General features: G+C 61.7%; 52 protein-coding genes (2 of these 52 only partly in view). 29 read left to right on the top strand and 23 right to left on the bottom strand.

What is annotated here, in order from left to right; all coding sequences use genetic code 11:
* Positions 1–676, bottom strand: the 5' portion of a protein-coding gene (locus tag VH599_01425; GenBank protein ID HEY7346949.1) for an MFS transporter. It extends 566 nt beyond the left edge of the window; only the first 676 of its 1,242 coding nucleotides appear in the window; the start codon lies at positions 674–676; its stop codon lies off the left edge, out of view.
* 174 nt (positions 677–850) lie between these two features.
* Between VH599_01425 and VH599_01420 the strand changes: the two genes are divergently transcribed.
* Positions 851–1,450, top strand: coding sequence for a hypothetical protein (locus tag VH599_01420; protein HEY7346948.1), 600 nt, complete (start codon positions 851–853; stop codon positions 1,448–1,450).
* Between the two features lie 66 nt (positions 1,451–1,516).
* Here the strand turns inward: VH599_01420 and VH599_01415 are convergent, their stop codons facing one another.
* Positions 1,517–2,140 (bottom strand): HdeD family acid-resistance protein, encoded by a 624-nt coding sequence (locus VH599_01415; protein HEY7346947.1) that lies wholly within the window; start codon positions 2,138–2,140, stop codon positions 1,517–1,519.
* Between the two features lie 228 nt (positions 2,141–2,368).
* Here VH599_01415 and VH599_01410 point away from each other — a divergent pair, with 228 nt between their 5' ends.
* A complete protein-coding gene (locus tag VH599_01410) occupies positions 2,369–3,820 on the top strand; it encodes a cation:proton antiporter (GenBank protein HEY7346946.1) in 1,452 nt (483 codons plus the stop codon).
* A gap of 280 nt (positions 3,821–4,100) precedes the next feature.
* Here the strand turns inward: VH599_01410 and VH599_01405 are convergent, their stop codons facing one another.
* Entirely contained in the window at positions 4,101–4,322 is a 222-nt protein-coding gene (locus tag VH599_01405) for a hypothetical protein (protein HEY7346945.1), read from the bottom strand.
* A gap of 114 nt (positions 4,323–4,436) precedes the next feature.
* Here VH599_01405 and VH599_01400 point away from each other — a divergent pair, with 114 nt between their 5' ends.
* The 3 genes from VH599_01400 to VH599_01390 all read left to right on the top strand — a co-directional run bounded on the left by VH599_01400 (position 4,437) and on the right by VH599_01390 (position 6,437).
* The gene (locus tag VH599_01400) at positions 4,437–4,730 is read left to right on the top strand and encodes a transglycosylase (protein HEY7346944.1); all 294 of its coding nucleotides are present in this window, start codon (positions 4,437–4,439) and stop codon (positions 4,728–4,730) included.
* Positions 4,731–4,828: 98 nt separating this feature from the next.
* Positions 4,829–5,533: a hypothetical protein gene (locus tag VH599_01395; protein ID HEY7346943.1), complete on the top strand. Its 705-nt coding sequence runs from the start codon at positions 4,829–4,831 to the stop codon at positions 5,531–5,533.
* A gap of 109 nt (positions 5,534–5,642) precedes the next feature.
* Positions 5,643–6,437 carry a DUF6585 family protein gene (locus VH599_01390; protein ID HEY7346942.1) on the top strand — a complete coding sequence of 265 codons (795 nt, stop codon included), beginning with the start codon at positions 5,643–5,645 and terminating at the stop codon, positions 6,435–6,437.
* Positions 6,438–6,560: 123 nt separating this feature from the next.
* Here VH599_01390 and VH599_01385 read toward each other — a convergent pair whose 3' ends face one another.
* On the bottom strand, positions 6,561–9,641 hold the full coding sequence (locus tag VH599_01385) for a type ISP restriction/modification enzyme (GenBank protein ID HEY7346941.1): 3,081 nt from the start codon (positions 9,639–9,641) through the stop codon (positions 6,561–6,563).
* A gap of 100 nt (positions 9,642–9,741) precedes the next feature.
* Positions 9,742–10,404 (bottom strand): hypothetical protein, encoded by a 663-nt coding sequence (locus tag VH599_01380; GenBank protein HEY7346940.1) that lies wholly within the window; start codon positions 10,402–10,404, stop codon positions 9,742–9,744.
* A 413-nt stretch (positions 10,405–10,817) separates the two neighbouring features.
* Here VH599_01380 and VH599_01375 point away from each other — a divergent pair, with 413 nt between their 5' ends.
* The 3 genes from VH599_01375 to VH599_01365 all read left to right on the top strand — a co-directional run bounded on the left by VH599_01375 (position 10,818) and on the right by VH599_01365 (position 13,432).
* Entirely contained in the window at positions 10,818–11,159 is a 342-nt protein-coding gene (locus VH599_01375; protein ID HEY7346939.1) for a hypothetical protein, read from the top strand.
* Between the two features lie 69 nt (positions 11,160–11,228).
* Complete coding sequence (locus tag VH599_01370) at positions 11,229–12,017, top strand: metal-dependent transcriptional regulator (protein ID HEY7346938.1); 789 nt, start codon at positions 11,229–11,231, stop codon at positions 12,015–12,017.
* A 77-nt stretch (positions 12,018–12,094) separates the two neighbouring features.
* The gene (locus tag VH599_01365) at positions 12,095–13,432 is read left to right on the top strand and encodes an Nramp family divalent metal transporter (GenBank protein HEY7346937.1); all 1,338 of its coding nucleotides are present in this window, start codon (positions 12,095–12,097) and stop codon (positions 13,430–13,432) included.
* Between the two features lie 41 nt (positions 13,433–13,473).
* Here VH599_01365 and VH599_01360 read toward each other — a convergent pair whose 3' ends face one another.
* The gene (locus VH599_01360; GenBank protein HEY7346936.1) at positions 13,474–16,515 is read right to left on the bottom strand and encodes an FtsX-like permease family protein; all 3,042 of its coding nucleotides are present in this window, start codon (positions 16,513–16,515) and stop codon (positions 13,474–13,476) included.
* Between the two features lie 290 nt (positions 16,516–16,805).
* Here VH599_01360 and VH599_01355 point away from each other — a divergent pair, with 290 nt between their 5' ends.
* Together VH599_01355 and VH599_01350 are read left to right on the top strand one after the other, a co-directional pair.
* Entirely contained in the window at positions 16,806–17,258 is a 453-nt protein-coding gene (locus tag VH599_01355) for a hypothetical protein (protein HEY7346935.1), read from the top strand.
* A 218-nt stretch (positions 17,259–17,476) separates the two neighbouring features.
* Entirely contained in the window at positions 17,477–17,869 is a 393-nt protein-coding gene (locus VH599_01350; protein ID HEY7346934.1) for a hypothetical protein, read from the top strand.
* A 322-nt stretch (positions 17,870–18,191) separates the two neighbouring features.
* Here the strand turns inward: VH599_01350 and VH599_01345 are convergent, their stop codons facing one another.
* The 3 genes from VH599_01345 to VH599_01335 form a co-directional block, all read right to left on the bottom strand.
* Positions 18,192–19,277 (bottom strand): methyltransferase, encoded by a 1,086-nt coding sequence (locus VH599_01345; GenBank protein ID HEY7346933.1) that lies wholly within the window; start codon positions 19,275–19,277, stop codon positions 18,192–18,194.
* Positions 19,278–20,345 (bottom strand): methyltransferase domain-containing protein, encoded by a 1,068-nt coding sequence (locus VH599_01340; protein HEY7346932.1) that lies wholly within the window; start codon positions 20,343–20,345, stop codon positions 19,278–19,280.
* 215 nt (positions 20,346–20,560) lie between these two features.
* The gene (locus tag VH599_01335; protein HEY7346931.1) at positions 20,561–21,415 is read right to left on the bottom strand and encodes a carbon-nitrogen hydrolase family protein; all 855 of its coding nucleotides are present in this window, start codon (positions 21,413–21,415) and stop codon (positions 20,561–20,563) included.
* 241 nt (positions 21,416–21,656) lie between these two features.
* Between VH599_01335 and VH599_01330 the strand changes: the two genes are divergently transcribed.
* From VH599_01330 to VH599_01305, 6 genes are all read left to right on the top strand, one after another.
* Positions 21,657–22,760, top strand: coding sequence for a lysylphosphatidylglycerol synthase transmembrane domain-containing protein (locus VH599_01330; protein HEY7346930.1), 1,104 nt, complete (start codon positions 21,657–21,659; stop codon positions 22,758–22,760).
* A 127-nt stretch (positions 22,761–22,887) separates the two neighbouring features.
* A complete protein-coding gene (locus tag VH599_01325; protein ID HEY7346929.1) occupies positions 22,888–24,057 on the top strand; it encodes a lysylphosphatidylglycerol synthase transmembrane domain-containing protein in 1,170 nt (389 codons plus the stop codon).
* Between the two features lie 78 nt (positions 24,058–24,135).
* Complete coding sequence (locus tag VH599_01320; GenBank protein ID HEY7346928.1) at positions 24,136–24,387, top strand: hypothetical protein; 252 nt, start codon at positions 24,136–24,138, stop codon at positions 24,385–24,387.
* Positions 24,374–24,676: a hypothetical protein gene (locus tag VH599_01315; GenBank protein ID HEY7346927.1), complete on the top strand. Its 303-nt coding sequence runs from the start codon at positions 24,374–24,376 to the stop codon at positions 24,674–24,676. Before VH599_01320 ends, VH599_01315 begins: the two co-directional genes overlap by 14 nt.
* 10 nt (positions 24,677–24,686) lie before the next feature.
* Positions 24,687–26,132 (top strand): hypothetical protein, encoded by a 1,446-nt coding sequence (locus VH599_01310; GenBank protein HEY7346926.1) that lies wholly within the window; start codon positions 24,687–24,689, stop codon positions 26,130–26,132.
* A gap of 36 nt (positions 26,133–26,168) precedes the next feature.
* Positions 26,169–27,662 carry a hypothetical protein gene (locus VH599_01305; protein HEY7346925.1) on the top strand — a complete coding sequence of 498 codons (1,494 nt, stop codon included), beginning with the start codon at positions 26,169–26,171 and terminating at the stop codon, positions 27,660–27,662.
* Positions 27,663–27,799: 137 nt separating this feature from the next.
* Here VH599_01305 and VH599_01300 read toward each other — a convergent pair whose 3' ends face one another.
* The 11 genes from VH599_01300 to VH599_01250 form a co-directional block, all read right to left on the bottom strand.
* A complete protein-coding gene (locus VH599_01300) occupies positions 27,800–28,828 on the bottom strand; it encodes a hypothetical protein (protein HEY7346924.1) in 1,029 nt (342 codons plus the stop codon).
* A 114-nt stretch (positions 28,829–28,942) separates the two neighbouring features.
* On the bottom strand, positions 28,943–29,473 hold the full coding sequence (locus VH599_01295) for a hypothetical protein (protein ID HEY7346923.1): 531 nt from the start codon (positions 29,471–29,473) through the stop codon (positions 28,943–28,945).
* A 336-nt stretch (positions 29,474–29,809) separates the two neighbouring features.
* Positions 29,810–30,844, bottom strand: a complete 1,035-nt coding sequence (locus tag VH599_01290) for a zinc-binding dehydrogenase (GenBank protein ID HEY7346922.1) — start codon at positions 30,842–30,844, stop codon at positions 29,810–29,812.
* A gap of 109 nt (positions 30,845–30,953) precedes the next feature.
* Positions 30,954–31,364, bottom strand: a complete 411-nt coding sequence (locus VH599_01285; protein ID HEY7346921.1) for a response regulator — start codon at positions 31,362–31,364, stop codon at positions 30,954–30,956.
* Positions 31,365–31,386: 22 nt separating this feature from the next.
* Entirely contained in the window at positions 31,387–31,845 is a 459-nt protein-coding gene (locus tag VH599_01280) for a response regulator (protein HEY7346920.1), read from the bottom strand.
* A gap of 40 nt (positions 31,846–31,885) precedes the next feature.
* A complete protein-coding gene (locus VH599_01275; protein ID HEY7346919.1) occupies positions 31,886–33,871 on the bottom strand; it encodes a HAMP domain-containing sensor histidine kinase in 1,986 nt (661 codons plus the stop codon).
* Positions 33,872–34,292: 421 nt separating this feature from the next.
* Complete coding sequence (locus tag VH599_01270; protein HEY7346918.1) at positions 34,293–35,021, bottom strand: dienelactone hydrolase family protein; 729 nt, start codon at positions 35,019–35,021, stop codon at positions 34,293–34,295.
* Between the two features lie 39 nt (positions 35,022–35,060).
* Positions 35,061–36,734 carry an MDR family MFS transporter gene (locus VH599_01265; protein ID HEY7346917.1) on the bottom strand — a complete coding sequence of 558 codons (1,674 nt, stop codon included), beginning with the start codon at positions 36,732–36,734 and terminating at the stop codon, positions 35,061–35,063.
* Between the two features lie 102 nt (positions 36,735–36,836).
* Positions 36,837–37,313 carry a MarR family transcriptional regulator gene (locus VH599_01260; GenBank protein HEY7346916.1) on the bottom strand — a complete coding sequence of 159 codons (477 nt, stop codon included), beginning with the start codon at positions 37,311–37,313 and terminating at the stop codon, positions 36,837–36,839.
* A 131-nt stretch (positions 37,314–37,444) separates the two neighbouring features.
* Positions 37,445–38,506 (bottom strand): methyltransferase domain-containing protein, encoded by a 1,062-nt coding sequence (locus tag VH599_01255; protein ID HEY7346915.1) that lies wholly within the window; start codon positions 38,504–38,506, stop codon positions 37,445–37,447.
* 206 nt (positions 38,507–38,712) lie between these two features.
* On the bottom strand, positions 38,713–39,966 hold the full coding sequence (locus tag VH599_01250) for a leucine-rich repeat domain-containing protein (protein HEY7346914.1): 1,254 nt from the start codon (positions 39,964–39,966) through the stop codon (positions 38,713–38,715).
* A gap of 267 nt (positions 39,967–40,233) precedes the next feature.
* Between VH599_01250 and VH599_01245 the strand changes: the two genes are divergently transcribed.
* Both VH599_01245 and VH599_01240 read left to right on the top strand, forming a co-directional pair.
* Positions 40,234–40,632, top strand: coding sequence for a hypothetical protein (locus tag VH599_01245; protein HEY7346913.1), 399 nt, complete (start codon positions 40,234–40,236; stop codon positions 40,630–40,632).
* A 68-nt stretch (positions 40,633–40,700) separates the two neighbouring features.
* Complete coding sequence (locus tag VH599_01240) at positions 40,701–43,148, top strand: protein kinase (protein HEY7346912.1); 2,448 nt, start codon at positions 40,701–40,703, stop codon at positions 43,146–43,148.
* A 200-nt stretch (positions 43,149–43,348) separates the two neighbouring features.
* On the opposite strand, the gene VH599_01235 is transcribed toward VH599_01240, so the two are convergent.
* On the bottom strand, positions 43,349–44,806 hold the full coding sequence (locus VH599_01235; GenBank protein ID HEY7346911.1) for a tetratricopeptide repeat protein: 1,458 nt from the start codon (positions 44,804–44,806) through the stop codon (positions 43,349–43,351).
* A gap of 387 nt (positions 44,807–45,193) precedes the next feature.
* On the opposite strand from VH599_01235, the gene VH599_01230 reads away from it, so the two are divergent.
* The 5 genes from VH599_01230 to VH599_01210 are packed head-to-tail and all read left to right on the top strand — an operon-like array spanning position 45,194 to position 48,005.
* Entirely contained in the window at positions 45,194–45,625 is a 432-nt protein-coding gene (locus VH599_01230) for a GntR family transcriptional regulator (protein ID HEY7346910.1), read from the top strand.
* On the top strand, positions 45,613–46,611 hold the full coding sequence (locus tag VH599_01225; protein ID HEY7346909.1) for an ABC transporter ATP-binding protein: 999 nt from the start codon (positions 45,613–45,615) through the stop codon (positions 46,609–46,611). The genes VH599_01230 and VH599_01225 overlap by 13 nt, the downstream gene beginning before the upstream one ends.
* Positions 46,601–47,356: an ABC transporter permease gene (locus tag VH599_01220; GenBank protein ID HEY7346908.1), complete on the top strand. Its 756-nt coding sequence runs from the start codon at positions 46,601–46,603 to the stop codon at positions 47,354–47,356. Before VH599_01225 ends, VH599_01220 begins: the two co-directional genes overlap by 11 nt.
* A gap of 16 nt (positions 47,357–47,372) precedes the next feature.
* On the top strand, positions 47,373–47,696 hold the full coding sequence (locus tag VH599_01215) for a heavy metal-binding domain-containing protein (protein ID HEY7346907.1): 324 nt from the start codon (positions 47,373–47,375) through the stop codon (positions 47,694–47,696).
* 6 nt (positions 47,697–47,702) lie between these two features.
* Positions 47,703–48,005 carry a hypothetical protein gene (locus VH599_01210; protein ID HEY7346906.1) on the top strand — a complete coding sequence of 101 codons (303 nt, stop codon included), beginning with the start codon at positions 47,703–47,705 and terminating at the stop codon, positions 48,003–48,005.
* On the opposite strand, the gene VH599_01205 is transcribed toward VH599_01210, so the two are convergent.
* Positions 48,000–50,540 carry a protein kinase gene (locus tag VH599_01205; GenBank protein ID HEY7346905.1) on the bottom strand — a complete coding sequence of 847 codons (2,541 nt, stop codon included), beginning with the start codon at positions 50,538–50,540 and terminating at the stop codon, positions 48,000–48,002. The two genes, VH599_01210 and VH599_01205, sit on opposite strands and share 6 nt — an antisense overlap.
* A gap of 488 nt (positions 50,541–51,028) precedes the next feature.
* Here VH599_01205 and VH599_01200 point away from each other — a divergent pair, with 488 nt between their 5' ends.
* Positions 51,029–52,060 carry a site-specific DNA-methyltransferase gene (locus VH599_01200; protein HEY7346904.1) on the top strand — a complete coding sequence of 344 codons (1,032 nt, stop codon included), beginning with the start codon at positions 51,029–51,031 and terminating at the stop codon, positions 52,058–52,060.
* Entirely contained in the window at positions 52,057–52,929 is an 873-nt protein-coding gene (locus tag VH599_01195) for a NotI family restriction endonuclease (protein HEY7346903.1), read from the top strand. The genes VH599_01200 and VH599_01195 overlap by 4 nt, the downstream gene beginning before the upstream one ends.
* Positions 52,930–52,986: 57 nt before the next feature.
* Here VH599_01195 and VH599_01190 read toward each other — a convergent pair whose 3' ends face one another.
* Entirely contained in the window at positions 52,987–53,943 is a 957-nt protein-coding gene (locus VH599_01190; GenBank protein HEY7346902.1) for a YafY family protein, read from the bottom strand.
* A gap of 361 nt (positions 53,944–54,304) precedes the next feature.
* On the opposite strand from VH599_01190, the gene VH599_01185 reads away from it, so the two are divergent.
* The 4 genes from VH599_01185 to VH599_01170 form a co-directional block, all read left to right on the top strand.
* Positions 54,305–54,979, top strand: coding sequence for a dienelactone hydrolase family protein (locus VH599_01185; GenBank protein HEY7346901.1), 675 nt, complete (start codon positions 54,305–54,307; stop codon positions 54,977–54,979).
* A 35-nt stretch (positions 54,980–55,014) separates the two neighbouring features.
* Positions 55,015–55,551 carry a cysteine hydrolase family protein gene (locus tag VH599_01180; GenBank protein HEY7346900.1) on the top strand — a complete coding sequence of 179 codons (537 nt, stop codon included), beginning with the start codon at positions 55,015–55,017 and terminating at the stop codon, positions 55,549–55,551.
* 164 nt (positions 55,552–55,715) lie between these two features.
* Positions 55,716–56,213: a DinB family protein gene (locus VH599_01175; GenBank protein ID HEY7346899.1), complete on the top strand. Its 498-nt coding sequence runs from the start codon at positions 55,716–55,718 to the stop codon at positions 56,211–56,213.
* A 16-nt stretch (positions 56,214–56,229) separates the two neighbouring features.
* A protein-coding gene (locus VH599_01170; GenBank protein ID HEY7346898.1) for a winged helix DNA-binding domain-containing protein crosses the window boundary here: on the top strand, positions 56,230–56,829 show its 5' portion. Its footprint extends 528 nt past the window's final position; the window shows 600 of its 1,128 coding nt (coding positions 1–600); its start codon is at positions 56,230–56,232; its stop codon lies beyond the right edge, outside the window.

Genomic DNA, 56,829 nt, shown 5'->3' with positions numbered 1-56,829 from the left:
TCCCCTCGCACACCTCGCGCAGCAGGCTCCGCTTCGCTGTGGTGCGCTCGCCCTGCAATGGGGCGCGAATGTTGAGCAGCGAGCCGAGCAAGATCACATAGGAGATGGCGTCGGCGGCAAAGGGCAGGAACTGCGCGACGCTAAAGAGCCAGCCGCTCAGCGAGGGCGACAGCAGCGAGGTGGCGCTGTACGCGGCCTCGTTCTGGGCGACGGCAGTGGACATCTGCGCTTTGGGGACCAGCCGCGTCAGCGCGCCAAGCTGGGCCAGCCGATAGAAGGTGCTGCAACTGCCAATGGCAAAGGCGACGATGTAGAGGTGCGCCAGCGTCAGCCGCCAGATGATCAGCGCCACCGGGATGCTTGCCAGGCAGAGCAGCAGCCCCAGTGTGCTAAGCAGCATCACTCGCTGGCGGTCCCAGCGGTCCACCAGCGCGCCAGCGGGCAGGCTGAAGAGGACCAGCGGCGCCTGTTGCAGCGCCCCGGCGACGCCCGCCGCTGCTGGGGAGCGTGTTTCGGCCAGGATGAGCAGCGGGAAGGCGAGCTGCGAGATACCCGTCCCCAGCGATGAGACTGATTGCCCCAGCCAGAGCAGCAGGTAATCTCGATTGCGCCAGAGCGAGCCAGAGCTGCCCCTGGCGCTGTCTTCTTCCACAGGATACGCCGCTTTCCAGTACAATGCCGATGGCTCCTATTGTACCAGAAGCTGACTACCCAATTATTTCGTTACGAACTCGCGCTCTTTTTCTTTTTCGTAACGATCTTGGTAACGCCCAGGAGACGCTGCCCCGGTATCATAAGGTCAGAACGATGAGATACGCGAAAAACGCGAGATAAAAAAAGAGGTGACCTTATGAACTCCTATCATCTTGCCCTGTTTCTTCATGTGTTGGGGGCGCTGGTTCTGTTTGTGGCGGTAGGATTAAACTTTCTGAGTATGCTCCGTATGCGCCAGGCAGGCGATATGAACCGCTTCCGCGAGTGGGCCATGCTGGGCCGCCAGGCCGGGCGTATCATTCCGATAGCCATTCTGTGCATTGCGTGCAGCGCGCTCTATATGGTCTCTACGGTCTGGGGCTGGCAGACCGCCTGGGTGGATGTGGCCCTGGGAACATTTCTGGCGCATGGCGTCCTGGTTCTGGCTATCGAGAATCCGCGACTGAGCGCGCTGCAAAAGGCGGCAAAACGCTTCGCCAGCGGTCCGACGCCTGCGCCGCTGCTGAGGCAGGCGCGGCATCCGCTGCTGTGGCTGTGTGAGTGTGTGGTGACGGGTACGACGGTTGGCATGATCTATTTAATGACGCTGAAGCCGGACCTGCCCGGCTCGCTGATGGCAATTGGCGTATCGCTGGCGCTGAGCGGCACGGCGGCTCTGCCCTTCTGCCGCGCCGAACGCACCCAGATCAGCGAGCCAGCGTCTGCCCGGCGCGCGCTTAGCGACAAAGCAGCTTAGCAGACAGGGACACCCGCGCCTGGGGGCCGCAAACTCCCAGGCGCGGGTGTCTTTGCCGATGTTGGATCAGGCGACGCCTGTTGTCGGCGCGCGCATCTCTTTTTGGAATCGCCCTGCCGAGAAGGCGCTGACCAGCAGGAAGATGCCGTAGAGGATGGCGTAGAGGCCAATCAGCCAGACGAGCGCCAGCACACCCACACCTGGGAAGATAAACAGGATGATCCCGAAGATGATCGAGAGTACCCCGCCTATCACCAGCAGCCACTCATCGCCGGATGTTCGCTCGGCGTTGAAGGCGGCGATAATTTCAGCGACGCCCGTGACGATGGCCCAGACGGCGATGATATACAGCAGGATCAACGCGGTTTCTGCCGGCCAGACAAAGGCAATGATGCCCGCGATGATGCCCAGCACGCCAGAGAGGACCAGCAGCCACCAGCCGTGATGCTTCTTGTATGCCTGATAAGCAGCCGCGAGCGCAAAGATACCGCTTGCCAGCGCGAAGATGCCGAACAAGATGATCAGCACCAGCAGCGTAATCCCCGGCCAGACCCAGACCAGAATCCCGAATATAATTGCCAGGATGCCGCGCACGATCAACGACCATTTGGCCTGTTTTGCCAACGTCTCGGCTCTTGCCCGCGTATAGTCGGCCCCGAAGGCGCCCGCCTCTGTATCGGAGGTACTCACTTCCAGTTCCTTTCCAGTTGTGCCAGTGAACAGTATCTTTCATGTGGCGACGGCGTTTGCTGTCTGCCCAGACTCTGCACAATCCAGGCCACCAGGGGATACGCCTTCACGGGGCGTGGCTCTTGCCAATGGCGTGATCTGTTTGCTATAAACCACTCAACAAGGCATACATTCTGCTGCTTTCGGAGACGACAGCCTTTCTCGCTGGAGCTAGCAAAGGAGCGCCTGATGATCCTGTGGTTCACCCTGCTTGCCGTTGTGCTGACGGTTTCGGCTCTGGTGGCCGGGCTGGTGAAACGCGGCCCGCTGTCGTTTCCGATGCTGTTTTTCGGGCTGGGGCTGCTGCTGGGCGGGGGCGCGCTGGGCGTGGTGAGCCTGGACGCGCACAGCCCGGCGCTGGTGTCGGTGGCGACGGTCAGCCTGGCGCTGGTCCTGTTTCTGGACGCGGCGAACCTGGACGTGGGCGAACTGCGCCGCGACTGGCGCGTCCCGCTGCTGGCACTGGGGCCGGTGACGCTGCTGACGGTGGCGGGGATCGCTGTGGCGGCGCACTTCCTCTTTGGGGTTGCGCTCGCGCCGTCGCTGCTGCTGGGGGCTGTCCTGGCAACCACCGACCCGGTGGTGATGCGCGATGTGGTGAGCAATGAGCAGATTCCGCGCTCGGTGCGCCAGACGCTGAAGGTGGAAGCGGGGATGAATGACATCGTGGTGCTGCCGCTAGTGCTGGTGTTGATCGCTGTCCTTGAGGCGGCCAGCAGAAGCGCGCTGGATTGGGCGGTCTTCCTGGCGGAACTGCTGCTGCTTAGCCCACTGGTGGGGCTGGCGCTTGGCGGCATCGGCGCTTGGCTGATGGGTAAGATTGACGCGCGCCAGAGCGTCCCCCGCGAGTATCAGGCGCTCTATGGGCTGGGGCTGGTGCTGGCGTCGTATGTCGCGGCGCAGGCGGTGGGCGGCGATGGCTTCCTGGCGGCATTCTTCGCGGGGCTGGCGGTGACGATCTTTGACGTGACGCTGTGCGATTGTTTCATGGATTATGGCGAAGTGACCGCCGAGATGGCGATGCTGCTGGCCTTCATTCTTTTTGGCGTTGTGCTTTCGTCGCTGCTGCCTCTCGCGCTGTTGGTCCCGTCGCTGGCGCTGGCGGGTCTGGTCATTCTGGTAGTTCGCCCGCTGGCGGTGGGTCTGGTGCTGCGCCGAGCCAAAATGAGTCTGGCGGCGCGCGCGTTTATCGGCTGGTTTGGGCCGCGCGGCCTGAGCGCGCTCTTGCTGGCTTTGCTGGTGGTGGAAGCTGACCTGCCGGGCAGCGAACTGCTGCTGGCGATTGTCGGCATGGTGGCGCTGGTGTCGGTTATCGCGCATGGCGTGACCGCTACGCCCTTTTCTGCCTGGTATGCGCGGCATGTGGCGCGGGCTGTCTCGACGATGCCGGAGGAGCGCGTGGGGACGACGGCGGGTCTTTTCGAGGAGGAGGCCAGCGATGCGCCGCGCCTGACGCCGGAGGCACTGGCGAACCAACTGGCCGGACCAGAGCCGCCTCTTGTGCTGGACGTGCGCGCTCGCGCTTCGTATGAGGGGGCCAGCGGGCAGATTCCCGGCAGCGTGCGCGTGCTGCCCGACCACGTGGGCGATTGGGCAGCACAGCACACGCCTGGCCGCCCTGTCGTGGCCTACTGTACCTGAAGGGACGAGGCGACGAGCGCCCGTGCGGCGCGACAGTTACGCTCCCTCGGCTTCGAGGCGTCGTCGCTCAAGGGCGGCTATGACGCCTGGCGCGCGCTCCATCCGGTGGAGCCGAAAGGCGCCACTGGCAGTTAAAACCGCGCCTACAGGGATGCCCCACCGCAGGCGCGGCGTATTACTTGTAGCGCCGCCCCCTTCGGGAAGGGCCGCTTGCCTCGGCTGTTGCCCCGTCCTCTCGCTCCCGTTGGTCGCTCGCGCGTCCCTTCCAGGCGGCTCAACGTTAGCCTGCCGGTCCGGTGGCCTGGGGGCGAACGCCACTTGTAGCGCCGCCATCCTGGCGGCTCAACGTTGGCCTGCCGGAACGTTCCCACTCAAGGGCGGCGTGTGCGCTGGCGCAGCGGTTGGCCGCCAGGGACGGCGGCGGTACACGCCCCCACAGCCCCCCCTTGCCGCCGGGACGGCGGCGGTACGAGTGGCTGGCACTCTCTGTGCACATTGGCATCAGGCGTGCTTCTTAACAAAGCAGGATGCTTTGTGTACTGGAGACGCTCGAAGCCGCCGGGCGCGCGGCTGCAAGCGCGGTGGCTTCAGGAGCGCCCTGGCGCGAAAGGAGCGCATGATGACTGTGACCCTTGTCCAACTGCTGATCTGGGCGATTATTGCTGCGGTGGTCGGCCTGATCGGGGAACTGATCGCCGGACGGCGCGGACCCGCCGGAATTATCGGCGCGGTGCTGCTGGGCTGGCTGGCTATTTTTCTGATCGTGGGCGTCTTCCACTTCCACATTGTTGGGGAGCCGGTGCTGTCGGGCGTGCCGATCATCAGTTCGATTATTGCCGCTGCGGTTCTGGCGCTGCTCTATAGCCTGGTGTTCCGTCGCCCGGTGTCGGATCGCCGGTTTCTCCGATAAGCCAGCGAACCCTGCCCTTCCAGGGGGGCGCTGGCCTCCTGTGGCGCGCGGCGCTGGTTGCCGCGCGCCGCATTTCTGCTGCGGCGCGCTGGCGCGGCTTGCCAGATGCGCCGCAGTTTTTTGCGCTGCCCACATCTAGACGGCCCCCACCTTTCTGGCGGCTGAAGGCCGCGCCCGGCGGGCAAACGCCACTTGTAGCGCCGCCATCCTGGCGGCTGGACGCTGGCCTGCTGGTCCGTTGGTCTGGAAGGCGAACGCTCACCAGGGCGCAGCGGTGGCCGCCAAGTTGGCGGCGCTACAAGTGGCGTTCGCCTGGAAGGGGGGCGGGCGCGCTGGCGCAGCGGTTGGCCGCCAGGATGGCGGCGCTACAAGTGGCGTTCGCCTGGAAGGGGGGCGGGCGCGCTGGCGAGGCGGTGGCCGCCAAGCCTGCCTCCGGCAACGGGTGCTTGCCTCGGCTATGCCTCGGCATGCTCGCTCCCGTTGGTCGCTCGCGCACCCGTGTCTGCACAGGCTCCCCCCGCCTCGATAGGCGCGGCGTCTGTACTTGTAGCGCCGCCTGGAAGGCGGCCACCGCTGCGCGAGCGCGCACGCTGCCCACTGGAGCGCGCCGTCTCGATAGCCCAACGGTTCGCCGCCAGGGACGGCGGCGGTACAGGCGGCGTTCGCCCTCCAGGCCAGCGGACCAGCAGGCTAGCGTTGGCCGCCAAGATGGCGGCGCTACAAGTGGCGTTCGCCTGGAAGGGCAGCGGGCGCGCTGGCGAGGCGGTGGCCGCCAGGATGGCGGCGCTACAAGTGGCGTCTAGACAGGCCCCCTCCTTTCTGCTAGACTGTGGAGAGCGGCTGCTGGTGGCCGCCTGATCAGGTGTCAATCCACGAGCCAATGGGCATCTGCCCTGGTAGGAGGTGTTTGGCGTGTCGCAGCAGGCGCGTGTTTCCTCTGAGTCGGCGTTCCCGCAGGAAGCCTTTTCCTATGCCGGACTGTATCGCCTGGGCCAGCCGGTGGCGGTCTATCGGGTCGCTTTGCGCCAGAATATCATCCTGGGGATTATTGCTCTGCTCCTGGGCGGTGTGTTTGCGATGGTGGTGATCTCTGGCGAGTCGTCGGGCAATTCCATCATCTTTATGCTGATCCTGGTCCTCCTCTGCCTGGCGGGGGGCGTCTATTACCTCGCGCTGCATCCCCTGCTGCATGGCTCCTGGCGCATCTATGTCTATACGGATGGCTGGGTGTTCCTGAAGGGGAACCAGGCGATCCCGTGTCGCTGGGATCAGGTGGCCTTTGTCTGGCAGCGGATCATTCGCTACTATCGCAATGGCGTCTATGCCGGTACCTCATACAAGTACACTGTTCAGCGGGCCGATGGCGTCCAGATGGTCCTGACCAATGTGTTTCGCAATGTGAACCAGTTGGGCGACCGCATTCAGAGCGAGGTGACGAGTCGGCTGACTCCACAGGCGCTCGCGGCGGTCCGCGCGGGCCAGACGCTGCCCTTTGGCCGGTTCAGCATCAATTGGCAGGGGCTGGCAACCCCCAAAGAGGTGATTCCCTGGAGCGAAGCGCCGCAGGTGAGCATCGGTTCGGGGTGGGTGACGATTCAGCGGCGCGGCCAGCGCAAAGGGACGCCCTATGGCAAGGTAGACAGCATCCCCAATCTGTACGTGTTCTTGAAGGTGGCGGATGCGCTGGCGAAGGGGCAGGCGCGCTGAGAATCCCGCACAAGCCGGCGATTGCCCCACCCCGGCCAGCGGGGACGGCGGCGGTACAACCCCGCCCCGGCCAGCGGGGACGCTGGCGGTACAGCCCCACCCCGGCCAGCGGGGACGCTGGCGCTACGGCCCCGCCCGCAGGTCCGGCAAGTCGGGCAGGGCGGCCACGATCTTGACGGTTGCCAGGCTGACGGTGACGACGCGCCTGAGCAGGTTGACGATGTAGTCCGGTTCGTCGGCGCGGTTGGGGTCGCTGGTGATGCCGCTGCGCGGGTCGGTGCTGACCTGATACTGGTCAATGACCCATTCCAGGGCGGAACGATTGCCCAGCCGATAGTCGAAGCATGCGGGCGGGATGCCTGCCAGAGTGATCGCGTCGTTGACGATGACGCTCTGCCGGTCGGGGGCGAGGCGCATCTTTTTGACGGTGTAGGTGAAACGCTCGCCAGGGGTTTCTTTGAGTGGCAGGGGAGAGGGTTCGGCCTGCTCGTAATGCAGGCTCAGATGGGCCAGCGCCGCGCCCGTCTGGACAAGCGCGTCGAAGGCGGCGCGCTCCGGCAGCAGCGGGATGCGCGGCAGTTCGCGCTTGAGGTTTTCGGCGTAACGCTGGCGGTACTGGGGATGATGCAGCAGGGCGTAGACGTAGTGGAAGATGTCGCGCTTGCCGACTTCGTTGCCATACTGCGCCTGGAACTGCTTCAGCGCCCAATCGGTGATGTTCTCCCGGCGGCTGCTGCCATCCTCGGCATAGGTGTAGTATGGGAAGCACTGGGTCTTTTCTAGGAGATCGAGACATGGGATAATGTTAGTCATCAGGGCTTGAAATGGCTTGTTACTGCCAATCCCACTGACACAAATAACGTTGTTCTCTGCTTCGCTGGCAGGAGTGGGAAAGAATTGAGGAAGTTGATAGACTTCCTCGTTCAGAATGCGATCAAAGAAGAGCCATTGCTTGCAGAACGGGCGATAAAGGGCAAGACGTATCTTTGTATCAGCAAACGCTGCATAGTGGCCGCGTTGAATATCAAGCTTCAGATCACGACTCCATTTGATCCTGGTATCATCGTAGGTCACGAAGTCATCAACCGATAGAGCTTTATTTTCGCGCCGCTTCCATCTGTCTAGTTCTGTGTTATAGGTTTCGATCATGCGCTTGATCTTCTTGATAAGCGCATCGCGGTTATAGTCATAGGCCCAATCATCGCGGCTTGTTGCCACACCACGTCCATAGTTCTTGAAGATCGCTTCTACATCAAGCGCGCGCTCGGACTTAGCTTCTTGTGACCCTATCGGTAAGAAGTCGGTAAACTCTGGCGCAAGATCAGTTACGAGCCAGTTGTGTTGCGCATCAATGATGAGGGGCTGCCAGGAAACTTCGCTCAGGTTTCTGAATGAGTGCAAATATTCACGTTTACGCGCGGCAGGCCAGAAATCACCAACGCTGTGATACCAGACCTTCTTCTTACTTTGTTGGCGTGAGCGCACCAGAATGGTGATACCAACTCCTACGCGAATCTTATCGTCAAAGATATTGCCACCTTCGGCCCTTCTCCGCTCGCCAGATGTGCGGGCATTACCCTTGAAGTCAAAGTGGTAGATTTGAGTGAACTCTTGCAAAAGGTGCTTGCGAAAGCCATCGAAAGCAATGCCACTGAGAAAACTATTGTTGCTGACGAAGCAAACGATGCCATCACGGTCCCCTAGCCGATCAGTGGCCCAGCGGAAGAACTTGACATAGACATCCGAGAGCGCGTTTTTGTTGGTGGCTTTTGAGGCGGCGGCGTAGGTGTCGCGCACGCGGCCATCCACTTGCTTATACTGCCGGTTCTTGTTGTTGTCGTTCTCGTTGACCTGGCCGACGTTATAGGGCGGGTTGCCGATGATGACGGTGATTTCGGCCTGGCTTTCGCGTTCGATGCGGTCGGTGTTGGCTTCGCTGAAGAGGCTCAGTTGGTGGCGTTCGGCGGCCAGGTCGAGCGTGTCGGCAAAGCAGATGCCCTCGAAGGGCAGGTAGTGGCCGGTGCGGTCGTAATAGGCGCGCTCGATGTTGAGCGAAGCGATGTAATAGGGCAGCAGCATGATCTCGTTGGCGAAGAGTTCGCGGCGGTATTTGCGCTCCAGGGCCGCGCCAGAGACGCGGCGCAGGATGTTGACGATATAGCTGCCGGTGCCGGTGGCCGGGTCCAGAATCTGGACGCCCTCGGCGCTGAGGTCTTTGCCGAACTCGCGGCGCAGCACGTCGTCCACGCTGGCGACCATGAAGTCCACGATCTGCTGGGGGGTATAGACGATGCCATAGGTATCGGCCTGTTTGACGGCAAAGCCCTGGAAGAAGCGTTCGTAGACGATGTTCATGAACGCCTGTTTTTCGGACCAGTCGGTGATGTCCCTGGCTGCTGTCTCGATGGCCGTATAGAACTTGTCCAGCCCCTTGAGGAACACGTTGCGGTTGAAGCTGCGGCTGGTCAGGGCGGTGATGACCTTCTCGATCTCGATGGCGATCACATTATGGGTGATGAAGTCAGGGTTATCGAAGACGGTGCGGAAGAGTCGTTCGGTCAGCAGGTGCTGGACGAGCATCTCTTCGATGGCGGCCAGGCTGATCTGCGGATTGATGGCCTGCTGGCAGAGGGCGTGGAACTGCTCGAAGGCGGCGACAAAGGCGCGGTTGGCGGCGCGTTCTTCGCGGATGCGCTCCAGCAGGCGTTGCGCCAGATCGGGGATGCGCTCCTTGAACTCACGCACCGCCAGATGAAACTCTTCGATGGGCGGCTCGCTGTAGGTGAAAAACAGTTCCAACACCTGGGCCAGACGCGAGCGGTCACGCATCTGGCAGCGGTCTTTCTCCTGGCCGTTCTGGTAGAGGACGATCTGGCGGGTATCCTCGAAGATGATGTTGAACGAGGGGTAGCCGTCGTTGTTGAGCTTCTTGCGAATCTCGGTGTTGAGGTCGTCTCTGGTGTCCTTGGCTTCCCAATAGCCGCGATCAAAGAAGCCGTCGCGCAGGGTGGCGTCGGGACGCTTGCCACTGGCGGCGAGCTTCTGCTCGACAAAGATCGTCCAGCCGACTTCGCGGCCCAATGTCAGCAGCAGGTGTTGGAACGCGGGGCGCAGCCCTTGCTCGTGGGTGATGCCCTGGCTGCGAAACCCTTCCAGTGTGCGCTCGTAATCGAGAATGGCCTTGTGTTGTGCGGTGATCTTCATGACCTGCGCCCCCTCCTGTCGCTGATGATTGCATCTCGCTTCTTTACAGTATACCAGAGGTTGCGCGGCAAGGCCAGGGGGCAGACGGTTACACCCGCGCCTACGGCGGCCCCACCCCGCAGGCGGTTAAAACCGCGCCTGGAGGCTGCGCCACCAAGCCTGTCTGCACAGGCTCCCCGTCCCCAGGCGCGGCGTCTGTACTTGTAGCGCCGCCTTCCAGGCGGCCACCGCTGCGCGAGCGCGCACGCTGCCCCCTGGAGCGCGCCGTCTCGATAGCCCAACGGTTCGCCGCCAGGGACGGCGGCGGTACAGGCGGCGTTCGCTCTCCAGGCCAACGGACCAACAGGCCAGCGTTGAGCCGCCTGGAAGGCGGCGCTACAAGTGGCCCCCGATAATTGGTGGAACCATGATGGTTTATTATTTCATCCGGCCACACTGAGGGGCGAGGCAGGACGCCCCGCCCCGCAGCGCCACCCGCGTGTACCGCCGCCGTCCCTGGCGGCGCAACGCTGCGCCCTGGCGAGCGTTCGCCCTCCAGGCCATCGGACCAACAGGCCAGCGGTGGCCGCCTGGAAGGCGGCGCTACCAGTGGCGTTCGCCCTCCAGGCCAGCGGACCAGCAGGCCAGCGTTGAGCCGCCTGGAAGGCGGCGCTACAAGTACAGGCTCCCCACCCCTGGCGGCGTCTTCGTCCCAGGCCGCCGTAAGCGCGGCCTTCAGCCGCCAGCCACCTGCGCCCGTATCCCAGGTAAAAAGGGTTGACATTCTCTCACACTCTTGTTACAATTGTGATAGCGTATTGATGTGTACTTGAAGGGTCTACATAGCATGCCGACACTAAAACGCTTGCGAGAAGAAGCGTTGCTCTCACAAACAGAACTCGCTCAATTATGTGGGGTAAGCAGGCATACCATATGGAAGTGGGAGCATGGGCAAGGAGCGCCCAGCCCGGCTCATCGTCGGAAGCTCGTTGAAATCTTCAGAAAGGAGCCAAAAGAGCTTCTTGAGGCTATAGAAACAACCGCGAAAGCGCCTCAAAAAGAACAGCCCGCCGCCTAGCGGAAACTAGAGCGGCAGGCACAAGTACCAGCCCGCAAGAAGTAAGAACCCACGTGCCGGCATGTCTATTGTCGCATACGGCGCGTGGGCATGGCAAGTGTTGAAAGGAGCCATGTCCCATGCTCGATACCTTCGATTTCACTCTGCGCTACCAGCGCACGCCCTGCGCCCGCTATCATGTGCGCCCGCTCAGTCTGTTGCAGCAAGAGATCATGTACCTCTGCGATGGAAGCGTGACCGTCGCTGATCTGGCGGATGCGACGAAATACAGCCATCCAGAGGCGCGCGCCGTCCTCAGCTTTCTGCTGGCGCATGGCCTGATCAAAACGCTGGCCCCTGCATCCTGGCTGTTTGCCCCCCTCCCGCGCCAGAAGCCGTCGCGCGCGCCCGAACCTCGGCAGAATCGTATCAGGCGCCTGGTGCACGTCCTGCCGCGCCTCTTCTTGACGCGCGCCATATAATTAAGGCGAAGCTAAAAACTGGTTTCGTTGGGGCTTGACAAACTGGCGGAGGGAGTGTAAAATTAAGGCATGACTAAATCGGAATTGAGGCACAAACTCGCGCCAAGCGAGGCCGTCGAAGATTATCTCAAGACCATTTATCTGCTGCGCGAAGAGGCGCTGGCGCGCGGGGAATCGGGGCGCGTGACGACGAACGCGCTGGCCGAACGGCTGGACGTGGAACCCGGCTCGGTGACGGGCATGCTCAAGAAGCTCGCGGGGGAAAAGGACGACGCGCCCAAGCTGGTGCGCCACACGCCGTATCATGGCGTGGAGTTGACCGAGGTGGGCGAAAAGCTGGCGCTGGAAATCGTGCGCCATCATCGGCTGCTGGAACTGTATCTGACGCGCGTGCTGGGTTTCAAGTGGGATGAGGTGCATGAGCAGGCGGATGAGATGGAGCATGTGATCTCCGAGGAGTTCGAGGAGAAGATCGATCACATGCTGGGCGAGCCGGTGACAGACCCACACGGCGACCCGATCCCCACGCGCTCTGGCAAACTGCCGGAACAGCCGGGACTGGTCGCGCTGGCCGATCTGGAGCCAGGGCGCTCCGCGCGCATCTGCCGCGTGCGCGATCAAACCCCGGAACTGCTGCGCCATCTGGAGACGCTGCATCTGCTGCCTGAGACGGTGGTGACGGTGCTGGAGCGCGCCCCATTTGGGGGGCCGCTGCGCCTGCGCATCGTGGAGCCAGCGGGCGAACCGGCAGGTGTCGCCAACGGCGAGTCGGGCCTGGGGATAGACCGGGCCGAGCGCGAGCAGAGCATTGGGCCACAACTGGCCGCTTCTATTCTGGTCAAACGATTAGCAGAGTGAGCACGTTCGGCGCATACACTCGCTGCGGGGTGGGGCTTGTGCGCGTTTTTAACCGCTAGATAGGTTGGAGCATCCCAATGGCGTTATTGGCTGAAGCAATGAGGCGGCGGCGTGAGGCGGCCCTGCGCGAAACGCAGGAGGTGGCGGTAGGAGACCGCCGGATGGTAGCGGCGGCGCAGGCGTCGTTATCGGGCAAGAGCCGGGGTATCTGGCGCGTGCTGCCGTTTTTAGGTCCGGCCTTTATCGCCTGTGTGGCCTATATTGATCCAGGCAATTTCGCCACCAATATTCAAGGTGGCGCGGCGTTTGGCTATCAACTGCTGTGGGTGATCGTGGCAAGCAACTTGATCGCGGTGCTGATCCAGACGTTATCCGCCAAGCTGGGCATTGCGACGGGGCTGAATCTGCCGGAGGTCTGCGCCAAGCATTTGTCGCGGAAAGCGAGCCTGAGCCTGTGGCTGATGGCCGAACTGGCGGCTATGGCAACCGATCTGGCGGAGTTTGTAGGCGCGGCGCTGGGCTTTTATCTGCTGCTGCATATCCCCCTTTTCCTGGCGGGTCTGCTGACCGGCGTGGTCACGTTTCTGCTGCTGGGGATGCGGCGCTTTGGCTTTCGCCCCCTGGAAGCGACCATTATCGTCTTGGTCGCGGTCATTGCGGGCAGTTACCTGATCGAAGTGCTGCTGGCGCGCCCGGACGCCGGACAAATCGCGTTCCACGCGGTGACGCCGCTGCTCAACGGCGAGAGCGCGCTGCTGGCCGTCGGGATATTAGGCGCGACGGTGATGCCCCACGTCGTCTATCTGCATTCGGCGCTGACCCAACAGCGCATTGTGCCGAAGACAGACCAGGAGGCGCGGCGCGTCTTCCGCTTCGAGCAGATTGACATCTGGATTGCGATGGGGCTGGCGGGTCTGGTGAACGGGGCGATGCTGATCATGGCGGCTTCGGTCTTTTTCGGGCATGGCCTCACCGAAGTGGCAACGCTCGAAGAGGCCTATCAGACGTTGATCCCGCTGCTGGGTTCGGCGGCGGGCGTGATCTTCGCGCTGGCGCTGCTGGCCTCTGGCCTGTCGTCTTCGACGGTGGGTACGATGGCCGGGCAGGTAATTATGCAGGGCTTCACCGGCTGGCGCATCCCCAACTGGCTGCGCCGGTTCATCACCATGCTTCCGGCGCTGGTGGTGCTGGGCATTGGTATTGATCCCACCGCAACGCTGGTCATCAGCCAGGTGGTTCTCAGCTTTGCGCTGCCCTTTGCGATTGTGCCGCTGCTGCTCTTCACGCGCCGCCGCGACATCATGGGCGCGCTGGTGAATCACCGCCTGACAACGGCGCTGGGGGCAGCCGTCACGCTGGTGATTATCGCGCTGAACCTCTTCCTGCTCTATCAGGTCTTCAGCGGCCTGTTTTAGCCGCCCGGGTTCTGAGCAAGACGGGCGCGGACGCCTCCCCGTTAATCCGCATTGAGCCGCAGCGTCTGGCCGATGGCCGCCTTCGAGGCGACTCGCGCCATCATCCCAATCGCCACCGCGCCCATGATGATCAGCGCCGCAAAGGCAATCACCAGCAGGTCAGGCACGACCACCTGAATGGGCAGGATATGCTGGAGCATGGAGAACTCCCCGCTGCTGATGTCAGCCGTGTAGGAGGAGATGCCCGTAAAGACCAACGCCGGAACGATGGTCACGGCCAGCAGCGCGCCAAAAAACGCGCCAAGCGCGAGCGCCGTCGTATAGACCATCACCTGCTCCCAGGTCAGTAGGCTGGCTAGCTGGCGCGGCGTGGTACCCAGGGCGCGCAGCACCGCAAAGTTGCTCAGGCGAGTGCGCGCGCTCTGCCAGGCGGCCATCCAATTGCCAAGCAGAGCGAGAAGTATGGTCATCGCTGTACCCACCGTCAAGACCTCCATCAGCGCCAGATAGAGGGGATCGTGTTCCAGCGCGCTCAGGATGGCGCGCCGATCATTGACGGTTGCCAGGGCTAAGGGTCCATGCGCGAGCGCGGCGCGCGTCTTCGCCACCAGCGCCGGGTCATCGCTGGTGCGCAGCCAGATGTAATTCACCGGGAGCAGAACGCCGTGAGAGGCAAACATGACGGACACCAGGCTTTGATAATCAATCAGCATCCCGCCCGGCGGGGTGAAATCGCTGGCGCGCCCAGGCGCCAGGCTATCCTGGACGGTGGGGATGTGGTCCACTTCGGCAAGCGCGGTAAAAGAGAGCGTCTGCGCGTCTATTTGCAAGGTGAAAGACGCGCCCGCGCTCAGGTTCAGCTTCTGCCAGGTGAGCGCATCCACAATCGCCGGGATGCTCTGGCCCGCTTTGGCTGGCAGGCGTCTGGCAAGGAGTTGGTCCATCAGCGATGCCAATGACTGACGAGAATCCTGAGCGGTCCAGATGGCCGTTTGCGCAAAGGTGCTGGCCTCCACCGCTCGCACTGACACGATGGTGGACGTGGAAGGTACCAGGCCATCCTCTGCAAAGCCAAGCGTAGCCGAGGTTACGCCGGGAATGGCTCGATAGGCTGCCGCCTGCTGCGTCAATGCGTCCGCCGGGACAGGAGCCTGGAGGGCGCCGCTGAAGTCTGCTCCGGTCTCATAGGCGGCAATCGCTTGCAGGTGCTGTGTTTCCGAGGCGAGGAAGACCAGCGCGAAGCCAGCAAAGCTGCTCGCCAGCGCCAGCAGCAGGATCATCCGTACCGCCTGGTGTGGGGCGCGGGCCATCTGCGCCAGCGCCAGCATGGGCGTTACCCCAGGGCGGCGGCTGGTCAGCCCGGCCAGCCGCCGCAGGAGCCAGGGGAACCCGCGTAGGAAGAACAGCATGCCCGCGATCCCCAGGAAGATGGGGGCCACGAGCGCCAGCGGGGTCGCAATGGTCAGAGACATCTGCGTACTCAACGCCCCGGAGTTGCTGATATAGAGCAAGAGCAGGAAGCCGGTCAGGGCGATGATCGCCGCAATCACATCCAGATAGATGCGCTGCCAGAACGGCTGGCGAGTGACGCGGGCCGCTTCGCGGCGCATCTCCAGCACGTCGCGCCTGGTCGCCCCCCACAGGGCCAGGATCATCACCCCCACCGCGCAGAGCGCCGTGACCAGCGCCAACCAGCCCACCTTCAGCGCCACCGGGAGAGGGGCGCCAGAGATGACCTGCTGCGCCTGCTGATCGGCTGTAGCGAGGGTCATGTGTACCAGCAGGCGCGTGGCAAGAATCGCCAGCAGCGGCCCGGCCAGCAGCGCGAGCAGCGCCAGGCCAATGCCCTGAGTGACAAACGAGCCAAAGATGTGGCGACGGCTGGCCCCACGACTGCGCAGCACGGCAATGACCTCTGCCTGGCGCTCCACCAGGAGGCTGGTCATCAAGCCCACAAAGAAGAGCAGCAGACCCACCACCTGGAGCAGCGCCAGTGTCACCGGGATGGCGACCAGCGAGGTGCGCGAGCGAAAATGCTCCAGAGTACTGGTCCCTTGTCTGGCCCCCAGGGGAGGGCCAGAGAGTTGGGTGTGAATGAGAGCGCCGGAGAGGATTCGGGGGAGACGGAGTTGGCCGCTGCCAATCTGCTCCTGCGCCACCTGGAGCCGCCTGATCAGGTCATCCACCTGGCCGATGCCAATTGATGAACTATTCAGGTGATAGTACCAGTACAGGGTGGGGTTCTCATTCAACGCAAAGAAGTACCACCCATTGTACAGTTGGAGCGCGCTGGCGAGTTGCTGAAGTTCCGCCACGAATGCGTCGTTCGACATGAGCGCGGTATAGTTGGATGGAGGCTCGCCCCGAGGCCCTGGCCTGGTGTCGAAGTCTTCTCCATGCCAAAATGGATCGGTGGGGTTGGAGACGATGATGCCGACCACCTGGAGCGGCTCGTCAAAGACCTCACCGCCGTTCAGGCTCTGGTAATAGAGGCCCACCTTCATCATCGAGCCAACATCCAGCTTGAGATAATCAGCGGCCTGTTGTGTCAGCGCGATCTCCAGCGCGTGGCTCCGCTGCGCGGGCAGGCGTCCGCGCAGCAGATGGATATGCCGGGCCGCCTCCTGCATCGGGGCGCCGTAGAGCAACATGCTGTAGCACTTTGAGTCAGGAGCATCTATCTTGCACTTATTTGAGGCAGGAGCGTCTATCTTGAAGGAAGGCGTTTCCAGAAAGAACTCGGTCGAGGTTTGCAGATACGGCTTCAACTGCTGCTGGATGATCTGGTTCAGGCTCTGTGTTTCCTGGTCAAGAATGGTCGGGGCGAGCACCTGGCTCGTGGCCTGCACCGTGAGTTCAGCACTCTGAGGCGTAGCGGTGAGGACGCCGCGCAGCCCGGCGGTCATGGAAACCTCAGAATAGAGGGGTACAGTGCACACCAGGGTAACTGCGGCCAGGATGCCAATCCCTGCCAGCAGCAGCAGACGCCAGGTGCGGCGCACGCGCCAGAGGGCGAGGGTCACGATGGCGGGAAGCGTCGTTCGGCTTGGTGGATGAGCGCGCGCTCGTGGTATTTGGGTCATCCTGGGTTCCTCCCTGAAACGGGAAGGCGGCACAGGGGCAGCCTTCCACCCCTCTTTTCACTCCGGCGCTCCAGAGCAGCATACATCAGTTCCCCTACCAAATATACGGCGTCATCTTGAGAAAACTCTCTGAGAGTTCGCCGCACGGTTCGTGCGGCGCGTGCCACATCTGGTCAACTGGATAGGATGCTCCAATGTCGCGTCAAGCACGCGAGTGCCTGCAATCTTGCCGTGTATCAGCTATGATAACGAGGGATCGGGAAGCCCCAGGATAGTCACAGGAGCAAGCGATGAACATGCCAGACCAGATGCTTCAAGAAGCGCAGCCGCCCAGGAGGCTCCAGTTATGGGGCGCGCAGGTGCGCCTCTGGCCTGTGCTCGCCGGGCTGCTCATCGTTCTCTTTCCGTTCGACTGGCTCAGCGAGGTCTGGCCCGCGTTTGGCAGGCCCTTCGATCTGGTCTTTGTCAACGCCCGCGATCACGCGATTGGACACGCGACGATGTTCTTGCTGATGAGTCTGCTGGCGCTGCTCTCCATTCCGGCGCTGCGCCCGCGTCCCGCGCTGTACTTCGGGCTGATGCTGCTGGTTGGCGTCGGGCAAGAGACGTTGCAGGCGTTCTTTAAGCAGGCGTTCCCGAACATCTACGCTGGCCGCGATCTGTTCTTTGATCTGACCGGCGTGACGGCAGCGTATCTAATCGTTTTTACCTGGCGCTGGCTCAGAAAGAAGCTGGTCGGATAACATACCCAATTGCGCCCCTTTCACCCCGAACGATGCTCCCCGCAGAGGTTGACCAGTGGCCTCTGCGGGGAGCATCGTTTTTGGGTTTGTCTTTCAGGCTGGACAGCAGCGCCCAAAACAGCTATATCTTTTATGTGGGCGCATCACAACGATGCGCGCCGCGATGAGCAGAGAACTCTTCATCGGCTCAAATAGACGACAGCAGGAGTAATGGAAGTATGTTGGTACGTATCAGTCTGATGGTTTTGCGTCTTTGCGTGACGCTGGCGGTGATTCTAGGGATTTTATTCTGGCTGAATATTCTCAGCCCAGGCGGCACGATACTTCAGGTGCATCAACTGCTGGGTATTCTGGTGGTGATAACGCTCTGGATTATCGGCGTGATGCTGCTGACACGCGGCGGCAGCAACATCGGCATAGCGGTGGGGGCGCTGGTGTGGGGCGGGCTGGTCCTCTACGTGGGGACGCAGCAAGAGACGCTGCTGCCAGGGTCGTCGCATTGGATCATTGAGGTCGTTCATTTGCTGCTGGGCCTGGGGGCGGGTGGCGTGGGCGAAACCTGCGCCCGACGTTACAAAGCTTCCAGAAGCGGCAAGGCTCGCCTCGCCTAGGGTTCCACTAAAAAAGAGGCGCTGGCAAGCGAGACCTGTTACTTGTAGCGCCGCATTCCAGGCGGCCAACGCTGCGCCAGGGCGAGCGTGCGCCCTCCAGGCCACCGGACCAGCAGGCCAGCGTTGAGCCGCCTGGAGGGACGCGCGAGCGACCAACGGGAGCGAGAGTGCGGGCGCCCAGCGCCCGCAAGCGGCCCTTCCCGAAGGGACGGCGGCGCTACAAGTGGCTACACCCGATAGATGGTGGAACCTTCGCCTGGCCCTAGCTTGCCGGTGCTGACTCGCTCTGCTATACTTCTCTCTGCTAGCAGGCAGAAAGGAGTCACTGGTGAGCGAGGAAGCCAACCGCCAGCAGCACTTTGTACTTGCGGTCGTTGGCGATGGTGGTCACACTGCCAAAGGCTTCGCGCATGGCCGGTTCGTAGCGCAAGAACTGGCTGGCGACGAGATAGAAGCGCCCGCGCGGGGCAAGGATGCCGCCGACCTCGCGGATGAAGCGCAGGGCGGTGATGCTGCTGTGGGATCGCTGCTGATGGAAGGGTGGGTTGCAGAGGACCAGATCGAAGCGCTGGTCGCTCACGGCGGCCACGCCGTCGCTTGCCAGAACGCGCGTGTTGGTCAGGCCGCTGCGGCGGCAGTTCTCTTCGGCGGCGGCGAGCGCGACGGCGCTGGAATCGGTCAGATACACCTGGCTGTGCGGGACCAGCCGCGCTGCCAGCATCCCTAGAATGCCGGAGCCACAGCCAAGATCGAGGATGGCCTTGCTGTCTCCAACCTCCATCTCGTTGGCGAGCAGGCGCGTGGCCGGGTCAAGATCGCCGCCCGCGAAGACGCCAGGCCGCAGGGCCAGCGAAAACTTCTCGCCGCGCAGCGTCAGCCGTCGCTCTTCGGGGGCGGCTTCATCCAGCGGCGCCAGTTCTGCCGGACGAGGCACATGCAGGATACGATGGCCTTTCTTATAGGCCAGCACGCTTACCTCGCCCCAAACCTCGCGCAGCCGCTTTTCCAGCGCGTGAATGCCAGCATCGTTGGCCCCAGCGATCCAGAGCGCGCCCGCGCCGCCTGGCTCCAAACGCCGCGCCGCTTCATAGATCAGGCGGTGCAGATAGGCGCGGCTAGGATAGCCCAGGATGTCTACCGCGCAGGCGTCGAACGGCTGCGCTGGCAGTTCCGAGAGATCGGCGGAGTGCAGCGGATGCAGGGCGCTCAGATGCTCTTCGCGTGCCAGGCGCTCGGTGGCCTGCGTCTCGCAAAGATCATCAGCTACCGCCCAGACCTGGCCCCCGCCGATGCGGGCGCTGATGGCCCAATCGGCGGCCAGTTCCGGGGCAACGCCCAGGGTGAGCAGGCGCTGCCCAGAGCGAACATCGGTATGGGTTTGCAGCAGCCGTGTGCTGGGAGAGTCCATTTAGGGCGCCGTTTCCGGTTTAGCTGGTTTGGTTTTGTCTTTGGCCGGTTTAGACGGCTTGTTGGCCGACTTCGCCTGCTTTTCAATTGGTTGTGCCTGCTCCTGGGCTGGCTCGACCTGCTTCGCTTGCGTGCTGGTTGGTTCGGCTTGTTCTTTGGCTGGCGCGGCCTGTTCCTGGGCTGGCTCAGTATGTTCCTGGGCTGGCTCGCCTTGCTCATCGTCTGGCGCGGCTTCGGGCTTGTGCGTCCAGAGCATGCGATAGCGCCAGGTAATCGTCTGCTGCTGGTGTTCGAGCAGATGCCGAATGGCGTTGTGTCCAAAGATAAAGCCATAGGTGGCGACAGCGTTTTCTACCGAGCCGTAATCAGAGACACTTTCGACCTTTTTGTGCTCGAAGCCAAAATCTTCGATCAACTGCGCGTCCCAATCGCTGTTATTGGGCAGCATGTTGATGTCCTCGAAGATGATGGGGGCCAGTTCGCCGCCATACGCGCCCTCTGGAACGGTAACGACGATGAACGTCCCGCCGGGTTTGAGGATGCGCAGCGTTTCTTCTACCATGCGTTTGCGCAGGCCCAGGCGCATCAGCGGGTCCTGGTCCCAGGGGGCGACGGTGACGGCGAGGGCGATGTCAATCATGTCGTCGTTGATGGGTAGGTCATTTGCCAGGCCATGAAACGGGATGATGTTCGTATAGCCCTTTTCGTCAATCACCTGGCGATCAAAGTCCAGCAGATCGGGGTCCGCTTCCATCCCCAGGATTCTGAAGGCTTCGTTGGCGAAACCGAAGGCGTACTGCCCGGTTCCCGCGCCCATGTCCAGCACCAGCTTGTCCTTGAACGAGACGATTTCGCGCATAGCCTGGTCCAGCGCGCCATCGTTGGGGGCATTAGCAAAGCGTTCGTAGATGTCGGGATATTCGGCGGCCAGTTTGTCCCAGTCGTTGTCAATGGTCGGGTACTGCGAAACATCCATGCTGGCATCATCTGGTAGAGCGGTGTTCTCGTTCGCGCTAGGCGCAGCAGATGTCTCTTGCTCGCTGACGGCGTTTTGCTCTTCAATCGGCATAGTGTGGATGAATCCTCCCTTCGGGAAGGGCTGCGCCAGAGCCGCTTGACCGCGCCGGGCCTCCGGTATTCTTGCTCGCGCGTCCTTCCCCTGCCTCCGCAAAAAGTGCGATGGATTAGCCTGCTTCCCTGGCAACGCAGGAAGCTTCAGGCTGGCTCAAAGGCATCTCTTTTATACCATATCGGCGCGAGAGGCGTTGCAGCGTGCTGGCGGTTTTAATCGCCTGTCAGAACTTCTTCTGCCCAGCGATAGGCTTGTGGCTGCCGATTCGCCAGCGAGGGAATCTGGCGGCGCACGTCGGCCAGGCGCTCCAGGCTGATCTCCGCGCTGATGACGCCGGGCAGGTCGGGCGCCTGGGCAAGCACCGTGCCCCAGGGGTCCACGATCATGCTGCGGCCATAGGCCATGCGTTTGGGCGGGTGCGCGCCCACCTGATCGGGGGCGAGCAGATACAGCCCGTTTTCAATGGCGCGGGCGCGCACCAGCGTTTCCCAGTGGTCGCGGCCCGTCTGCATGGTGAAGGCCGACCCCATGATAATCAACTGCGCGCCGCGCAGCGCCAGGATGCGGAACAGTTCGGGGAAGCGCAGGTCGTAGCAGGTCGCCAGACCGATATGCAGCCCTTCCGCCTCGAAAGTCACAATCTCGTCGCCCGGCTGGATGCCGTCAGATTCCCGATAGGGCGCGGCGCTGCCGTAGGGTTCGGCGTCGAAGAGATGGATTTTGCGATATTTGGCGATCAGGCGGCCATCGTGGTCAAGGACGGCGGCAGTGTTATAGGGGCGCGCATCCGAGCCAGGGTGATCGGGGCGTTCCAGCATGCTGCCACAGTGCAGAGTGACGCGATGGCGGCGGGCAAGCGCGGCGAGGCGGTCAGTGGTTGGGCCAGGGATTGGCTCGGCATTGGGGATGTTGCCCTCGGTGGGGCCAAGATAGGTCCAGAGTTCTGGCAAGGCGATCACCTGCGCGCCACTTTGCGCCGCGCGCTCGATCAATGCTTCGGCCTGGGCCAGATTGGCGGCTTTGTCATCGCCAGAGTTCATCTGCACAGCAGCCACGCGAAGAGCCATTGAAAATCCTCCTTATTAGAGTTCCTGGCAGAATCTTGCGAGGTGAAACGCTGAGAAGAGGGATAGCCAATCCAGTATAGCCCAGGATACGGCGCTGCGGCAATAGCTATTTTCTTGAGCTTGCCAGTACGTTTGGCATCTGTTAGCATAGCTTATGTAGGATGAACAATTGTAAGGGGGCGTGAATGGTAACGCTCGTCTGCCTTGCCGCCGGGAAGGGCGTCAGGCGTCGGAGGCTCTGTTGAAGAACACATTGAGATATATTCTGAACCCGAAAGTCATTGTCTCAACGTTGCTCAGCGCCGCGCTTCTGGCGTTCGTGTTGACGATTGCCAATTCAGGAGAGGTCGGCGATGAGTTACAGGCGGCTGTAACGGGCGCGATCCTTCCGGCCTTTTTTCTGGCAGTTTTGTATCTGGTGATGAAGCTGGCCCAATGGAGGATTTACCTGTGGCGGCTGGGCCTGAAGCCGGGCTGGCAAGAACTGCTGGTGCCTTACGCGGGGGGTGAGATGGGCAACAGCCTGCCGATGGGCGTCTACCTGGAAAATTACCTGCTGAAAGGCTCGATGGGTTCCGGGGTGGGGCGCTCGGCGGCGGCAACCACCTGGATGCTGATTACCGAGATTGTCACCTGCCTGCTGGCGCTGGTGGTGATCGGCGTACCCGACTGGCCCTGGGTGCGGCCAACGGCGGCGTTTCTGCTGGTCGGGATGCTGCTGGTCGGCTTCTTCCTCTTCAGAACTCGCTTTATGCACACCTGGCTGAGAAAGTGGCAGCCCCGCCAGAAGTGGCTGTGTTCTGTGCGCGAAGGCATCGAGGATTTCCTGAAAGGCAGCGATCAACTCTTTTCCTGGCATACCTTTGTCTATGGGCTGCCGCTGACCGGATTGTATCTGGGCGCGCAGGCCACCATCCTGTATATAGTCGGCAACGTAGTGATTGCTCCCTCGCAGCACTGGAGCTGGACCGAGGCCGTCGCTGCCTATGCCTTTTCCCTGGTGATTGTGCTGCTGGTTCCGGTCTTGCCACACCTGGGGGCGGTGGAGGTGTCCGGCCTGGGGGTCATGCTCCAGTTCGGCATCAGCAAGAATGTGGCGGTGGGCAGTTTCCTGTCTCTGCGCCTGCTCTCAACAGGCGCGATCCTGCTGGTCTGTGGGACGCTGCTCATTGGCCTGCACCGCGAAGTCGGCGTCACAATTCGTCGGCTGTCTCGTAAACGGATACCGGGAAAAAAGGGCTATAGTGAAAAAGAGGACAAGAGCCAGCAGCTATGCAGGGAGGAAGATGTGACCGCAGGCGCGGAGCCATGCGATCAAGAAGCTGAAGCGCCATCGCATGGCTAAGAGATACCAGGCAGAACAGCACGTCATTGCGGTAATATGTAGGCCAGGAGAGATTGATAACCAGGGTGATGTGAAGCCCGGATGAGCCATTGCTGCTTCATTCTGGCTAGAAGGGTTCTTAGCATCGTTGCGCGGACGAATACTTAAGACGGCGATTCATGTAGGTCGGTTAGCCGCGAGCGTTGGGCTGATCTGGCTGGTGTTTTATTTTGGTCATTTTACCTTCGTTGATATTACGGGGATGTTGAGCCATGTGGCGGGCTGGCCGCTGGCCGCTGCGGCAGGCTGTTATCTGGTCGCCATCCTGGCGGCGTCCTATAAGTGGCGCGAGTTGCTCCGCGAACAAGGCATTCGGGTCGGCATCTTGCGCATTTTGCGCCTGACCTATATTGCCTTGTTTTATAACCTTGTCCTGCCAGGACAGGAGAGCGGCAACGCTGTGAAAGCGGTGATGCTGGGCCGCTCGTCGCATAAGGCGAACAAAGTCTGGGCTTCGGTGCTCGTCGATCAGGTGATGGTCTTCCTGGCAACGGCGCTCATTACGGTGGTTGGGCTGCTCTTAAACCCTCATCTGTTTAATTGGCCGGTCTGGATGGGTCTGGCGAGCTTCTTTCTGGTAAGCGTGCTGGGTATCCAGGCGCTTTTCCTGAGTCCGCGTGTCTCGCAGCCGGTTGATCGCGTGCTGCGGCCTGTGAGCCGCAAACTGCGCATTCCCTGGCAGCGCCTGTGGCCGCAGACCCACGCTGCTCCGCATCAGCAGAGCGATACCCTGCCAGGGGAGTGGCTGGCGCCTCTGTGGGATGGCCTGCGCTCCTATCAAACGACCTGGCATCGGCTCGGCTATGTGCTGGCTCTGAGCCTGGTCTATCAACTGGCCCTGGTGGCGACGGCCTACCAATTTGGCCTGGGCCTGGGCATCCACGTCTCTTTCCTCAACCTGGCGTGGGTGATGACCCTGGTTTGCATCGCGCAAGCCCTGCCCATTTCGTTTGCCGGGGTGGGCGCGCGCGACAGCGCGCTGATCTATTTCCTGGGCGCGCTGGGCGTGGCGAGTGGCCTGGCGATCCAGCTTTCGCTGAGCTTGCTGGCGCTCAATGTCCTCATGGGCTTGCCCGGCGCGATCATTCAGTTCATTCCTGATCGCTATCTGGCGAAGCAAGAGGCGCTGCTGGCCCAGCGAGAAGCCACGCGCTGGGTTGGGCAGATTCCCCTCAAGGTGCATTATCACCCGTCTATCTTGCCCCGCGTGGTCTGGCCGCCTGCCTTGCCCGCCCCGGCCTATCAAAAAGAGCGGTAGCCAGCCGCGCGGGATGCGCTTACGCGCTTCCTGGCTCCTTGTGGTATGCTTAAAGCATCCGTAGAGAGGAGGCGCCTGATGGCACAGACAGTCACTCTTCCCGATGCCGTCTATCAAACGCTGGAGCGCCTGGCGAAAGCGCAAGGGCAAACACCCGAGGATTTGATCGCAGCCTGGGTGAACGAACAAGAGCAGACGCGCGAGCGCCGTACCTTCCACAGCGATGAGGAGTTCATGCGGGCGCTGGGCATGGATGACGACGATATTGCCTGGGTTGAGGCCCAGCCAATAGAGGCAGACCCCAGCGAGTATACCGATGCCGACGTATGATGTGGAAGATTCCTTCTGGCATGATTGGGCGCGGCTCACGCGGGAAGAGCAGCGTGTGTTTCAACTTGCCCGGCGCAAACTGGTTGCCGACTTGAAGCTGGGCAAAGGGATTCGCGGCGTTCGGAAGGGTCTGCGGATCAAGGGAGTGCAGAGCCGGAAAGAGGTATGGGAGATGACCTGGGCTGATGATGGCCGGGCAACCTTTCAACTCGGCGCTTCTGCCGACGCTGGCGACGTACATGTCATCTGGCGTCGGATCGGCGGTCACGAGATTTTGGATAACCCATGAGAAGCGCGCGATGGGTGATATACTCCGCCGCCAGTGGCATGAACTGCGGCTGAACCTGCGGCCCCGCGAGTTCGCCTACTGGCTGGTTCAGAACTTTCTGCTGCTGGTCTTCACGGGCGCCATGCGGACGCAGGTGTTCGGCGGCGAACACTACGCGCCGCCTGCCCAGGGGACATTGCTGCTGTGCAGCCACAAGCGCGACTGGGATCCGCTGCTCTGTGCCATCAAGCTGTATTATCAGCGCGGCTGGCTCCGGCCCGATGGTCGGCGCATGGCTTTTGTGGGCCGCGAAGACATGTTTTCGCGCGGCTTTCTGGCTGAAATCGTCAGCTATCGTGATTGGCCGCGCTGGACCATGTGGCTGCTGGATCATATCACCCTGACTCCCATCATCGGCCCTCTGCGCGCCTATCCCATCGTGCGCCTGCTGGAGTTCAGCACGCGCCAGTATCTCTTCGAGCTGCGCGCGGAGCAGGGCGATCTGCCGCTGAAGGAGGTCTTCAGCCCCGCGTATTTAGAGCAGCTAGACCAGTGGGCCGAGGCAGCAGCGAAACGTTCCCGTCGCTTCCGTCCACGCCCCAGCCGCGAACTGCGCCTCAGCGACATTCTCACCTGGGACTACCGCGAGCCGCTGATGAGCCGCTTGCGGCGGGGCGCGCTGCTTCCAGAGCGATACGAAGCCTATAAAACGCGCCAGCGCGCGAAAATTGATCGCCAGTTGCGAACCGCCCTGGGCGCGCTGGCGCGGGGCGATACCCTCTGGTTGGCCCCTGAAGGCATGATTACCCAGGACGGCGCACCCCGCCGCGTGCGCGAGAGCCTGCATAGTTTACTTGCCATCATGCCCCCTGATACGCGCATTCTGCCCGTCAATGTGACCTATGATTTCATGACGACAGACCGTATGCGCGCCTGTATCTCCGTTGGCCCGCCGCTCATAAGACTGGAGCGCGCGAGCGACCAACGGGAGCGAGAGGGGCGGCGCCCGGCGCCGTCCAGCGATCCAGGCCGCAGGCTGGCGGACCTGGAACGAAAAGCATTGGGCCAGGCGGTGATCACAGCCATCACCGGCCAGACGGTTGTTACCATGAGCATGCTGGGCAGCCGCTTCCTCCTGGAGCGTCTGCAACAGGAGCCGCCAACCTTCAGCTTCGAGATGGCCCACGCGGCGCTGGCCCAAAATGTGCAACTGCTGGCGGCGCAAGGCATCCGCCTTGAGCGAGGATTAGGCGAGCCGCGCCAGAGAGGGCGACGGCTCCGCGCCTTCCTCGCCTATGGCCTGCGTCACGGGCTGCTCACCCGCCAGCCTGACCAGACCTATCGCGTGAATCCCGCGCCCTTCCAGCAGCAGCGAGAAACCTTCTTCTGGCTGAATCCACGCTATTCAGCCAACGAACTGGCGGCTCTGGAAGGGGCGCTGGCACAGCAGGGGAGGAGCGTCACCGCCAACCAATGAGCCTGCTCCTGGCCCTGCGACGACCAAGGAGCAGCTATGCAGATCAGTCCGCGCCGCATCATCCGTGACCTCATCACCAACCTCAGACCCCGCGAACTTTTTTACTGGACCATCGGCAACGGCGTCTATTGGGGGTTCCACCTGGGTATGCGCGTGCAGTTGTATGGCATGGCCGAACACTACGGCCCGCCTTCCCTGCGGGAAGGGACGCTTGCCTCGGCTGGGCCTCGTCGAGCGAGAGGTCCTCGCTCCCGTTGGTCGCTCGCGCGTCCCTTTTCTGCCACGCTTGTGATTTCTACCCACAAGCGCGACTGGGATCCCATTCTGTTCGCGGCTTACAGCTATTATCATCGCGGCTGGCTCGCGCCTGATGGCCGCCGCATCGGCTTTGCCGGGCGCGCCGACATCTGGGATCGCGGCTTCCTGGCAACCGTCGCTGGCTATCGCAACTGGCCCACCTGGGCGCAGCGCCTGCTGGACGCCACGAGCTTTGCGCCCATCGCCAGCCGCATGCGCGCCTATCCCATTCTGCGCGTCCCTGAATACACGCTGCGTCAATACTTCCGGGCGCTCCTCAAAGAAGAGGGCGATCTGCCATTGAGCGATGTCTTGAGCCTGGAGGCGCTGCTGGCCTTTACCCGTCAAGAGGACGCGCTGACCCGAAGAGAAAAGCCCCAAAGCGAGAAGCGCGGGCATGCCGCAAAAGAAGCGCGCGCGCTTCAACTGAGCGACGTGCTGGGCTGGGACTATCGCTTGCTGACTAACCGGCCAATCTATGCCCAATACCTGACGCCTATCCGCTACCAGCGCCTGCGCGAGCATCTGCGCGAAACGATTGATCAACAACTGGAGCGGCTTTCGCGTTCAATGGAGACGGGCGATACGCTCTGGTTCGCGCCGGAGGGAGCTGTCACGCTGGATGGCCGCGTAATGCGCCTGCGCAGCGGACTTCACAGCTTACTCGATAGGATGCGGCCTGATGTGCGCTGCCTGCCTTCCAATGTGACCTATGATTTCATGACCAGCAAGCGCCGTATAATCGCCTGCCTGGCTGTTGGCCCCGAACTGCTCGGCCTGCGCGACCTGGAGCGGGCCGAACAGGACCAGCAGGTGGCTCGCGCCCTGGCCCGCCAGACGACGGTGACGATGAGCCAGCTTGGCAGCGCGCGCCTGCTGGCGCTTCTGGAACGCCCACCCTATCAGTTTGACCCGCAGGCAGAGGCTCCGCTCCTGCTGGCCGAAGCGCGGCGGCTGGCCGATCTGGGCGCGTGGGTCCAGCGTGATCTCTTGAAGGAGCGGGGGCTGCGCCGTCGCCTGCGCGACTTCATCGCCTATGCTCAGGCGCATCACCTGATCGTCTCGGATCAGCAGGGCGGCTATCTCGTCTCCGCCAAAACGATCAACAACGCCCGCAGCAGCCGCTATTGGGAAAATCCGGTGCGTTACTGCGCGAACGAGCTTGCCGCGCTGGAAGCCGTCCTCCAGCCCCAGGCGGAAGTGACCGGGGCGCTTCAGCCCACTTCTTCTTGAATGCCCGCGACTCTCCTTGTAGCGCCGCCTTCCAGGCGGCTAGACGACTTGCTGTCTGGAAGGCGGCGCTGCAGGTAAACTGCTCCTCTTCAAGCAGATTTGGTATGGCTCCTTGTATATGAAGAGAGACGCTGGCGCTAGCGGTTGTCAGCGGGGCGGGAGTGTGTCGGTCGGTATGCCTGCCGAGAGAGCATATACACTTCGGGAATCAAGAGATCAACGGGAGTCTCAGTTGGCTGCTGGAATGCAGGCGGAACGCGCAGCGCCCTGGCCTGTTGTAGCTCCTGGCGAACATACTTGATGGCAAGGAGGGTTCTCTCCCACTGGTCAGAGTTCTGCTTCCAGTGCTGGGCGCGGCTGAGCAGAGTGTTCAGAGGCGCGGCAACCTGCCAGAGCAGGCTTTGAGGGGCCACCTGCACGCGCGTCTCCAGATCACCATTGGCGATAGCAGCATACGCCTGGGCGATCTCAGCGATCCCTGCCTCCAGTTCCTCTCGCTCCTCATTGCGCCGCCGCTGATGGTTCACGATCTCTTTCTGGAGCGCGACAATCTCTTCAGCGCGGTCAGCGCGGCGAATGGTCGTAATCAAATTGCTCAGAATGACATACGTGACAACCGCCACAATAATTTGCAGTAAGATGGGCAGCGCGAAGACCAGCGAACCCCCGCCGGTGTGTACCATTTGATCATAGTAGGCGGTATGCTTCTGAAACAGCGTGTCGAGAACGATGATAGCGCAGTTCAGCAGCCCCACCAGCAGGGCAAAGACGGGGGGCATAAGCGAGCCTGCCAGCAGAATCGTAATGACGAGCGAGCAGAAAACTGGGACGAACGCCGGGTCAAGATCGTTCCTGAGCAGCGCGCCTGCCACCAGCATCGTGGTGTCGAGGATGAGCAGAAACGCCGCTGCCCGATTGAACCCCAGTTTGTTGCAGACAATGGCGCTTGCCGCGCAGGCCAGCCCGATCACGGCCACAATCGGCCCGCTGGGAGTCACCCGGTTGATGATGGTGTTCACAGCCAGCGGAAAGGTGATGCACACGATGAGCAACGAAAACGTGCTGGTAAGGCGCGCGTAACGGGTACGCTCACGTTCGGCGGGCGTGGTATCCGGCTCTCGTTGGGGGAGAGAGACTCCATACCACCAGGCAAGAAAGGATTTCATCGGTCTTCGCGCAGCAGACGCTCATCTCCTGAGACGGGTGAGAGCAGCCGCGCCCTCCTTCCAGGCAATGTTATCGAAGGGTGTATAAACGCTGCGCTTCAGCGTCGGGGCGCTTCACTCGATCACCTTCAGCGCGTAGAGGTTCCTGAGCGCCTCATCAACAACCTCGGCGGGCAGACGAAGCTGCGCTTTAATTTGCTCCGAAGTGCGCTGTCCATTGACCAGCGCGAGGACCATGCGCAGAATCAAGCGTTGTTTTGCCGAGAAAGGTTCCAGTACGGAGGCATCTACAAGCGCGGATGGCCTGGGCACATAGACGGGAGGCGCTGGCCTTGGGAGAGGCGTCCGATGAGATTTGTTCTCTGGCTGCTTTATGCGCCAATACTCCTGTTCAATGTCAAGGTCCATACGCACCCGCCACTCCTCATTTGCCTTGAGCAATTGATATGCCTGCTCCCCTTCGCGCCAGATACCATCATCGGCTGCCTGGATCAGGCAGCCGATGATCATGGTGTTTCTGAAAAAAAGGTAGCCGGTGCATGGCTCTCGCTGACCGGGTACATTGACCTCAGTAACGAGGAGAGCAGATTGCCCCTGGAGATATTCAAGGAGCGTCTGGAGGTCCAGATAATAGACCTTATCCATAACAACGCGCTACCTGCGTCATGCTCACTATCCGCCAGGGAACGATTCCTGGCGTTCTCAACGAGCCTGAGATGAGATAAACATACACCCACTGTCAAGATACACAAGAGCATTTCTTTCGCGCAGCAGAGCGAACGCCGCGTGTAGCGCCGCCTTCTCGGCGGCCACCCGCGCGCCGAGGCGAACGTTCGCCCGCCAGCGCGACGTTCCCGTAGGCCAACGTTTGTCCGCCGAGACGGCGGCGGTACGGGTAAAGGGCTGGTGGCGCTCAGGCGTGCCTAACCGGTATACGCTGTTTTGGTGGTTAGCCAGTAAGTGGGGTTTCACCCCTCGGCCTCACTTTGTCGGCCTGATGATGATCTTGCCGAATTGCGTGCGAGCGGCCATCATCTGCTGCGCCTCGGCCACCGATTCCAGGGGCAGGGTGCGATGGATGACCGGCTTGAAGCGCCCACTGGCAACCAGCCTGAGCATCTGCGCCAGGTTGCGGCGCGTGCCGCCATAGGAGCCAAAGAACGAGAGTTCTTTAGCGAAGAAGCTCCAGAGGTCAATCTTGCCTTCCGGGCCGCTGGTCGTGCCGCAGATCACCAGACGCCCTTGCCGCGCCAGGCTGGCGACACTTTTCTCCCAGGTGGCCTGGCCGATATGCTCAACGACCACATGCACGCCGCGCTTGCCGGTTAGCCGCCGCGCTTCCTGGGCGAAGTCCTGCTCGTTGTAGTTGATCACGTCGTCAGCGCCCAATTCATGCGCCCGCTGCAATTTTTCGGCGGAGCCAGCGGTGGCGATGACGCGCGCGCCGGTCAATTTAGCGATCTGAATGGCTGCGCTGCCCACGCCGCTGCCCGCCGCGTGGACCAGCACGTCTTCGCCGGGCTGGAGTCTGGCGCGCTCGATGAGCATATGCCAGGCCGTGATGGCCGCCAGACCGACGGCGGCGGCGCTGACCGCATCCACGCCTTCCGGCAGCGGGACCAGACTGGCGGCAGGGACTTTGACGTATTCAGCATACGCGCCCTGGCTCATCAAGCCCAGGATGTCGCCGCGCACGCACTCGTTTTCCGCCCCGGCCTGGCAAAACTCGCACTGGCCGCAGAAAAGATAAGGAGCGATAGCGACCATCTGCCCAACGCCAAAGCCTTTCACCTCTGCGCCCAGTTCGGCAATTTCTCCGGCAGCTTCGGAGCCGGAGATATGCGGCATCGGCACTTTGGCTGGCACCCGCCCCTCGCGCACGCGCAAGTCCAGATTATTCACCCCACAGGCCAGCACTTTGATCACCGCTTCGCCTGGCCCGGCCTCCGGGCGCGGCACGTCCTCATAGCGCAGCGCCTCTGGCCCGCCCTGCTCATGGAATACTATCGCTTTCATAGTCGCACGCCTGCCTTTCAGATCAGAAGAGCATCTGGGTTTTTCTGTATTCTAACAGAAAAAAAGCGGGCGTGGCCTGATGGCTGAAAAACACCTGGAAAGAACCGACTCACCGCGCCGCAACCGCGTAGCCACGCGCCATATGACCGGCGCGCCTGAGCAGGAGCATCTGCCCAAAGAAGCTGGAGGAGAGCGGTTTCACGATATAATCATCCGCTCCCGCCCGAAAGGCGCGCACCTTGTCTCTGATCGTGGCTCGCTGGGTGACGCAGGCAATCAGGATGCCTTTCAGGGCCGGATCGGCTTGCAGGTGCTGGATGAGGGCAATCCCATCGCCATCAGGCTGGTTCAGTTCCAGAATGACCAGAGCGGGCCGTTCGCAGAGAATCGCCCAATACGTTTCGCGCAAAGAGCCTGTGAGGATGCAGCGGAACCCCTGCTGAAGCGAGATGGCGATGCGCTGCTGATAAAACATATCTGGATCGGCCACTACCACCGTGGGAAGAAAGTTTCTGAACATGCCGCTCTTCTTTCCTGACTCATTACTCTTCCAGGACCAATTCGCCACTCTCTTGAGCCAACACTTGCAGGCGTTGGGAGCGTTCGCCCGCGCTCATAGCGATGGCTTGCTGCACCGACTTGACCAGCTTGCGCGGCGTGACCGGCTTGATCAGATAGTGATCAGCGCCAGAGGCCAGCCCGGCAAACCGATTCTTGTCCTGGTCCAGCGCCGTCAGCATGATGAGCGGCGTGGCGGCGGATTCGGGATCACCGCGCAGCGCCTTCATCAATTGATAGCCGTCCAGACCGGGCATCATCACATCAATCACCATGCAATCCGGGCGTATCTCAAAGAACTGTTCGAGTCCTTGTATGCCATTCTCTGCGCCCACGACGCTGAAATGCCCCAGCAATTCAAGCCCATCGGTAAGAAGCTGAAGCAGGTCAGGGTCATCATCCACCACCAGAACGGTGTGGCGCTTATCCTCGGCAGCAACCATGCGTTCGTCTATCCTTTCTCTCTCTGTCACTGGTTTTCTGTTACTGGTTGGCCGCGACCTTGCCTGGCCCCCTGGAGAGGCGTCCTGCAATTGCCTCCTCTTGCCTCTCTCTGGAAGCCTCTGGCGGGAATCCGGGGAGGACGGCCCCGGCGTCCCCAGCAGGGGTGGGCAGGCGCAGATAGAAGGTGGAGCCTTCTCCTGGGACGCCGCTGCTCTCTACCCAGATGGCCCCGCCCATCGCTTCGGCAAAGACCCGACACAGGTACAGCCCAAGGCCGGTCCCGCGAATGCGCGAGGCCATGTCACGCGGCAGGCGCACGAAGCGGCGGAAGAGCAGCGCGTTTTGTTCGGGAGGGATGCCCAGCCCTTCGTCCTGCACCGTAATCTCAACGGGCGAGCGGCCCAGGCTGGGGTTTCTTCCCCACCCCGGCAGGATCGGACCCCGCTCCGCTATGGTTCGCGCCTGCACCTGGATCGTGGTCCCTGGCGGGGAGTATTTGAGCGCATTCGAGAGCAGATTGGTCAAAATCTGTTGCAGCCGGATGGCTTCACCCCAGATCGTCAACTCTTCGGGAATGCGCACAATGAGCGCCCGCTCGCTGAAGTGTTCCTGATGGGGATCGACGAGCGTGAGCGCCGCCTGAACTGCCGCGCTGACGTTGACAGCCTGGGGGACGAAATCGCTGGCCTCCTGATCGATCCGCCGCACGTCCAGAATGCTCTGCAACAACTGCACTAAAGACGCGCTCGCCCGGCGCGCCCGTTCCAGCATCTCTCTGCGCTTCTCGAACTGAACCTGCTCTTGCAAATCGTCGAGGAGTTCGATATAGCCCTGCATGGTCATCATCGGCGTGCGCAGTTCGTGATTGATGCTGGTGATGAACTGATCTTTCAGTGCCTCCAACTGCTGGGCGCGCGCGGTGGCCGCCTGCGCATCAAGCAGATCGCGCATGGTGAGGGTCTGGCGCAGGATGATGAGTAACGCGACCAGAAATATGAGCAGTTCCAGCAGGCGCGTCACGCTGGCCGGGGCTGTGCCTTCAGTCAAGGCCAGCAGACCGAAGAGCGCCACCACAGGGCTGGCGAGCAAAAAGAACTGGCCTAGCATGCGGGGGCGGCGCAGCGTGTCGGCAGGTCTGGTGAACTGTTCCAGCCATCCCCACTCAGAGTCGGCGGCCTCGCTCCTGGTAAGCAGCGCCAGCGGAGCCAGGCCGAACGCGCAAGCCCCGGCTATCCAGAAGAGGTCAACGATGGGCAGCCCGGGCGAATAAGCGTGAATCCCCGGCAGGGTCAGATAGCTAAACAACGCATCGGCGCAGGCAAAGCAGAAGAAGCCCCCCACCAGCCAGAAGAAGGCGAAGCGATAGGTCTGCTGGACACCCCGCGCCAGCAAGGCCACCAGCGTGAACAGGGCAGCGACATCCACCACCGGCAGCGCCATCGCCCCATAGTCCACCTGCGCTCCGCTGGTGATGCGTGGGGCGATCAACACAACCAGCGCGGGGCCAAACAGCGCCCCGGCGACGATGCAGGCGTCCAGCGCCACACGCGCCAGCCTGACGCCAGTTGTCTCAATCGCCGGGAACAGGATGGCCGCGCCCGCCCCCAGCACAGAGAAGGGCAAGAAGAAGGTCGCCGTCCCGCCCAATCTGGGGAGGGTATGGCGGGTGGCCGGGAGCCAGGGAACGATGACTTCGGCGCAGGCGTAGCCAACTTCTGCCAGGGCCATGCAGCGCCAGGCCCAACGCTCTCGGCCCGGCTCCGCTCGCCTGCTCGCCCCAAAGCTACAGGCGGCAGCAAAGAGCAGGCCCAGGACCAGGGCTATCTCGCTGATCGCCGCTCCCACAGGCGCTGGCGTGAACGCCATGAAGACGGCGAGCAGCGCCATCAGAGTCGCCAGGATTTTGGGCCGGGTCCAGAACTGGGCAGCGCGGAATCGCGCCAGCCCTGGCCTCTGAGGCGCTGGCTCTGCGGCAGGCCGGGGCGAGAGACGGGGAGAAGGGCCAGACGGCAATAAAGAACGCATTCCAGAGGTCTCCTTTCCTCGTCTGTAAAGCGCCACGCTGCCAGTGCGCTTACCCGGTCATTGCGTGTCCACCTCAGCAAAATAGAGGCCAATATCCTGCTGGCGGCCTGACGCTTCCATGAGGATTGCGCCCACAAAAAACATGAGTCATCCCGAATTTTCTCTGCTGTGTTGTTTTGCTGGTAGGATGCGCGAATGCCACAGGTGTAGCGCCGCCGGGACGGCGGCCAAACGCTGGCACGTGGAAACGCTGAACGTGCAGCCCTGGTCGCCAGTGAGGCGTTTGGCCGCCGGGACGGCGGCGCTACGCTCGGTACGGTGCGGCTTTCCGCCAGCGAAGCTGCAAGCCAGGAGCATTGACCAAAACGGTCTAGAAAATTCGGGATGACCCATGTCACCCGCAGCCTTGTCTAGCCTGCGCCTATGCTTCGGCGCTTTTGGGCCGGGCTGCTGGGGAACTGATGCGTTCGCCGAAGAAGGACAGTACGCGCTGCCAGGCGTCCGCCGAGGCAGCGGCGTCATGGTGTGTCCCCTGGTCGTTGAAGAACGAGTGCTGCGCGCCCGGATAGATTTTGATGTCGCGCGGGATGTTGTACTGCGCCAGCGCGGCATCCAGCTTCTGGCCGGCTTTGGCGGTGTAGTCCTTTTCGGGGTACGAGCCGACCACCGGGCAGGCGCGCTCCACCGCCTTCAGCGGGCGCGGATTGCTCCCATAGAAGGGCGCGATGGCTTTGAGCCGCGCATCGGTGCAGGCCCAGGCAATGGCGAACCCGCCGCCCATGCAGAAGCCAATCGCGCCCACCCGCTCGCTGTCCACTTCTGGCTGCTCGCCAAGGTGATCAAGCGCGGCGCTCAGTTCGTTCAAGCCGCTGTGCTTCAGCGGCGTGACGAGCATTGCGTACATGACGCGAGACATGCACAGGGCGCGATTGCGCCCGGCAAAGAGATCAACGGCCAGCGCGGCGTAGCCCTCGCGGGCGAAGCGGCGCGCGATGTCCTTGATGTTCTCGTTCAGGCCAAAAATCTCGTGGATCATCACGATCCCAGGGAACGGCCCGGTTCCTTCCGGGCGGGCATCGTAGGCGCTGCGCGTGGTCTTGCCAAAGGGAAAGCTGATGGTCTGGTCGTGAATTGGCGCGGCTGTACTCATAAGCTCTCTCTCCTTCTGGTCTCTCTTTACAAGGCGAAATCACAGGGCGAAATCGGCTGGGACCGGCTCGGCCTCGGCATCTGGCTTTTGCTCACTCTCACTGGTCGGCTTGTTGCTCTTGCGCAGCGGAATCTCGCGCAGGAAAAGCGTCAGGATGAAGCAGAGGACCATCATCCCCGTGCCGATGAGGAAGAGGTCTGTCAGCGCCGATGAGAAGCTGGTCTTCACTGCTGCCTCAAGCTGCTGCAAGAGGACCGGCGCTTGCTGGCCGAAATGCGCGAAGATCTGCTGAACGTCAATGCCGCTGCCGCTGCTGCTCTGCCCGACATTGGTCAACTGGCTGATCGGAATGAAGGGCTTGAGGGCCGGAGGGATATTCGCTTGCAGGTTACTGGTAAAGGTATTGGTCATCACCGCGCCCAACACCGTCAAGCCAATCGTGCTGCCGATGGAACGGAAGAAGGTGAGCGTGGACGTGACTTCGCCCAGGCGCTGGATGGGGAAGGCGTTTTGCACCACAATGGTGAACAGGCTCATCATGACGCCGATGCCCAGGCCAGTGATAATCATGTTGCGCACCAGTTCGCCGTCAGTCGTATGCGGGTCCATACGCGAGAGCAGGAACATGCCCGCTGCGGCCACGACGAAGCCGGAGAGCGCCAGCACTTTGTAGCGCCCGGTACGCGAGAGCAACTGGCCGCCGACGATGCTGCTGAACATGAAGCCGAGCATCATGGGCGTCAGAACCTCGCCTGAATTGGTCGCCGACTCCCCCAGCACGTCCTGCACGAAATAGGGCAGGAAGAGGATGGCCCCGAACATGCCCCCGCTCAGCAGGAACGTCGTCACCGTCGAAACCGTGAAAATGCTGTCCCTGAAGAGGCGCGGACTGATGATTGGTTCAGCGGCGCGCAGTTCAATGATGATAAAGGCGGCCAGCATCACTGCTGCGAACGCAAAGAGCGCGATGCTCTGCCAGGAATCCCAGGCAATCTGATTGCCGCCAAACGAGACCGCCAGCAAGAGCGGCACCGACCAGAGGATGAGCGCCGCAGAACCGAGATAGTCAACCTTGTGCTGGCGGTGCGTGAAGCGGCCTGGGATGGTCAGCCCGGCGGCCACAAGCGCGACAGCGCCAACGGGCATGTTGACGTAGAAGACCCAGCGCCAGCCCCAGTTATCGGTGATCGCCCCGCCCAGGAGCGGCCCCAGGATGGTTGCCAGGCCAAAGACGGCGATAAAAAGACCCTGCCACTTGCCGCGCTCGGACGGAGGAAAGATGTCGCCAATGATCGCCTGGGCAATCGGCATGAGCGCGCCCGCGCCCAGGCCCTGAATGCCGCGATAGATGATCAACTGTGTCATGTCCTGGCTGGTGCCGGAGAGCGCCGAGCCGAGCAAGAAGAGGATCATCCCGCCCATGAAGAAGATACGTCGGCCATAGATGTCCGACAGCTTGCCATAGATGGGGACGCCCACCGTCGAGGCCAGCAGATAGGCGGTGTAGACCCAGATGATGTTCTGGCCGCCCAGGTCGGCGATCACCCTGGGCATGGCGGTGCCAACGACGGTCTGATCGAGGGCTGCCAGCAGCATGCCCAGCATCAGGCCAACCAGAATGGGGACGAGCCGCTGCTGGCTGAGTTGGGTACCGGCGCTTTCAGCCGAAGCCCCCATCCCGGCGGCTGAATCGAGCGTAACGTCCTGTGCCATACGTGTGTTGCTGCTCCTTTGCTTTATCTCGATATAACACGATATATCGAGATATAACTGATTAACCCCTCTTTGTCAAGAGGCAAGAAAAAGGCGCGCCGCTCATCCTGCTGCGGCGGGTGATTGAGCGATGTCGCGCTCAGCGATGGCGGCCAACGCTGTCAGCCCGCGTGTCAGGGCAGCCAGATCAGCCGGGTTCATAGTCTCCAGCCAGCGCACCATGCGATCTTGTGGCCCGCTCTGGCGCAGTTGCGCCACCAGATCGCTGCCAGCCTGGGTGGGCGCGACGAGCGTGCGCCGCCGATCTTCGGCGTCTTCGGTTCGTTCGGCATAGCCAAGCTGCACCAACTGGTCCACCAGGACGCTGGCGGTTGGTTTACTCACTTCCAGGGTTTCCGCCAGCGCGCTGATGTTCATCTCCTGGCGCGCTGCCAGTGCTGCGAGCGTTTTGAGCTGGCCCATCGTCAGGTCCAGGTGAATCCACTTTGGCATGGCGGTGCGGAAGAGTTCATGCGAGATCATTTTTTGCGCGGCAAGTACCTCACGAAAGGGGGCCGCGCGCGCTGAGAAGTCTTCCATCGGATTCCTCCAGTCCGGTTCTTGTTTTATTATAGCAAAATAATTTATATTTTGCAAATCAATTTGGAACGAAGAATCATTCTCTTCTCCCTACCTGATCTGCCTTGTCAGAAGAAGAACAGCGGGGCGTGTTAGGGCGCATCCAGCCAGCAGTAATCGTGCGGCGGGTTCGCGCCGAGCAGCGAGAAAGGGACTTCTGGCTGGTCGGCGCGCAGCAGGTGGCGCGTGACCGCCGGATTGCGCGCGTAGAAGCGCCGGGCCACGCGCCGCGCGCTGCGCCAGGAACGAAAGCGCACGCGCATTTCTTCTGGCATGGGCAGCGCCACGTAATGGAAGCCATGCGCGGCCAGCCAGTGATAATCCTGCGGGCGCGGCCAGATGAAGATGATCTTGCCGCCGCGCCGGGTGACGCGCCGCAGTTCGGCCAGCCCGGCTTCGCCGCCTTCGTCTGGCTCCGCCGTGAAGGCCGAGCAGGCTAGCGCCGTATCAACGCTCCGCGCAGCCAGCGGCAAGGCGTCGAAGCGTCCACGCAGCGGCGTAATCTGGCGCGCGCCGTAGCGCGCCAGTTTGTTCTCCAGCAGATGCAGCAGACCGGGCGAAGGCTCGACGGCGTAGACATGGCGCGCGCCCTGACGCAGCGACTCGAATGTGGCCCGCCCGCTGCCTGCCCCGGCGTCCAGAATGATTTTGTCGCGCAGGTCCGGGCGAAGCTGGCGAAAGAGATCGGGATGCAGCCGCTCGCCCTCGGTCAGTTCCTCGTAGAGTTCGGGGGTCTTCCAGTAGGTCAGTTCCCAGAAGAGGTGGTCCAGCAGCCGCCGACGCGCCGCCTCCACCGCTTGCGGCGGGGCTGGCTCTTGCAGCAGCGCCCGGAAACGCGCCCGCTGCCGCCGGGGCAGGGCGCGTGTGATGTGCTCCACCAGCGGCGGGGGCGCATCGTGCAGGCTGCATGCCAGGTCATCTACGCGCACGCCGGGCGCGTCGCTGGTCATCAGCTCGCGCAGCGTTTGGTCGTCGAAGACCAGGAGGTCATCCAGGCCAAACGGGTTGGCAAACGCCGATACGCCCTCCATTGGCTGCTCCAGCCTGACGGCTTTGACCAATCCTTCGACCACTGCTTGCGGAGGACTGGGGTAGTAGTTGTGCAGCTTGGTCTCCAGCCAGCTATCGGCGTCCCTGCCTGCTTCTTCTGCCATCACGCGCCTCTTCTGGCCTGTTCCAGCCTGAACCACGGTGTCCATCTTGAGTTTGCGCATGAACTGTGCCAGGCGGCCAGGCGGATATGCCTGCACGCAGGGTGATGGACACGTTGGGCCACTGGGCGGGCTGGCGGCGCAGCCTCCAGGCGCGAATTCATTCGCCTGTGGACTTGTATATTGCTCTGGCCTGGCCGCGTCAGCGATCAGGTGAAGATGACGCAGCCGCGCTGTTCGAGACGGTGAAACCACGCGGGAACAGAGGCCAGCTTGTTCCAGCGCAGATCGAGCTTTTCGAGGCTGGGGAGGTCTCCAAGACACGCGGGGAGCGCGATCACCCTGTTCCCGCGCAGATCGAGTTGCCTGAGATTGCTGAGGGTGCCCAGCGATTCCGGCAGCGCCATCAAGCGGTTATTGCGCAGGTCAAGGTGTGTGAGATGCGTCAGGCTGCCTATCGTGTCTGGCAGCGTCGTCAGCCGGTTGTTCATCAGGTGTAGTTCTTTCAGGTTGGTCAGCCTGCCCAGGGCTGCGGGGAGCGCCGTCAGTTCATTATTATAGAGCCGCAGTTCGATGAGGCTGCTGAGTCTTCCTATCGTTTCAGGCAGGGTCGTCAGACGATTGTCCGTGACGTTCAGATACCGGAGGCGGCTCAGACGCTCAAAAAGCGTGGGCGGGAGCGCCGTCAGATGATTATTGCTGAGGTAGAGAAAATGGGTGAGATTGGTCAGCCCGCCCAGCGCCTCCGGCAGCGCCGTCAGGTTGTTGTGGCCTATATCCAGCGTGCGCAGCCGGGTCAGCCTGCCGATACCTTCGGAGAGCGCGGCCAGCCGGGTTTCTGCGACGATGAGTGACTGGAGGTTGACCAACTGCCAGAACGACTCCGGCAGCGCCGTCAACTGATTACGGCCCAGGCGTATCTCGGTGAGTTGGGTGAGTTGGCCGATACTGACGGGAAGCGTCGTCAGCGGATTGCCGTAGACGCTCAGGACTTTGAGGTTGGCGAGCTGGCCGATGCTTTCGGGCAGGGCGGTCAACTGGTTGGCGTCGAGATGCAGTGCTTCGAGCCGCGCCAGGTTTCCCAGCGATTCGGGGAGTGAAGTCAACTGATTCTCATCGGCGTAGAGATGTTTCACGTGAAACATTTTTCCCAGCGATTGGGGCAGAGCGGTAAGCTGGTTGCCGGTCACGTCCAGGCGTCGAAGCCTCATGAACTGGCCGAGCGATTCAGGGAGCGAGGTCAGGCCGCAGTAGCGCAGGGAGAGGGCGGCAACGGCATTCTTTTCGATGAACACGCCTGTATGACGATTCTGAAGCTCAAGCTGGTTCTGGAAGACGGGAATGGTTGCGCCTTCTTCAAGAGCGCCATGCTGCTGAAGTGATGCCGCCAAATCCTGAAGGGCGGCCAGTTCGGCGGTTGGGAGCGCGGCGCGCTGATGCTGGTTTGGGTTTTCACCTGGCATAGCTGCTTCCTCATTCGTAGCTATTCTATCATTATTGCCTCTTCTGTTGGCGCGGCGCGGGGCGCCCGCACTCTCGCTCCCGTTGGTTGCTCGCGCGTCCCTTCCAGGCGGCTGGACGCTGGCCTGCCGGTACGTTGGCCCTGGGGGCGAACGCTCGCGCTGGCGAATCGTTGGCCGCCAAGATGGCGGCGCTACAAGTGATAACCCCGATAGGTGGGGAACCAGGGCAAACGGTTCTAGCAAACATGAGGTGTTGGCAAGCGAGGCATGTTACTTGTAGCGCCGCCGTCCCGGCGGCTCAACGCTGCGCCAGCGCGAGCGTTCGCCCCCAGGGCCAACGTACCGGCAGGCCAACGCTGGCCGCCGGGACGGCGGCGCTACCAGTACACCGCCCCGCAGCCCCCTGTCGCAGGGACGGCGGCGCTACCAGTACAGCGCCTCGCAGCCCCCTGCCGCCGGGACGGCGGCTCACCGCTGCGCCCTGGCGAGCGTTCGCCCCCAGGGCCACGGCGCCAGCAGGCCAACGCTGGCCGCCGGGACGGCGGCGCTACCAGTACACCGCCCCGCAGCCCCCTGCCGCCGGGACGGCGGCGCTACCAGTGGCCCCCGATAGGGGGTGGAACCGGGGCAAACGAGCCTCTTGACGGCTCAGCCATACTACTCTAGAATAGGCTTGTTTGATAGAGAGATGGGCCAGATGATGTGTGTCTGGTCGGGAGCGAGGGAAAAAGCCAATGGCTGATCGTGTCGGGGAACAATTGGGGAATTATCGCCTGCTGAAGTTGATCGGGCGAGGCGGCTTTGCGGATGTTTATCTAGGCGAGCATGTGCGCCTGGGCAATCAGGCAGCTATCAAGGTGTTGCAAACGCGCCTGGAAAGCGAAGATATTGAGAGCTTTCAGCAGGAGGCGCGCACGATTGGCCGCCTGACGCACCCCAATATCGTTCGTGTCTTTGATTTTGCGGTGCAGGATGGTACACCATTTCTGGCGATGGATTACGCGCCCAACGGCACGCTGCGCCAGCGTTACGAGAAGGGCGCGCAGGCGCCGCTGGATGCTATCATTGTGTACGTGAGGCAGGTGGCTGACGCGCTGCAATATGCCCACGAGCAGCGGGTGGTCCACCGCGATGTGAAGCCTGAAAATATGCTGATCGGGCGGCTGAATGACATCTTGATCAGCGACTTTGGCATTGCGGTGGTCTCGCAGAGTTCGCGCTACCAGACATCGAAGGAGATGGTGGGAACGGTGGGCTATATGTCCCCGGAGCAGATTCAGGGGCATCCGCGCCCGGCCAGCGATCAATACTCGCTGGGCGTTGTGGTCTACGAGTGGTTGTGTGGCTCACGGCCCTTCAGCGGGAGCGTGACTGAGGTGGCGACGCAGCATCTGGTGGTCGCGCCGCCGCCGCTGCGGAAGAAGGTTCCCACGCTTGCGTCGGCGGTGGAGGATGTGGTGATGACGGCGCTGGCGAAAGACCCCGACCAGCGTTTTGGCAGCATGCGCGCTTTTGCTACCGCGCTTGAAAACGCGGCCCACGCGGAGCCGTCGATCTATTCGCTTTCCACGCAGGTGAACCCGCCAATCATTCCGCCTCTGCCGGGTACGCCATCCGGCCCTCATACACCATCCGGCCCCAATGCGCCAGCGGTCTGGTCCGGGCCATCGGGCGGCCCCGGATCGGGGGCTTCTGTTCCGTCAGGCGGCCAGGAGTCGGACAGCACGCCTTTTGCGCCGACGATTGCCGAGTCGCTGCCCGCCGGGGGAGCCTGGGGCGATGCTGAGACTGTTCGCTCTTCCCAGGCCGTTGGCTCTCAGCCATCGGGCGGTCCGGCGCCCGCTATGTCAGATATGTATGGCAATCCCTCGCATCCCTGGCCCTATGGGGCGCTGCCAGGCGGTCCCCAGGTGGACTTTCCGCCGCCGCCGCCACCACCGCCACCGGGCGCGCGCTCGCCAGGCAGCTATTTTGCGCCAGCGGCGCCTGTAGTTACTGCTCCGCCGCCCAAAGCGCGCCGCAGCCCGGTCTTGTGGATCGTTCTCGCGCTGATTGTCTTGCTGGTTGGCGGCGGCAGCGCCACAGCCTACGCGGTGCTGACGACACCGCACCCATTTATTACGGTCACGAGCAATGCGACGGGTTCGGCTCTGAGCGTGCCGCCGGATACGATCTTGCATATCAGCGGAGAGAAGTTTTCCGGCAACTCGACGATTACTATTCTGCTGGATGGGGCGCGCGCGCCGGGCGCACAGCTTGTGCAGAGCGATGGGAAAGGTTCGTTCACGACCGAGGTGACGATTACGGATGACTGGACGTTCAATACACATACCTTGACGGCTAAGGACGCCAAAGGCTATGTCGCGCAGAACAGTGCTTCCATTGTGGTTATTCCCCAGCCTGTGCTGGATGTACACAGCGATTATCAGGATGGTACGACTCCGGCTGGCTCATCCAGTACCAGCTTTACGATTACCGGGAGGCGCTTCGCGCCCAACTCAACTGTAACCTTCCTGCTGGATGGGGGGACGCTGCCGGGCAGCCAGCCGACGCTAACCGACGCCAGGGGACGGGTGGAGGTGACGCTGACCGTTACCGGCGACTGGACGCTGGGCAGGCATACGATTACGGCGCAAGATGACCAGGGACATAGCACGCAGACCGCCGCTCCGGTAGAGATCGTTCGTCAGGGAGAGGCTGGTACGCCTGGGCCGCATGGCGCGCCCACCGATAACGCGACCTTCAACATCAATGTGACGATACATACCAAGAACGCCAGCACTGGCGAGGCAGAAACCTTTACCATGACGCTCGATGTGAGCAATGGGAAGGTCTGTGATAACAGTACTGATACTGGCGAGCCTCAGCACTATAAGCAGACATTCTCGGATGGCACCTTCTACAATGAGACGTATGTCTTGAAGTGCAGCGGCACGTATAAAGCGGGCCATCTGGTCTATACCCAGACGACTACCCAGGATACGTTTGATCTTTCCGATGGGGGCTTGTGCGTAGGGGAAACGCCCCGCGTCAGCATCCGCCTGGTAGGCAATTTCAGCAGCACAACGAAGATTTCCGGGACGTTTAGGAACGATGCCGAACGCATTACGTGTCCCAGGATCGTGACGTTCTATCTGCTTTCGTCGAACGCTCAGACTGGCACATGGACGGGAAACGCCTAGCGAGCGGTCAAATTACCTGTAGCGCCGCCTTCCAGGCGGCTGGACGCTGCGCTGGTGCGAACGTTTGCCCTCCAGCGCGAACATTCCGGTAGCTCGACGTTGAGCCGCCTGGAAGGCGGCGCTACGAGTCGAAGACGCAGGCATGAGGAATCGGGCAGCCCAGAGATGATGGGGCTGCCCGACTTGACGCGCTGAGCGCGCTAGAGGTCTTGCGCTTTGCGCGTGGTGGCGGCTCTGGCTAGACGCATGTGATCGTAGGCTTCCTGGAAGCGACCCCGGTCTGCCAGGAACTTGCCATATTTTTCGTGTGCGCGGCCAATCAGGTCTTTATCCGCCGTCTGCTCGAAGATGGAGATGGCGCTGCTCAATTCGCGCTCAGAAGCCTCGTAGTCTTCTCTGGCCTCGTGAGCAATCGCCAGCGTCAGGTGAAGCTGGCCCTCGGTGCGCTGATCCTTGCTCTCTTTCACGACTTCCAGACCCTCGCGGGCCATCTCGATGGCTTTGTTGTGGTCGCCTCTGGCAATGTGCATGGAAGCGAAGTTGCCCAAGGCGATCCCACGAGTGGAGGCATCGCCAGTGCGCTGGGCCGCGCCCAGGCTTTGGCGAAGGTTGGCTTCGGCTTCGTCGAACTGTCCCAGGTTGACCAGGACTTGCCCAAAGAGGGAGCGTAGCTGCGCGGCCAGGCGCATATTCTCTTGCAGCTCGAAGGCGACCAGCGCCTTCTGTAAGTTGGTTCTGGCGCGGGCGAGGTCGCCGCTGTCTTTGTAGGCCAGCCCCAGCCCCCAATAGATCGGCCCTTCGGAAGCGAGGCTTTCGGCGTCATTTGCCTGTTTGCTGGCTTGTTCGTAGAAGCCGATGGCTTCGCTGTAGCGGTTGAGCAGCAGATAATCGTGGCCCAGGGCCATGTACATGCGCAGCTTGAGTTCGGGGTCGGTGACGACGCCTTCGCTGATGGCGACGAGGCCGCGTCGGTGATATTCGAGCGCCATCTCTGGCTGGCCCAGTTCATAATAGGCTGAGCCGAGGAAGCAGCGGAGCCGTTCGGCCATTTCCGCTAGCTGGCCTTTTTGTGAGAGGGGCGCCTGCATACGCAGGTTCTCGGCGAGGTTGAGGCCCTTCTCTAGATGGGCGATGGCGTCATGATGGGCTTGTTTGAGCATCCAGGCCCACCCGGACAGAAAGTACCATTTGGGTCGCTGCGAGACGCTGAGTTCATCCAGCGTCTCGGTGGCGCCGAGCCGTTCCAGGGCGGCATCTGGATTGCGCTGCCGGATGAAGCCCTCCGCTTCGCTGAGCAGCAGGCTCATAGTTTCTTCGCGTACCATGCGCTCGCGTTCGGGGGTGGAGCGCAGCGAGGCGGTGCTTTCGGCCAGCGCGCTCAAATCAGCTTCGCTTTCACCCAGGAAATAGGACATGGGCAGCCCAAGCCGCTCCGCCAGTACACCCAACGCCTGGACCGATGGGGTCATTTTCCCGCGTTCAACGGCTGAGATGTAGCTCTTCGAGTAGGTATCGCCCGCGAGCTGCTGCTGTGTTTTGTTGGCGGCAATGCGGGCCGAGCGCACGCGCTCAGCAATGGTCATGGTGTCGCTGTGCCCACCATCAGGCATGTTTGCCACGTCTTCTGGTGGGGTGTGGTCAGACGGTTGATTGTTCATAGTTTTCCTAGCGCCCTTCCTCGCCTGGTGTCCTTGAATCGGGGCTTCTCCTTTCCTTTGTCAAGGGGAAATCTATTGGTTTTTTTAGAGCATGAGCGAGGGTATCTCCTTGCACATGCTACAAGGTTTACTTACCGTCACAGACCGCCTGTAGAATGTACAATCACAAGAAGATTAAAGAGATTGTACATCCAGGCTTCAAGAGTTGTCAAGTAGATAGAGCAGAAAAATGTTATAAACCTATCATAACTTAACCCCGACTCCTATAACTCGTTCTATAGAACAAAAGTCTACCATCAACTATGGCTTCGCCCCGCTTGATCTCTTGACAGTCACGGTGTTTTAATGTATCATAATTATGCAACACTGAGACAAAGGAGGAATGGGATGCCGAAATGGCTCGATGTCAATCCACGCAGCGGTGTGCCTCTCTATGTGCAACTGATCGAACAAATTAAGCACGCATTGGAGATTGGCGCGTTGCAGGCAGGCGAGCAGTTGCCCACCGTGCGCCAACTGGCTAGCGAGCTAACGATTGCCCCTAATACCATTATGAAAGCTTATGAGGAATTAGCGAGGCTCGGATTGATCGAGAGCAGAGCGGGAGTAGGAACTATCGTGGCGACGAATATGGATGCCACGCTGCGCCAGCAGCAGCGGGATGCTTTTTTCGGTCGCTTGCAGGCGCTGGTGCGCGATGCCGCTCATCTGGAGATTGATGAGGGGCAGTTGCGCGCTGCGTTCGAGCAGGCGCTGCGCCGATACTATCAGGAGGAGCAGCAGGACGCGGAAGGAGCGATGGAACGATGGCAACGCTAGGCCAGGGCAACATTGAAAGGAGTGTGGAACTCTTGGATAGCAACAGCAGGGGGGTGTCGGCTGATCAGGAGTCGGCAGCCGCGATTGAGATCACCGATCTGGTGGTCAGATATGGGACACATCGCGCGGTGGATGGCCTGACGATGCGCGTGCCGGTTGGGTCGATCTTTGGTTTTCTAGGGCCAAACGGGGCGGGCAAGACGACGACCATCAAGGCGCTGCTGGGGCTGCGTCGGCTCGATGGGGGCAGCGCGCGTGTGCTGGGCTATGACGCTGCCAGCCAGAGCCTGGAGATACGGGCGCGCGTGGGGTATGTTTCAGAGGTGAACAGCCTTTATGAATACCTGACCATTCCGCAAATCTGCGCGTTCTGTCGCTCGGTCAGCCGTGAGTGGGACCAGGGGGTGGTTGATCGCTACATTCGTGTCTTTGGGCTGCCTGCGCAGGCGAAGGTGGGGCGATTGTCCAGGGGGATGAAGTCGCAGCTTGCGCTTTCGCTGGCGCTGGGGAGCAGCCCGGACCTGCTGATTCTGGACGAGCCGACGGCTGGACTGGACCCGATTGCGCGCCACGAGTTCTTGAACAAGCTGGTGGCCGAGATTGCCGCCGAGGGCAAGACGGTGTTCTTTTCGTCGCATATTCTTTCAGAGGTGGAGGCGGTGGCCGATTGGGTCGGTATTATCCGGGCAGGGAAGCTGGTGGTCTGTGACGAGCTTGACCATCTGAAGCAGACCCAGAAGGTGTTGAAGCTGACGTATGCGGAACTGCCGCCCCCGTCGGAGCTTGAGGCGCTGCGCGGCCTGCCGACGATTATGAGTCTGGCGCAGGAGGGGCGCAGCGTGCGGCTGCTGACACAGGGCGATGTGGAGGCGCTGGCGCAGACGATTCAGGAGCGGCCCTCCGCGCCGCGCGATGTGGATATAGTTGATCTGAACCTGGAAGACCTGTTTCTGGAGTATATGAAGGAGGGCACTGATGGCCGTTAAAGAACTGATCGAGGCGCGCTGGAAGGCGATCATTGGCATGGTGGCCTGTGTTATCTTTGCGGCGGGGCTGGCCGGGACGTATGATCTGATTAAGCAGTTGTTGACGAACAGCGCGGCTCTTCAGCAGATACCGCAGGCGCTCCAGGGACAGATTCAGCAGCTTCTGGGAGCCTATAATGAGTATGTCTGGGGGCAGTGGTACGCAAAAAACGGCTCGCAGGCGCTGGCCGTTCTGGCTGCGGTGTTGGGCTGTGGGTTAATCGGCGCTGAGGTCAACAAGGGGACGATTTTCTTTCTGTTGAGTAAGCCGGTGGGCCGTGTGCGCGTGCTGCTCGTGAAATATGCGGTCAGCGCCGCACTGCTGCTGGCGATGATTGTTGCGAGCAGCGCGGCGCTGCTGATAACGGCGGCCATCGTGGGGCATCCCCAGCCTGTGGGGGGCGCGGCTATCTCCAGCTTGCTGCTCTGGCTGGGTACGCTCTTTGTGCTGGGTCTGGCGCTGCTCTTTTCGGTCGTGTACAAAGACATTCTGCGTCCGCTGCTCTTTGCGCTGATTATCACTATCGTGACATCCATTCCTGGCTTATTTCCAGGGTGGAGCGATTGGAGCCTGACGGGCTACTGGTCCAGTCAGACGGCCTATCTGGGCCAGGAGTTTCCGATCAAGGGGCTGATCATCTGCCTGGTGGCGGCGGCGCTGCCGGTGATCGCGGCGATTCCGCTGTTCCGCAAACAGGCGTATTAAGAGAAGGGGGCTTTGTATGCTGGTCGTAACGACTGAGGCGATTGCGCACTATCGCATTGTGGAAACCAAGGGAGAGGTCTTTGGGCTGGTCGTTCGCAGCCGGGGCCTGGGCGGCAATATTATGGCGGGTTTGCGCTCTCTGGCGGGGGGCGAGATTAAGGAGTATACGTCGCTGCTGGAGGAGGCGCGACGTCACGCAATTGATCGGATGGTGCAGAACGCTACCGCGATGGGCGCGAATGCCATCGTTCGCATGCAGTTCGATTCGTCGGAGATTGGCAGCACGATGAGCGAAATTGTGGCCTATGGTACGGCTGTGGTTGTGCAGCCAGAAGGGTAGGGACTTATGCTGCGACGTTTGCTTATCGCTTTTGGGTTGCTCGATCTGGTGGTGGCCGGTCTGCTCCTTTTTGTCGCGCAGGCGCCTGTCGTTGTGGTGATCTATCTGGCCGCGAGCGGGGCGGTGATCGCTGGCGCGATCCTCTTCGAGCGGCGGGGATACCGGCCTGGGGTGAATCGGGCGCAGGGGAAGTGGCAGCCCACTGGCGAACGCTTTGTTGACCCGACCACTGGCAAGCTCATGGAGGTGCGCTATAACCCGGAGTCGGGCGAGCGGGACTATGTCGAGTTGGAGCGTCCGGGGTCATGATTGACGCTGCCAGACCATGACGGTGTTATCGCTGGAGGCCGAAGCGAGCATGGTGTTATCGGGCGACCAGGCGACAGAAGTAATCATTTCGCTGTGGCCGGTGAGGGTGTTGAGCGGCGGGCCAGCCTGGTGGGCATCCCAGATGAGTACGGTATGGTCGGCTGAGCCAGCCGCCAGCAGCGCGCCATCCTGTGACCAACTCACGGAGGTCACTACGTCTTTGGGGCCACTGAGCGTGAAAGCCGGTGGGAAACTGGTGTCCACGTTCCAGACGGTGACAACCTGATCGCGCGAGGCGCTGGCGATCTGCTTGCTGTCGGGCGACCAGGAGACGCCGCGCACAAAGCCGGTATTGCTATTGAGCGAGTGCAGCGCCGCGCCACCCTGGCGCCAGTCCCAGATTTTGGTGGTTCCGTCGTTGGAGGCGCTGGCGACCAGTTCGCCATCGGGCGACCAGGCGACATCGTAGACGGCATCGCTGTGGCCGGTCAATATCTGTTTGGGTTGGCCGCCGTGTTGAGCGTCCCAGATGCGCACAGTCTGGTCGGCAGAGGCCGATGCAAGCATGCTGCGATCAGGAGACCAGGCGACAGCATAGACGGTATCGGTATGGCCGAGTAGGGTGAGTTCTGGCGAGCCGCCTTGCAGCGCGTCCCAGATGAGAATGGTTTTATCGGCGGAGGCTGAGGCGAGGTTGATGCCGTTGTTTGACCAGGCCACGCCCTGCACAAAGTCGGTGTGGCCCCGCAGTGTCATGGTGGAAGCGCCGGTGCGTGTATCCCAGATTTTTATCAGTTTGCTATTGCCGCCGCCTGCCAGCAGGCGTGAGTTTGGCGACCAGGCGACACACTGTACCGGCAGCGAGTCGCCGTTGAGCGTGAACAGGGCGGTATAGGGCGAACGCGCGCGATTGAGAAGGAAAGCTGCCCCGCCAAAACCTACAACGGCGACGCCGACGACGCCAAAGCCAACGAGCAGCCGACGGCGAGAGAGCAGCGGGCCACGCTGGACGGGCGCGCGGGGCAACGGTTCGCGGCCAGGGGGAGCGGGGACCAGCGCGCGGCTGCTGTGATCAAGAGGGAGGTCGGGCAGGATATGGCCGGGGGCTTGCAAGCCCTGTGAGCCGGTTGGCCTGCGTGTGCCAATACTGCCCGGTCCACTGGCCCTGCCGGGGTATGCCTGGTGGCTTGAGGTGGGATGTTCTGGCAGCGGGCCGCTCCCTGCGGGCCGCGTCCCTTGCGGGAACAGGGTTCCCGCACTCTCGCCTGCGCTGCGCGGGCCGCTGGGCGCTGGTGTGGGCGCCGAGCCTGCTGGTCCGGTTGCCATTCGGCGCAGGGGCGCTGGCCCCAGGTTGCCGCTGATGGCTGGGGGCAGACCTCTGTTGATATTTGGCCCGCTGGTTGGGCCGCGCAGAGGGGGTTGATTTGGCGGCGCGGGCTGTTCCGGCGGCCAGGGTCTGGCCGAGGGTGGGTGTGGTGGAAGCGAGGGTGGCGTCGCGGTTGGCGCGCTGGTCCCGCCCCAGAAACTGGCTGGATCAACTGGCCTGGTTCGGATGCGCTGCTGGCTTCTTTCAGAGGGCAGGGGAAGCGGCGTCTGACGCCCGGAGAGATCGCAGGCTTGCAGGGCGCGCTCCAGTTCTTCGGCGGTCTGGAAGCGGCGGGCTGGCTCCAGTTCCATCGCGCGCACGATGCAATTTTCTATGGCGAGGGTAAGATGATGATTGAGGCTGCGGGGCGGAGTGAGCGCGCGGCCTCCCTGGAGTCCGGCGCGCTGCTTGAGGCGATCTACGACGGGGATGGGTTCCTGGCCGGTGAGCAGATGATAGAGCAAGGCTCCGACTGTGTAGATGTCTGAGCGCACGTCGGTCTGCGCTTTGCCGCCCTCCAGATGTTCGGGGCTGGCGTAGCCGACCTTGCCGAGTGAAGAGGTGTTTTGGGCCTGACCAGGTTTGTAGGTGCGGGCGATGCCAAAGTCAATGAGGTGCAGTTGGCCTGAGCGGTCCAGGATCACGTTGTCGGGCGAGAGGTCGCGGTAAATGATGGGCGGTGTCCAGTTATGCAGATAGGTCAGCACCTCGCAGATTTGCCTGCCAAGGTTGATGGCTTCGGGCATGGTGACACGGCCCCGGCGCGCCAGCAGTTCGATGAGGGTTTCGCCTTCGACCAGATCGAGGACAATAAAGAGTTGGTCAGGCTCTTCCCAGAAGTCGGAGATTTTGGGGATGGCCGGGTGCCCCGGATGGCTGAGGGCGGCCAGAATATCGCGCTCGCGCTCGAAGAGGGAGCGGCGCTCGGCCCGCTCGCGCAGGTCGGCTCCGGCCAGGGGGCATTCTTTGATGGCAAACCGGCGCGGCAGGCGCAGGTGGCGCGCCTGCCAGACGCGCGCCTGGCCGCCCATACCGAGCGGATGCTCAACCTGATAGGTTCCGTTGAGAATATCGCCAATCTGCATATGCGCCACCTTCTGGTTCGACCTGCTCACCACCCTGGTTCCCTGCTCCAGCAGGAGTGCGCCGCACATATCGTTCGCTTCCACGCTACCCGCTTATTTTATAGCGCGGTGTCAAGATGTGGCCGAAAAAACTGGCTGCCATAGGCCAAAAGTACGGACCACTTGCGCGATGCCCAATTGGCAAAGCGGGATTTTAAGATCGCCTTCATTTGACGAGGTTCCACCAATGATCGGGGGTTGCCGCTGGTAGCGCCGCCGTCTCGGCGGCCAACGGTGGCCTGCTGGCGCCGTGGCCTGGAGGCGAACGCTCGCCCTGGCGCAGCGTTGGCCGCCTGGAAGGCGGCGCTACAGGTGGCCCCCGCTTTTTGGTAGAACCATTTGACGAGCAATCCTTGACAGAGAGAGGGCTTGCAGATACACTGCAAGGAGCAAGTATACATGGGACGTTTAGCCTCGATGTGGGGCAGGAGTAGGAGGCTTTCACAATGGCTCTCCCTGCGCGACAAGATGATGCAAGCCGGGAATTGGCGGTTGCGCAATTTCTGAGTAATTTGCAAGATAGATACTACCTTGTGCAAGGAGATGCAGAAGAAGCGCTCAAACTCTTTCCCTCTCATGCGATTGACACCTGCATTACCAGCCCTCCCTACTGGGCAAAGCGAGAGTACGATAGTACAAGTGGACTGGGTGCAGAAGCGCATTGGGGAGACTACGTTGCGCGGCTGGTGCGCATCTTACATGCGGTGCGCCGCGTGCTACGCCCTGAAGGTTCGCTGTGGCTTAATATCGGGGACACCTATCTCAATAAGAATCTCTGTGGCATTCCCTGGCGTGTTGCTTTTGCGCTTCAGGAGGATGGGTGGATTCTGCGCAATTCGGTGGTTTGGGACAAGGTGAAAGGCAACCCCTGTAATGCAAAGGACAAGCTACGGAACGTTTATGAGCATGTGTTTCACTTTGTTCAGCAAGACAAATATTTCTACGATGTTGATGCTATCCGCAACCCTCCAGGAAAACCCTCTTACCGTGATGGAAAGATTGTGACGCCGACTGGGGTGAGTGGGGCCAAATATGAGCAACAGATACGTGGCAGCAAAGACTTGACGCCAGAAGAAAAGGAAGCTGCTTTGGCGGCGCTTGCCGAGACGCTGCGCAAGGTAGAGGATGGCGCTATTTCTGATTTTCGGATGATTATTCGAGGCGCCCAACGATCTACGCACTCTGACTCAAAAGAGTTCAGTGGCCGCGCGAATGAGCTCCAATCACGCGGCTTTTGCATTCTTCCTTATCATAAGAACGGGAGCAAGCCTGGGGATGTCTGGCATATTATCCCCGAAGATGAATGGCGCAAAGATGCGCACTATGCCGTGTTCCCACAAGAGCTTTGTGAGCTACCTATCAAGGCAACCTGTCCACAGGGTGGTGTGCTGCTCGACCCCTTTGCTGGGACGGGTACGGCCCTTGTCACGGCGGTCATGATGGGGAGAAGGGGTATAGGCATAGATACAAGCGCTCGCTATCTCTTAGAGGCGCGGAGGCGTCTCCAGCAGGCTACCATCGAAAAGCCTACAAAGCCAGAGCAAAGGAGCTTATTTGACGCATGAGCGGCTTCGGTAATCATCCTCTAGAGTTTTATGGAAAACGAGTCGCTCAGGAAACAATAGGAGACTTTGCTTCAGTGATGGCGATGCAGCAATGCCCTTTTCTTGGCAGGCGTTGTGTGAAGCAGCGCAAAAGCGACTCTAACCAGACCATTGGAGCATGCGCCGTTGGATTTCAGGGTAATCCTCTCATCATTTGCCCCCATCGTTTCATTGCCCGCAATCAGATCTTTCTGGATTGCTTTTATCTGCTTACACAGACAGAGCCGGGCCTGGAATATTTTGCTGTTCCAGAGATTTCAATGCCTGGTGGCAATATTGATTATTTTCTTGTAGCTACCAATGGCTTCTTTACATTAGATTATGTCGGTATAGAAATACAATCACTTGATACCACTGGCTCTGGCGGCATTTGGACAGCACGAGAGGATGTGCGTCAGGGATTGCTCGCGCCAGCTTATCCTTATGGGATTAACTGGCGCATGTCGGCCAAGACGATTCTTATGCAGATGCTCCATAAGGCCGATTCATTTCAAGGACTTGGTAAAAAGCTTGTTTTGGTAGTGCAAACCCCCTTCTTCAACTATCTTGCACGCGAGTTTAGAACAGATCATCTGCGTCCAGCAAACAGTGAGGATACAGTCCATTTCCACATTTATGACAGCGTATTGCTGAACTCAGAACTGCATCTCGCCCTGAAACAGCGAAAAAGCACAAGCGCTGAAGGCATTGCAAAAATACTTGTTTTAGGGCGTGAGTCAGAAATAGCGCCTCAAGAGATCCTTGATCGTATCAAGGCAAAGATGGTGGGCGCCCGGCAGATTCAGCCTCCTCCACCTATTGCACATGGTGGTGAGGAAAGTATAGAGTAGTTCTCCTGCTTGTGCCGAATATATTACATTGCTGCTCGATTCGCCAGGCTGGCGAGTTCATGCGCCCGCCTCGGCCCATTGGGCGAGGTGTCTGGCATGCTCGGCCAGCGCCAGGCGCAGTTCGTCCGGCTGCTGGATGACCAGCGGGCAGCCCAATCCGGCCAGCACATGGGCGATCCATTCAAGCTGGTTTACGTAGCAGCGCATGATGACGCCGTTCTCGGTCTCTTCCAGTGTGGCAAGCGCGGGTGGTATCTGACCACGCGCCTCTGCCAGCGTCGTCTTGAGCAGCACGACGACGTGCCATATGCCCGGTGTTCTGGCGATGGCGCGCTCCACGTGTCCCAGCGCGTCGAACGCTGCCGGGCTGGTAAAGGTCTCGTCGCGCAGGCTGGCTTCGATGACGCGATCCAGGCGAAAGACCCGGATGTCTTCGCGCAGTTGGCAATAGCCGACGGTGTACCAGCGCCCTTCTCGATAGACCAGGCTGTACGGGTTGAAGGTACGCTCGGTTTCCTCACCGGCCCACGAGCGATAGCGCAGCCAGACCTGACGCTTCTGGCGCACTGCTACGCCCAACGTGACGACCAGTTCGCTGTTGGGCATGGGGGCAGGCGCGCTCAGCGCCAGCACCAGGCTTTCCTGCACCGCCTGCACGCGCTCGCGCAGCGCGACGGGCAAGACGCGCTCGATCTTCGCCAGCGCGCCCTCTGCGGCCAGGGCGGGTTCCGCCAGGCCCAGCCGTCGCGCGGTGGCGAGGCCCAGCACGAGCGCCAGCGCCTCTTCTTCGCTGAACATCAGCGGCGGCAGCTTAAAGCCGGGTCGCAGCCGGTACGCGCCATAGCGCCCGCGCTCTCCCTCTACCGGGATGCCCAGGTCTTGCAACATGGTAATATAGCGGCGCACGCTGCGCACGTTCACTTCCAGCCGATCTGCCAGTTCTGGCCCGCTGAGCTGCCGCCGCGATTGCAAGAGTTCCAGCGCCGTCAGCAGGCGCGTCGTCGGATGATACACGGCCAGTTCCCCTTTCTCGAAAAATCGTTCTAATCAGGACGGATTATCTCCTGTTTTGATGCGAAAATCAAGAAGGAATACCAAAATGGTTCTCCCAAATCTGAGGTGTTGGCAAGCGAGGCGTGTTACTGGGAGCGCCGCCTCCCTTCGGGAAGGGCCGCTGCTGTTGCCCCGTCCTCTCGCTCCCGGTGGTCGCTCGCGCGTCCCTTCTTGGCGGCCAGCGGTGGCCTGCTGGTCCGCTGGCCTGGAGGGCGCACGCTTGCCAGGGCGCAGCGGTGGCCGCCTGGAAGGCGGCGCTACAAGTGACCCCCGATAATTGGTGGAACCTAGCAAAATGGAGTTGAACACAAAAGGAGGGAATATGATTGCATTTCCAGTAGGCGAAGGCGCTGCGCCCGGCTATCTCGCGCTGCCCAGGCGCGGCGAAGGTCCAGGCATCCTGGTGCTGCACGCGTGGTGGGGCTTGAACGACTTCTTTAAGGCGGTCTGCGAGCGGCTGGCCCAGGAGGGTTTTGTGGTTCTGGCTTCTGACCTGTATCATGGGGAGGTCGCCACGACTATTGAGGAGGCTGAGCGCCTCAGCGGATCGCTGTTCAGCGGCACACAAGCGGAAGCTGACATCGCCGGGGCAGTGGCGTATCTGCGCCAGCACCCTGCGGTGAAGGGCCAGGGGATCGGCTGCGTGGGCTTTTCGCTGGGGGCGATGTATGCCTTCTCGACATCCTGCGCCCGGCCCGCCGATGTTGCGGCGGTTGTGGCTTTCTACGGCGCCGGACCCGAAGCGGATTATTCCGCCGCCAGGGCCGCGTTTCTTGGACACTACGCTGAGCAGGACGAGTGGGAGCCGGACGAATTTGTCACTAAAACGGAGACGACGCTGCGCGCGGCAGGGAAGGATGTGACATTCTATCGTTACCCAGGAACCCGGCACTGGTTCTTTGAGGAGGATCGCCCCGACGCCTACAACGCCGAGGCTGCCGCGCTGGCGTGGCAGCGCACGGTTGATTTTTTGCGCCTTCATCTTGTCCAGGCATAGCCGGACCTATCTGCCATATCGAGGAGGAAAATCTGATGAACAACAAGACGGCGCTGGTGATTATTGATGTGCAGATGGGCCTCTTTGATGAAGCCTATGAAGAGGACCGCGAGGTATTGGAACACATCACGGAGCTCATCGCTCGCGCCCACGCGGCGGGCAGCCCGGTGGTCTATGTGCAGCATAACGGCTGGTCCGGGCATCCGCTGGAGCCGGGCGCGCCGGGCTTTCCGATTCATCCGGCGATTGCGCCTGCGGAGGGTGATCTGATCGTACAGAAGCGCGCGTCGGATTCGTTCCACGATACGACGCTTCAGCGCGAACTGGAGGCGCGCGGCGTCAGCCATCTGGTGATTGTGGGCGCGCAGACCGAGTTTTGCGTGGATACGACCTGCCGTCGCGCCGCCAGCCTGGGCTATGCTGTGACGCTGGCTGCGGATGGGCATCTGACTGGCGACAGAGCGCCCTTTACGTGGGACCAGATCGTCGCCTATCACAATACGATCCTGCCCCAGTTGGTGACGCCTGGCAAGCCGATCAAAGTGCAGCCAGCGGCGGAAATCGCCTTTTAGAATGCCTCACACAACCGACGGTTGGTCCCACCCCTGCCGCCTGGAAGGACGGCGCTACAACCCCGCCCCTGCTCGTGCGGAGGGTGTGTGAGGCGCTCTTAGCCGGTGAGGCCAGCCTTGCCAGCGATGTAGCGCAAGGTGTTTTAGCGGATCAGGAGGATTTTATGACAGATGATGCAACGAGAACCCTGGCGGCTTTCTACCAGGGATGGGAGAACTATCAGGAACTGCTCATCAAAGCTATCGCCCCCTTAACGTCGGAGCAACTGGCGCTGAGGGCTGCGCCACATCTGCGCAGCATTGAGATGAATTGTCGGCATATGATCGGCGCCCGTGGCCGCTGGTGTCATCTGGCGTTGGGGCTTGGTGACGAGGCGTTCGCTGCTCTTGGGCGCTGGGACCGCCGCGACGCGCCCGAACGGAGCGCCGCCGAACTGGTCAACGGCCTGCGCCAGTCTTGGGAGGTGCTGCGCGCTGCCCTGGCAAGCTGGTCTCCCGCAGACCTGGCCTATACCATTCCAAACACGGACCGTGAGCCGGGCGAGCCGGAGGTGTTCACGCGCCAGTGGGTGATCTGGCATCTGATCGAACACGATCTGCATCACGGCGGCGAGATTTCGCTGACACTGGGGATGCACGACCTGACCGCGCCCGATCTTTAGGAGCAGATGGCGGCAGATGAAGATGGCTTTATCCGACGATCAGGCGCGTTTCCTGCGCCTGCGCGCGCAGCGGCTCGCTGCGCAGCAGCCGGGTACGGTTGTCGGTGTCGTGCAGGCGCTCTGTGGCTTCCAGGCGCAGGATGCGCCCGCCGCGAGCCTTGGGGTGCGCGTGCGCAGCGCCGGGCTGGCGCCCGCCGATGTCGAGCGGGCGCGGGTTGAGGATCGCTCGGTGGTGCGCACCTGGGGGATGCGCGGGACGCTGCACCTGCTGGCAACCGAAGACCTGAGCTGGCTGCTGGCGCTGCTGGGTCCGGTATGTATTGCCGCCAGCCGGCGGCGATCAGTCGCGCTCGGACTGGACGAAGATACCTACGCGAGAGGCGTGCGCGCGATCCGCGATGCGCTTGCCAGCCGGGGGCCGCTGACGCGCCCTGAACTTGTGGAGTATCTGGATAGTCGCGGCATCCGCACTGAGGGCCAGGCGAAAGCGTATCTGGTCTATCGCGCCGCGCTCGAAGGCGTCCTCTGCCTGGGGCCAGATCGCGGCGCAAAGCCAACCTATGTGCTGCTGGACGATTGGATACCGCGCGGGCGCGCTGTGTCGCTGTCGCGGGAG

This window comes from Ktedonobacterales bacterium (assembly GCA_036557285.1).
Classification (GTDB): domain Bacteria; phylum Chloroflexota; class Ktedonobacteria; order Ktedonobacterales; family DATBGS01; genus DATBHW01.
The sequence above is the reverse complement of the archived record's forward strand: the minus strand, read 5'-3'. Positions and strand labels throughout refer to the sequence as shown.

Bases quoted from the DNA above. Each gene is read 5' to 3' on its own strand.
- VH599_01285 (HEY7346921.1), bottom strand. From the start codon at position 31,364: ATGTTCAGAAACTTTCTTCCCACGGTGGTAGTGGCCGATCCAGATATG.
- VH599_01245 (HEY7346913.1), top strand. From the start codon at position 40,234: ATGTTACTTGTAGCGCCGCCGTCCCGGCGGCTCAACGCTGCGCCAGCG.
- VH599_01175 (HEY7346899.1), top strand. From the start codon at position 55,716: ATGACAGATGATGCAACGAGAACCCTGGCGGCTTTCTACCAGGGATGG.
- VH599_01235 (HEY7346911.1), bottom strand. From the start codon at position 44,806: ATGAACAATCAACCGTCTGACCACACCCCACCAGAAGACGTGGCAAAC.
- VH599_01360 (HEY7346936.1), bottom strand. From the start codon at position 16,515: ATGACCCAAATACCACGAGCGCGCGCTCATCCACCAAGCCGAACGACG.
- VH599_01310 (HEY7346926.1), top strand. From the start codon at position 24,687: ATGGGTGATATACTCCGCCGCCAGTGGCATGAACTGCGGCTGAACCTG.
- VH599_01300 (HEY7346924.1), bottom strand. From the start codon at position 28,828: ATGAAATCCTTTCTTGCCTGGTGGTATGGAGTCTCTCTCCCCCAACGA.
- VH599_01420 (HEY7346948.1), top strand. From the start codon at position 851: ATGAACTCCTATCATCTTGCCCTGTTTCTTCATGTGTTGGGGGCGCTG.
- VH599_01375 (HEY7346939.1), top strand. From the start codon at position 10,818: ATGCTCGATACCTTCGATTTCACTCTGCGCTACCAGCGCACGCCCTGC.
- VH599_01290 (HEY7346922.1), bottom strand. From the start codon at position 30,844: ATGAAAGCGATAGTATTCCATGAGCAGGGCGGGCCAGAGGCGCTGCGC.
- VH599_01320 (HEY7346928.1), top strand. From the start codon at position 24,136: ATGGCACAGACAGTCACTCTTCCCGATGCCGTCTATCAAACGCTGGAG.
- VH599_01350 (HEY7346934.1), top strand. From the start codon at position 17,477: ATGTTGGTACGTATCAGTCTGATGGTTTTGCGTCTTTGCGTGACGCTG.
- VH599_01185 (HEY7346901.1), top strand. From the start codon at position 54,305: ATGATTGCATTTCCAGTAGGCGAAGGCGCTGCGCCCGGCTATCTCGCG.
- VH599_01275 (HEY7346919.1), bottom strand. From the start codon at position 33,871: ATGCGTTCTTTATTGCCGTCTGGCCCTTCTCCCCGTCTCTCGCCCCGG.
- VH599_01365 (HEY7346937.1), top strand. From the start codon at position 12,095: ATGGCGTTATTGGCTGAAGCAATGAGGCGGCGGCGTGAGGCGGCCCTG.
- VH599_01410 (HEY7346946.1), top strand. From the start codon at position 2,369: ATGATCCTGTGGTTCACCCTGCTTGCCGTTGTGCTGACGGTTTCGGCT.
- VH599_01230 (HEY7346910.1), top strand. From the start codon at position 45,194: ATGCCGAAATGGCTCGATGTCAATCCACGCAGCGGTGTGCCTCTCTAT.
- VH599_01260 (HEY7346916.1), bottom strand. From the start codon at position 37,313: ATGGAAGACTTCTCAGCGCGCGCGGCCCCCTTTCGTGAGGTACTTGCC.
- VH599_01255 (HEY7346915.1), bottom strand. From the start codon at position 38,506: ATGGCAGAAGAAGCAGGCAGGGACGCCGATAGCTGGCTGGAGACCAAG.
- VH599_01250 (HEY7346914.1), bottom strand. From the start codon at position 39,966: ATGCCAGGTGAAAACCCAAACCAGCATCAGCGCGCCGCGCTCCCAACC.
- VH599_01305 (HEY7346925.1), top strand. From the start codon at position 26,169: ATGCAGATCAGTCCGCGCCGCATCATCCGTGACCTCATCACCAACCTC.
- VH599_01240 (HEY7346912.1), top strand. From the start codon at position 40,701: ATGGCTGATCGTGTCGGGGAACAATTGGGGAATTATCGCCTGCTGAAG.
- VH599_01385 (HEY7346941.1), bottom strand. From the start codon at position 9,641: ATGAAGATCACCGCACAACACAAGGCCATTCTCGATTACGAGCGCACA.
- VH599_01225 (HEY7346909.1), top strand. From the start codon at position 45,613: ATGGCAACGCTAGGCCAGGGCAACATTGAAAGGAGTGTGGAACTCTTG.
- VH599_01345 (HEY7346933.1), bottom strand. From the start codon at position 19,277: ATGGACTCTCCCAGCACACGGCTGCTGCAAACCCATACCGATGTTCGC.
- VH599_01220 (HEY7346908.1), top strand. From the start codon at position 46,601: ATGGCCGTTAAAGAACTGATCGAGGCGCGCTGGAAGGCGATCATTGGC.
- VH599_01270 (HEY7346918.1), bottom strand. From the start codon at position 35,021: ATGAGTACAGCCGCGCCAATTCACGACCAGACCATCAGCTTTCCCTTT.
- VH599_01405 (HEY7346945.1), bottom strand. From the start codon at position 4,322: ATGCCAATGTGCACAGAGAGTGCCAGCCACTCGTACCGCCGCCGTCCC.
- VH599_01380 (HEY7346940.1), bottom strand. From the start codon at position 10,404: ATGTCAACCCTTTTTACCTGGGATACGGGCGCAGGTGGCTGGCGGCTG.
- VH599_01355 (HEY7346935.1), top strand. From the start codon at position 16,806: ATGAACATGCCAGACCAGATGCTTCAAGAAGCGCAGCCGCCCAGGAGG.
- VH599_01210 (HEY7346906.1), top strand. From the start codon at position 47,703: ATGCTGCGACGTTTGCTTATCGCTTTTGGGTTGCTCGATCTGGTGGTG.
- VH599_01195 (HEY7346903.1), top strand. From the start codon at position 52,057: ATGAGCGGCTTCGGTAATCATCCTCTAGAGTTTTATGGAAAACGAGTC.
- VH599_01295 (HEY7346923.1), bottom strand. From the start codon at position 29,473: ATGGATAAGGTCTATTATCTGGACCTCCAGACGCTCCTTGAATATCTC.
- VH599_01215 (HEY7346907.1), top strand. From the start codon at position 47,373: ATGCTGGTCGTAACGACTGAGGCGATTGCGCACTATCGCATTGTGGAA.
- VH599_01280 (HEY7346920.1), bottom strand. From the start codon at position 31,845: ATGGTTGCTGCCGAGGATAAGCGCCACACCGTTCTGGTGGTGGATGAT.
- VH599_01400 (HEY7346944.1), top strand. From the start codon at position 4,437: ATGATGACTGTGACCCTTGTCCAACTGCTGATCTGGGCGATTATTGCT.
- VH599_01180 (HEY7346900.1), top strand. From the start codon at position 55,015: ATGAACAACAAGACGGCGCTGGTGATTATTGATGTGCAGATGGGCCTC.
- VH599_01335 (HEY7346931.1), bottom strand. From the start codon at position 21,415: ATGGCTCTTCGCGTGGCTGCTGTGCAGATGAACTCTGGCGATGACAAA.
- VH599_01265 (HEY7346917.1), bottom strand. From the start codon at position 36,734: ATGGCACAGGACGTTACGCTCGATTCAGCCGCCGGGATGGGGGCTTCG.
- VH599_01370 (HEY7346938.1), top strand. From the start codon at position 11,229: ATGACTAAATCGGAATTGAGGCACAAACTCGCGCCAAGCGAGGCCGTC.
- VH599_01315 (HEY7346927.1), top strand. From the start codon at position 24,374: ATGCCGACGTATGATGTGGAAGATTCCTTCTGGCATGATTGGGCGCGG.
- VH599_01340 (HEY7346932.1), bottom strand. From the start codon at position 20,345: ATGCCGATTGAAGAGCAAAACGCCGTCAGCGAGCAAGAGACATCTGCT.